Genomic DNA, 56,953 nt, shown 5'->3' on the forward strand with positions numbered 1-56,953 from the left:
CCCGGAGTACTGGGCGGTTTTGCACGAGTCGCTGATCGCGGACCCCATCCTCCCGCCGCTGGACATGACCGAACAGCTCGACCGGATCGTGGAGTTGGCCGAGCGGCGCCGGATCACTCCGCAGATCGTTCCGCGGACGTGTGGGGCGTATCCCTTGATGGCCGCCTCCATCATGGTGATGACCTTCCCTGACGCACCGCCCCTCATCTACACCGAGGCGTCGTACAGCGGTGACACCATCGACGATCCGGCCCTCGTGAACCAGTACCGCAAGGCATACGATCGGCTCAGGGCCGTCGCGCTGTCACCAGACACGTCCCTGGCCATGATCAAGGCAGCGGCAGAGGATTACCGAAATGGCAAGCAACCGGATCGACTTGAGTGACGCGTTCTGGTTCAAGAGCAGCTACAGCAACGGTGACGGCGGGGAGTGCGTCGAAGTGGCCGCCGACTTCCCCGGCGCCGCCCTCTGGCGCAAGTCGAGCTACAGCAACGGCGACGGCGGCAACTGCCTCGAAGTCGCCGACAACATCCCCGGCCTCGTCCCCGTCCGCGACTCCAAGATTCCCCAAGGCCCCGCCCTCATCCTCACCGCCGCCGCTTGGGCGCCCTTCGTCGCCTCGCTCAAGGCGGAACCCGCCACGCTCTGAGGCTTCAAGGCCGGGCGCCGCCCGGCTAGTCGAACCGTTCCAGATCCCGCAGCCAGGCCGCCGCCGAGCCATCAGACGGCGCGCGCCAGTCGCCCCGCGGTGACAGCGAACCGCCCGCCGAGACCTTCGGCCCGTTCGGCATCGCCGAGCGCTTGAACTGGGCGAAGGCGAAGAAGCGCCGGCAGAAGACCTCCAGCCAGCGCCGGATCTCCGGCAGGTCGTAGGCCACCCGCTTGGCCTCGGGGAAGTTCGGCGGCCAGGCACCCGTCTTCGGGTCGTGCCAGGCGTGCCAGGCCAGGAAGGCGATCTTCGACGGCCGGAATCCGTAGCGCAGCACGTGGAACAGCGTGAAGTCGTGCAGCGCGTACGGCCCGATCTTCGACTCGGTGGACTGCATCTCCTCACCCGGCACCAGCTCCGGGCTGATCTCGGTGTCGAGGATCGCGGCGAGTGTCCGGCCCGTCTCCTCGTCGTGCTGGCCGCTGGTGATGACCCATCGGATCAGATGCTGGATCAGCGTCTTCGGCACGCCCGAGTTGACGTTGTAGTGGCTCATCTGGTCGCCCACGCCGTACGTGGACCAGCCCAGCGCCAGCTCCGAGAGGTCACCCGTGCCGAGCACGATGCCGCCCCGCTGGTTGGCCAGCCGGAACAGGTAGTCGGTGCGCAGTCCCGCCTGTACGTTCTCGAAGGTGACGTCGTACACCGGCTCACCCGAGGCGAAGGGATGCCCCATCTCCTGCAGCATCAGCCGCGCGGTCGGCGTGATGTCCAGCTCGGCCGCGGTGACACCGAGCGCCGCCATCAGCTTGTGGGCGTTGTCCTTGGTGTGGTCGCTGGTGGCGAAACCGGGCAGCGTCCAGGCCAGGATGTCGCTGCGCGGACGCCCGGCCCGGTCCATCGCCCGGGCGGCGACGATCAGCGCGTGCGTGGAGTCCAGACCGCCGGACACCCCGATGACCACCTTCGGGCCGCCGATCGCCGCGAGCCGCTGCTGCAGGCCCTCGACCTGGATGTTGTAGGCCTCGTAGCAGTCCTGGGCGAGCCGCTCGGCGTCGGCCGGCACGAACGGGAACCGCTCGACACGGCGCCTGAGCCCCAGATCGGTCCGCGGCGGGTCGAGTTCGAAGGCCACCGTCCGGAAGTCACCGGTCCGCGCGCTGTGCGTACGGCGGTTGTCGTCGAACGTGCCCATCCGCATGCGCTCCTGCCGCAGCAGGTCCAGGTCCACATCGGCCACCGCGTACTCGTCGCCGAGCGGGAAACGCTCGGTCTCGGCCAGCAGCACACCGTTCTCGTAGACCAGGGCCTGCCCGTCCCAGGACAGGTCGGTCGTCGACTCGCCGAGGCCCGCCGCCGCGTAGACGTACGCGGCCAGACAGCGCGAGGACGCCGAGCGGCACAGCAGCTTGCGGTCCTCGGCCCGCCCGACCGTGATCGGGCTGCCCGAGAGGTTGACCAGAACGGTCGCGCCGGCCAGGGCCGCCTCCGCACTGGGCGGCACCGGGACCCACATGTCCTCGCAGATCTCCGCGAACAGCACCAGGCCCGGCACGTCCTCGGCGGTGAACAGCAGGTCCACGCCGAACGGCACGCTCTCACCGCCCAGACGGATCGATCCGCCTCGCTCGTCCGCGCCGTCGCCGATCTGGCGGCGCTCGTAGAACTCCCGGTAGTTCGGCGGGTACGACTTCGGCACGACACCGAGAACCCGGCCGCGGTGCACCACCACCGCGCAGTTGTAGACCCGGTTGCGGTGGCGCAGCGGGGCGCCGACGACCAGCACCGGCAGCAACTCGGCCGATCCGGCGACCACTTCCGCGACCGCGTCCTCGACCTCGTCGAGCAGCGCGTCCTGCAGCAGCAGATCCTCGATCGAGTAGCCGCACAGCCCCATCTCCGGGAAGACGGCGACGGCCACCCCCTCCTCGGCACATCTGCGCGCCTGGCGCAGCACCGCTTCGGCGTTGGCGGGCGGATCCGCGATGACGGTGTGACCCGTACACGCGGCCACACGTGCGAACCCGTGCTGATAAATGGACCAGAAGTTCGACTGAGGCACGGAATCCAGTGTAATCGTCAGAGCGACGCGATCGGTGACGCGGGGTGCGGGGCACACCCGCGCCGTCCGCTCGTGCCGTCAGCTCTCGTAACCCAGCACCGTCATCATCCCCGCCTCCGCGTGGTAGACGTTGTGGCAGTGGACCATCCACAGCCCGGGGTTGTCGGCGTCGAAGTCGACCCTGAGGGTGTTCCTGGGCAGCACGATCGCCGTGTCCTTGCGCGGGCCTCCCGTCACATCGGCCAGGGCGAAGGTGTGCCCGTGCAGATGGAGCGGATGCCACATGGCGGTGCGGTTGACGAACTCCAGTCGGACTCGCTCCCCGGCCCGCACCGGGTGGCGCTGCGAGGGCGTGTACGGGGTGTTGTCGAACGCCCAGTCGTACTGCGTCATCCTGCCGGTGAGCCGGATCCTGATCGTCCGGTCGGGGCTCTTGGGCTCCAGCGCCACGGACTCGTCCGCCGTCAGCCGGTCCGCCGTCAGCAGTCTGCCGTCGAGTTCCTGCGGGCGCGCGGTGGCGGAGGGCGCACTGCCGCCGCCCGTGCGCAACAGTGCCATCGTCGACGCGCTCTTGCCCTCGGCCAGCGCCGTCAGCGGAAAGACACCGTCGCCGGCCGTGACCAGCACGTCATAGCGCTCGCCCATGCCGATCAGCAGTGCGTCCGTGGGCGCATGCCGGACCGGGAAGCCGTCCGTGTGCGTCACCGTCATCTCGTGCCCACCGAGGGCGACCCGGAAGGCCGTGTCCCCGCCCGCGTTGACGAACCGGACGCGGATCCGGTCCCCGGGACGGGCTTCGAACACCGAAGGGGCCTTCGCCGTACGCCCGTTGACCAGGTAGTACGGGTACGCCACATCGCCGGCGTCACCGCCCAGCAGGTCACTCTCGCTGTCCGACATCATCCGGGACGGGCCGGAGGGTGAGGGCGAGCTCTGCGTGGGCGTCGGCATGCCGGACATGTCGTGGCCCGAGTCCCCCGTGCCGCCGCTCATGTCCATGCTCATGCCCCTGCCCCCGGTCAACTCCTCGAACACGGCGTCCGGTGTCGACCCGTCCACCCCGTCCAGCCAGTCGTCCAGGACGACCACCCATTCCTTGTCGTAGGACAGGGGCTCCTTGGGGTCGTCCACGATCAGCGGCGCGTACAGCCCGCGGTCGAGCTGGACGCCGGCGTGGGGATGGAGCCAGTACGTGCCCGGGTGCGGGACGGTGAAGCGGTAAGGGAAGTCCGCGCCCGGTTCGATCGCGCGCTCGGTGAGGCCGGGCACGCCGTCCATGTCGTTGCGCAGGGCGATGCCGTGCCAGTGCAGGGACGTGGCCTCGGGGAGGTGGTTGGCCAGGGTCACGGCGAGGGTGTCGCCCGCGGTGACGCGGATCTCCTTGCCGGGCAGGGCGTCGCCGTACGCCCAGGAGGTGACCTCGCGCTCGCCGAGGTCCAGCGACGTCCGGGCGGCGGTGAGGCGGACCGTGCGCACCGCGCCCCCACCGCTCGCCGCACGCCGCTTCTCCGCGGCGGCGACCTCCTTGCCGGCCGGGTCGACATAGCCCTGGGGACCGGTCGCCACGGAGCCGCCGCGCCCGGCGGACCCCGGATCCGAGCAGGCTGCCAGGATTCCCGTCCCGGCGACGGTGAGGGATGCGCCGAGAACGGAGCGGCGCGTGGGAGTACGCATGATGTGCTGACACCTCGTCGTAGGTGGTGCGAAGGGTTGGCCTGGACGCAGCTGCTGCTTCTGGTACACCGCCGACGGCGCGGAGGTTCCCACCCCGAACGGGTGAGATCACGCGGGCAGGGCGAAGCAGCCGGTCTGTGGGCCTATATGCGCAGCACAGAAAGCCGGGGGGGGGGAGAGGTCCCGGCGGGCGAGGGTTGGGCCACAGCTCCCACGGAAGGCGGGCGGGCCGGGGCGGCAGGGGGAGGGCGGAGGCGGCGACGCCGAAACCGGCGGCCGACGGCACGAGGAGGGTGAAGGAACTCAGCACCGCGAGGCACACGGACGCGGGGTCCATGCCCGCCATGGTGGACGGACCGGTCTTCCAGGACGCACCGGTGCTCAAGGACGGACCGGTGCTCAAGGACGGGCCGGTGCTGATGGACGGGCTGGCGCCCAGGGACCGGCCGGTGCTCATGACCGGCTCGGTGGTCGTCCGTTCGTGGCCGGACGGGGCCGTGAGCCGCACGCTCGCGTGCCCCCCGACCGGCGACGGCGACGCGGAGCCGTGCTCCGAGGGATGCCCCAGCGTGTGCATCGTGACGATGCCGATGAGGAGCAGCGCGAACAGCAGCAGCCGTCCGTACGTCTGTCTCCTCGGCGGGATCATTCCCGCAGCCTACCCCTCCCGGGTATACGTGTGCGCCCGCTCCCCGAGGGGAACGGGCGCACGATCACCGGAAAGGCTCAGTGCTTCCGGTACGACTCGACGTAGCCGTTCGCGGGCGAGCCCACGCCGGTGACGTCGTCGTAACCCTTGACCGCGGACAGCGAGCTGTCCTTGCCGAGGCTGCGGACCGAGGTGATCAGACCGTCCGAGGCGTCGACGCTGTTGACGAAGTCGACACGGGCGACCGCGAGGTCCTTGCCGGTCGGCTTGTCGGTGACGTCGTGGTACACGCCCTTGTTGTACCGGGCGTAGATCTCCGGGTTGGCGAAACCGATCGCCTCACCGCCACGCGCCTCCTGGGCCAGCGCCTGGACGGCCGCGATCACCGGAGCGGCGAGCGAGGTGCCGCCGATGCGGTACTCGCTGTACTGCACCGACCCGTCCGGGAAGGTCTGCGTCTGGCCGACCTTGAAGCCGGTGTTGGGGTCGGCGATGGCCGAGATGTCCGGGACGACGCGGTTGCCGGCGGCGTTGTTGGCCTTGGCGAGCGCGTCCGGGACGACACCCTTCTGGTAGTACGGCTCGGCGACCGTCTTGCTGGTGCCGCCGCCCGCGCCCGAGGTGAACGCGCCGGGGAAGTTCGTCCAGCTCTTGCCGTCCGCGGACAGCACGGCCTTCTCGGTGCCCCAGCCGGTCTCCCACTGGTACGTGTCGTTCTTGCCGACCGCGAGGGAGGTACCGCCGACCGCCGTCACCCAGGCCGAGTTGGCCGGGGTGTCGACCTGCTTCGTGCCGGTGTTGGCGACCTCGTCGCCGTTGTCACCGGAGGAGAAGTAGAAGCCGATGCCCTCGACCGCGCCGAACTGGAACACCTGGTCGTAGGCGGCCGCGAGGTCCGGCGTCTGGTTGGCCTCGATGTCGCCCCACGAGTTGGAGACGATGTCGGCGAGGTGGTTGTCGACCACCTTGCTCAGCGAGTCCAGCAGGTCGTCGTCCAGGCAGGACGCGGCGCCCACGTACGTGACGTGCGCGTCCGGCGCGACCGCGTGCACGGCCTCGACGTCGAGGGTCTCCTCGCCGTACCAGCCGGAGGCGTCGCACTCGTCGGCGCCGGTGTTCGTGTAGTTCTTGGGCAGCACCTGGTTCAGCTGGCCGGTCTTCCAGGCCGCGTCACCGTGCTTCTTCGCGTACGTGCCCGCGTCGAAGGCGATGGTCGGCGAGGCGTACGCGTCCGTGATGGCGACGCGCACCCCCTTGCCCGTGTACTTGCCGGCGCCGTAGGCGGCACGCAGCTGCTTGCCGGTGTAGCCCTCGACGGCGTACGGGATCTTCGTGCCGTACGCGTCCGGCAGCGTGGTCGCGATGTTCGAGCCGTAGTACGAGGAGAACGGCCCGGCGTTCTTGAACGCGGCGCCCGGACCGGGCAGCTGGTCGTCGTGGTTCGCCTTGTGCGGGGCGTTGTCCAGGCCGGTGACGGTCAGGACGGCGCCCTTGAGGCTGTCGGGCACCGAGGCCGTCTTCGACGGCGCGCGGTAGGTCTTCGAGCCCTTGGTGAAGTTGTGCAGCTGGGTGCCGAACGCCTTCTCGGCGGCGGCCACGTCACCGGTGACGGAGACGTAGTGCTGCGTGACACCGGTGACCGTCAGGCCGTTGGCCGTCAGCCACGACCTGACCGCGGCCACCTGGGCCTTGGTCGCGCCGAACGAGGCCTGCGCCTTCTTGGCGCTCAGGTACTTGCCGTACTGCGGCGAGCTCGGGTCGGACACGGCCTTCGCGTACGCGGCGAGACCCGTCGCGTTCCGGCCGGCCAGGTACACCCGGAGCTTCACCTGGGCGGCGTTCGAGGCGTCGCCCTTGTCCGCCTTGGCCGTGGCCCAGGCGGGCTTGGTGCCCGCCAGTGCGTCACGGGCCGGGTTGTCCGCGGCGTGCGCCGCGGGTATGCCGAGCGCCAGCGCGCCGGTGATCATGGGCAGCGTCGCCGCCATGCTCACTGCGCGAAGTTTGGCGCGGTTGGATCTCATGGAACCCCCTGCGATGCGGTTCTTCGCATGTGTGGTCGGTCGCCGGTGATCCGCGTAGACCGAGCCGCGGCGGAGGCACGGAAATGGATCACACGGTAGGGGCCACTCTTTCGATGAACGGTTCATGCCAGGGGAATGAGAACACCAAGAAGAGCCCAAGGAAGCGCTGTCCAAGGCGATTTGGGGCTTACGTCCTTCGGTGTTTTCGGCCTTCGACGGTAATTCCTACGACCTGGGCTTCGCGCCGCGCTCCTTGAGCATGTCCGCCATGAGCTTGATCTCGGACTGCTGCGCGTCGACCATGCCCTGCGCGAGCTGCTTCTCCACGCCCACCTGACACTTGGCGACACAGCCCTCTGCCATGTGGATGCCGCCCTTGTGATGGTCCGTCATGAGCTGGAGGTAGAAGATCTCGGCCTGCCTGCCGTTGAGGGTGCCGAGCTTCTTCATCTCGGTGTCCGTCGCCATGCCGGGCATCAGCGAGCCGTCCCCGCGTTCGGGCATGTCGCCCATGCCCATCCAGGACATCGGCGGCTTCGCCGACACCTTCGGCAGCCCCCACAGATCCAGCCAGCCCAGCAGCATCCCGCGCTGGTTGGCCTGCGTCTGCGCGATGTCGTAGGCGAGTCGCCGCACTTCGACGTTCTTCGTGCGGTCGCGGACGATGTACGACATCTCGACGGCCTGCTGGTGATGGACCGCCATGTCCCGGGCGAAGCCCGCGTCGGCGGACTCCGCGGCGGGCGTGCCCGTGCTCGACCCGCCGTCCTCGGCGACCGCGTAGGTGATCGCGCCGGCGGCGACCAGCGCCGCCGCGGCGGTTCCCGCGATCCAGCCGATGTGCTTCCTCATGTCACATCGTCCCGCCCGTGCACGAGGCACCCGGCTCGGGCGTCTGCCGGCCCTGGACGTACGTCTCGAAGAACTTGGCGACCTTCGGGTCGTCCGCGCTCGTCACGCCCAGCTGGTGGCCCCACGCCGTCAGCTCGATCGGCGAGGTCTGGTTGGTGTACGGGCTCATCAGCGAGTACGGCGTCTGCTTGACCTTCGCCGAGAGGGTGTCCACGTCGGACTTCTTCGCCTTGTCGGTGTACGTCACCCACACCGCGCCGTGCTCCAGCGCGTGCACGGCGTTCTCGTCCTTGACGGCCTTGGTGTAGACGTTGCCGTTGCAGTTGAGCCACACCGGGTTGTGGTTGCCGCCGACCGGCGGGTGCATCGGGTAACTCACCGTCCCCGCGACGTGGTTGCGGGACAGCTTGCCCGTCCAGGTCCGCACGCCGTCCTTGCCGGTGGTGAAGTGCCCGGAGTCCCCGGAGCTGCCGCCCTTGGCGTCGCTCGCGGTGGCGTCCTTCTTGTCCGACTGGTTGTTGACGAGGACCACACCGCCCACGACGAGACCGGCGACGACGACCACGCTCGCGGCGATGACGAGGACGCGGTTGCGCCGCTCACGGGCCTTCTCGGCGCGGCGCATCTCCTCTATGCGCGCCTTGCGGGCGGCACTGGTGGTCTTCGAGCCCATGGCGGTGTCCTTGTTGGGGGAGGGACAGTCGGGTGGGCTGATCGTAATGGGGAAGCAGGGGCCTTTCGCAGGCAGGGCACAGGAAAGGCCGGATCGATACGTATCCGACAGGTGGTGACAGATAATTTGAACCGCAGATGCGCATTATCTACGCTGACTGTATGCGGCTGCTGCGCTCCACCGACCTCGCCCTGCGCGTCCTGATGCGGCTCGCCGTCGCCGGCGAGTCCACTCCGACGACCCGCGAGGTCGCGGCCGACATGGACGTGCCGTACACGCACGCGGCGAAGGTCGTCGCCGAACTCCAGCACCAGGGGCTGGTCGACGCCCGCCGGGGCCGGGGCGGCGGGCTGTCGCTGAGCGCGAAGGGCCGTACCGCCTCCGTCGGCGCTGTGGTGCGCGCCTTCGAGGGCGACGGCGACGTCGTCGACTGCGAGGGCGGCGCCTCCCCCTGCCCCCTGAACTCCGCCTGCCGGCTCCGGGGCGCCCTGCGCCGGGCCCAGGAGGCCTTCTACGCCTCACTGGACCCGCTGACGGTGGCCGACATGGTCGCCGCCCCGACCGGACCGCTCCTGCTGGAGATCGGCCGCGCTTCCTAGGCCCTTCGGCTTCGGGTCGGCTTCGGGTCGGCTTCGGGTCAGCTTCGGGCGAGCCAGAGGTCGGGGCCGAACACCTCGTAGTGGATGTCGGCCGGGGCCACGCCCTTCTCGATCAGCTGCGCGCGGACCGCGCGCATGAAGGGGAGCGGACCGCACAGGTACGCGCGCGTGCCGTCGGGCACGTCGATGTCGGTGAGGTCCACCAGGCCGGTACGGGAGCCCGGGGTGGCGTCCTGTTCGTACCAGAAGTGCGCGGTGGCGTCCGGGAGCTTCGCCGTCCAGGCCTCGTGGTCGGCGAGCAGGGCGTGGTCGGCGGGGGAGCGGTCGCCGTGGACGACGGTGACAGGGGCGCCGTGACCGTCCGCCGCGAGCCGGGCCAGCATCGCGATCATGGGGGTCACGCCGATGCCGGCGGAGGCGAGCAGCAGCGGGGTGCCGTCGGTCGCGTCCAGGACGAGGTCGCCGTACGGGGCGGACAGCTCCAGGACGTCGCCCTCACGCACGCGCGCGTGGAGGTGGTGGGAGACCTCGCCGTCGGGCGAGATGCCGTCGTGGACCCGCTTCACGCTGATCTGCCGCAGGGTCGCGCCCGGGGCGCCGGAGAGGCTGTACTGGCGTATCTGGCGGGCGCCGTCCGGGAGTTCGGCGCGTACGGAGACGTACTGGCCCGCGCGGAAGTCGGCGACCGGGCCGCCGTCGACCGGCCGCAGCCGGAAGGAGACCACGTCGGCGGTCTCGGTGACCCGCTGCACGACCTCCCACTCCCGCCAGCCGGACTCGTCCGCGCTCTCCTCGTACAGCCGCTTCTCGATCGCGACGAGCGCGTTCGCCATCAGCCAGTAGACCTCGTCCCAGGCGGCCGCGACCTCCGGGGTGACGGCCTCGCCCAGGACCTCGGCGATGGCGGCGAAGAGGTGCTCGTGGACCAGTGCGTACTGCTCGGGAGCGACGCCGAGGGAGGCGTGCTTGTGGGCGATGCGGGTGAGCATCGCGTCCGGCCGCTGGTCCGGGTGGTCCAGGAGGTGGGCCGCGAAGGCGGCGATCGATCCGGCCAGGGCCTGGCGCTGGGTGCCGGCGGCCTGGTTGCCGCGGTTGAACAGGTCGCGCAGCAGCTCGGGGCGGGCGGCGAACAGGCCGGCGTAGAAGCGCTCGGTGATCTCGCCGAGATGTGCTCCGACGGCGGGGAGGGTGGCGCGGACGGTTGCGGCGGCTGGCTCGGACAGCATCGGGGCTCCTCGTGAACTCGGCTGATCGGAACCGTATTTAAACTGGAATCTGAGATGCAAATTAAATGGACGTGGCGATGGTCACGTGTGAGGTGGGGCGGGGCATTACGGATGTCAGTCCGAGCAGGCAATATGGGCGTCAGAGCCGTACACCTGCCGCACGTGAGGCGTTCAGACCGAGGTCGCTTCGATGATCAAGGTCCGCAACGCGCATGAAATGCTGTTGTGGTGTGATGCTCAGGTGCCCGACCGCCTCCTGTGGGACAGGGAGACAGGCGGCCTGATCAGCAAGGATGGGGAAGCGGAAGATGGACAAGCAGCAGGAGTTCGTGCTCCGGACGTTGGAGGAGCGCGACATCCGGTTCGTACGGCTGTGGTTCACGGACGTGCTGGGCTTCCTCAAGTCCGTCGCCGTGGCCCCCGCCGAGCTCGAACAGGCCTTCGATGAGGGCATCGGTTTCGACGGTTCGGCCATCGAGGGCTTCGCCCGGGTGTACGAGTCCGACATGATCGCCAAGCCGGATCCGTCCACCTTCCAGATCCTGCCCTGGCGGGCCGAGGCGCCCGGCACGGCCCGGATGTTCTGCGACATCCTCATGCCGGACGGCTCCCCGTCCTTCGCCGACCCGCGCTACGTCCTCAAGCGCGCCCTCACGCGCGGCTCCGACCTGGGCTTCACCTTCTACACCCACCCGGAGATCGAGTTCTTCCTGCTGAAGGACCGCCCGCTCGACGGCACGCGCCCCACCCCCGCCGACAACTCCGGCTACTTCGACCACACCCCGCAGAACATCGGCATGGACTTCCGCCGCCAGGCGATCACCATGCTGGAGTCGATGGGCATCTCGGTCGAGTTCTCCCACCACGAGGGCGCCCCCGGCCAGCAGGAGATCGACCTGCGCTACGCCGACGCCCTGTCCACGGCCGACAACATCATGACCTTCCGCCTGGTCATGAAGCAGGTGGCGCTGGAGCAGGGGGTGCAGGCGACCTTCATGCCGAAGCCCTTCTCCGAGCACCCCGGCTCCGGCATGCACACGCACCTGTCCCTGTTCGAGGGCGACCGCAACGCGTTCTACGAGTCCGGCTCGGAGTACCAGCTCTCCAAGGTCGGCCGCTCCTTCATCGCGGGCCTGCTGCGCCACGCGGCGGAGACCTCCGCGGTCACCAACCAGTGGGTCAACTCCTACAAGCGCATCTGGGGCGGCTCCGAGCGCACGGCCGGCGCCGGTGGCGAGGCTCCCTCCTACATCTGCTGGGGCCACAACAACCGCTCGGCCCTGGTCCGTGTCCCGATGTACAAGCCCGGCAAGACCGGCTCCGCGCGCGTGGAGGTCCGCTCCCTGGACTCCGGCGCCAACCCGTACCTGTCCTACGCCGTCCTGCTGGCCGCCGGCCTCAAGGGCATCGAGGAGGGCTACGAACTCCCTGCGGGCGCCGAGGACGACGTCTGGGCCCTCTCCGACGCGGAGCGCCGCGCGATGGGCATCGAACCCCTCCCCCAGAACCTCGGCGAGGCCCTGACCCTGATGGAACGCAGCGACCTGGTCGCCGAGACCCTGGGCGAGCACGTCTTCGACTTCTTCCTGCGCAACAAGAAGCAGGAGTGGGAGGAGTACCGCTCGGAGGTCACCGCGTTCGAGCTGCGGAAGAACCTGCCGGTGCTGTAGCGGCAGCCCACGCGAGGCCGACGGTCGTCTGCCGTCGGCCTCGGTTCGGGAAGGGACGCTTGGTTTTCAGGCGTCGGCGTGCTTGGCACGGCTGCCCGCTGCGTACACCTCAGGACGCCCAGATGCCGGTGATGTCCTTGGCGGAGGCCGCCTTGCCCGCGTGCGCGGACAGGCCCTGGGTGTCCTCCAGGGTGCGCAGCAGGTCGTAGTGGTTGTAGGTGGTGGAGGAGGACGAACCCGCCGTGACCGGCTGGCCGTACAGGACCGTCGGGATGCGGTTGCCCGAGAGGCCGTTGTCCTCGTCGAAGGTGATGACGAGGAGGCTGTTGTGGGTCTTGGCCCAGGAGGCGTAGCCGCCCAGGTTGTTCTTCAGCCAGGTGTCGCCGGTGGACACCGAGCAGTCGTGCATGTCGCTGCACAGGTTCGGCGTGACGAAGGAGATCTGCGGCAGCGTCGAGTAGTCCGCGGGGAACTGCGCGAACGTCTTCGCGCTGGACGTCGGCACGTTCTTGAAGCCGAACCACGGGTCGTGCTTCTGGGCGTAGTCGCCGCTGCTGCACGTGGTCGAGCCCTGGCTGGGCAGTGACTCGTTGTAACTGGCCCAGGTGCGGCCCGCGGCGATCGCCTCGGAGGCCAGGTTGGCGGCGGAGGAGAAGCCCGGCGTGACGCAGCTGTCGTCGGTGATGCCCTGGGTGGAGCCGGAGAACAGGGCGTAGTAGTTCGGCTGGCTCGGGTGGGTGATCGCGTACGACTGGGTCAGGTTGGCGCCGCCGGTCTTCAGGGAGTTGATGTACGGGGCGCTGGAGGAGCCGATGACCTGGCTGTAGGCGTGGTTCTCCATGACCACGACGACCACGTGGTCCGGGGTCGGCACGGCCGGGGCCGCGGACGAGGAACCGCCGAGGCCGGTCCACAGGCCGACGGCCGCGGCCGTGAAGGCGACCGCGGACGCGAGCGCGGCCCGGCCGCGGCGGACCCGGGCACGGGCGGAATGTGCGGTACTGCCGGACACATCAACCTCCGGAGGGGGGAAGGACGGGGCTGGCGGTGCGGACTGAGCATGCACACGCCAACATTCCCGGGGTCCACGTCGCCCAACCTGCTGGGTGAAGAGCGGGTGAACTACTCCCGCTCGGCCGCCAGCTGGGCCAGCACCTGGTGGAGCGGCTCGGTGGCCCGGCGCCGGTACTCCTGGATCGCCCAGCCATTGCCGTCGGGGTCCGTGAAGTACATGAAAGTGGCCCCGTCCTGCGGCGCGAACTGCTGCGGCTCGGTCACCTCGAGGCCGCGGGCGGTCAGCTCGTCGTACGCCGCCTTGGCGTCCGTCACGCACAGCTGCATGCCGTGGTACGTGCCCGGCCGCGGCGTCCCGGTCGGCACCTGCAGGCCGTCGACCAGCGCGATCGAACAGCCCGAGCCGGGCGGCGTGAGCTGCACGATCCGCACGCCCTCCATCACCTCGCCGTCGAGATCCACATGGAAGCCGACCTTGTCCCGGTAGAACTCCTTCGCCCGGTCCACGTCCGTGACCGGCAGCAGGATCACTTCGAGGCTCATGTCCATGGAACGACTCCTTCGTCGTCTGTCGTGCCTCATCGAACGGCTCTCTCCTACCGAAGCCCATATCGCCCGGGGGCGCCACAGGATCGCGCGGCGGGCCCCCGCGAGAACTCGGCGCCGCACGCCCGGGGGCCCGTGTCAGTGGCTCCGGTTAGGCTCTGGCCAGTACGAACCTGATCCGAGGGAGGTCTGGGATGACGGCGCCGGGGCGCAGGAGCAGTACCTTCACACGGCTGCTGCGGCACGGCTTCACGGATCCCTCCGCCGCCGAGCGGCTCCTGGACAGCGCCGAGCTCACGCCCGTGCGCAACGACCCGGTGCTGCTGGACGCCCTGGGCGCCACCGCCGACCCCGACCTGGCGCTGCAGGGGCTCGTACGGCTGCTCGAAGCGCAGCCCGCTCCCACGGCGCGTCGCGAGCTGCTCGACACCCTGATAGCGGCCAAGCCGCTCCGGGACCGGCTGCTCGGCGTCCTCGGCGCCTCCGCCGCGCTCGCCGACCACCTCACCCGGCACCCGCGCGACTGGCACGCGCTGGTCACCTACGAACCGCGGGACCTGCACCCGGGGGTCGAGGAGTTCGAGCGCGGCCTGGCGGAGGCGACCGACCCGGTGTCGCTGCGCGTCGCCTACCGCCGCTGTCTGCTGGCCATCGCCGCCCGGGACGTCTGCGGCACCACCGACGTCGCCGAGACCGCCGCCGAGCTCGCCGACCTCGCCACCGCCACCCTGCGCGCCGCGCTCGCCATAGCCCGCGCCGCCGCCCCCGACGACGCCGCGCTGTGCCGCCTCGCGGTCATCGCGATGGGCAAGTGCGGCGGCCACGAGCTCAACTACGTCTCCGACGTCGACGTCATCTTCGTCGGGGAGGCCGTCGAGGGCGCCGACGAGGGCAAGGCGCTCAGGTCCGCCACCAGGCTGGCCTCGCACATGATGCGGGTCTGCTCCGAGACCACCGTCGAGGGCTCCATCTGGCCCGTCGACGCCAACCTGCGCCCCGAGGGCCGCAACGGCCCCCTGGTGCGCACCCTCTCCAGCCACCTCGCCTACTACCAGCGCTGGGCCAAGACCTGGGAGTTCCAGGCCCTGCTCAAGGCCCGCCCGGTGGCCGGCGACACCGAGCTCGGCGAGGCGTACGTCGCCGCCCTCGAACCCCTCGTCTGGCAGGCCGCCGAGCGGGAGAACTTCGTCACCGACGTGCAGAAGATGCGCCGCCGGGTGGTGGAGAACATCCCGGCCGCCGAGATCGACCGCGAGCTGAAGCTCGGCCCCGGCGGCCTCAGGGACGTCGAGTTCGCCGTACAGCTGCTGCAGTTGGTGCACGGCCGGGCGGACACCTCGCTGAGGAGCGGCACGACCCTCGACGCGCTCCAGGCGCTCGCGGCGGGCGGCTATGTCGGCCGGGAGGACGCCGTCCAGCTCGACGACGCCTACCGCTTCCTGCGCTCCATGGAGCACCGCATCCAGCTCTACCGGCTGCGCCGCACCCACCTCGTCCCCGAGGACGAGGCCGACCAGCGCCGCCTCGGCCGCTCCCTGGGCCTGCGCACCGACCCGGTCCCCGCCCTGAACCGCGAATGGCGCCGGCACGCGGCGGTCGTACGGCGGCTGCACGAGAAGCTCTTCTACCGGCCGCTGCTCGACGCCGTCGCCCAACTCGCCCCCGGTGAGGCCCGGTTGAGCCCGGAGGCGGCCCGCGAGCGGCTGGTCGCGCTCGGGTACGCCGACCCGGCCGCCGCGCTGCGCCACCTGGAGGCGCTGGCCTCCGGGGTCACCCGCAAGGCCGCCATCCAGCGCACCCTGCTGCCGGTCCTGCTCGGCTGGTTCGCGGACTCCGCCGACCCGGACGCCGGCCTGCTCAACTTCCGCAAGGTGTCGGACGCGTTGGGCAAGACCCCCTGGTACCTGCGGCTGCTGCGGGACGAGGGCGCCGCCGCCGAGAACCTCGCGCGCGTGCTGTCTGCCGGACGGCTCGCCCCCGACCTGCTGATGCGGGCGCCGGAGGCGGTCGCGCTGCTCGGGGACGGGGACGGCGGCGGGGGACTGGAGCCGCGCGGGCGGGACCATCTGGAGCAGGAGATACTCGCCGCGGTCGGCCGCGCGGACGGCGCGGCCCAGGGCGTCACGGCGGCCCGCGGCGTCCGCCGCCGCGAGCTGTTCCGTACGGCGGCCGCCGACATCGTCGGCTCCTACGGCACCGAGACGCAGCCCGCCGAGGCCGACCAGGGCGCGCTGGTGGACCGGGTCGGCGGCGCGGTCTCCGACCTGACGGCGGCCACCCTCGCGGGCACCCTGCGCGCGGTGGTGCGGGACAGCTGGGGCGACACCCTGCCCACCCGGTTCACGATCATCGGCATGGGCCGCTTCGGCGGCCACGAACTGGGCTACGGCTCCGACGCGGACGTCCTGTTCGTGCACGAGCCGCGCGAGGGGGTGGACGAGCAGGAGGCCTCCGCCGCGGCCAACAAGGTCGTCGCCGAGATGCGGCGACTGCTGCAGATCCCGAGCGCGGATCCGCCGCTGCTCATCGACGCCGACCTGCGGCCCGAGGGCAAGTCGGGGCCGCTGGTGCGGACGCTCAAGTCCTACGAGGCGTACTACCGCCGGTGGTCGCTGGTCTGGGAGTCTCAGGCGCTGCTGCGGGCCGAACCGGTCGCCGGGGACGAGGAGTTGGGGCGCCGGTTCGTCGAGCTGATCGATCCGCTGCGGTATCCGGCGGGCGGGCTCGGCGACGACGCCGTCCGGGAGATCCGGCGGCTGAAGGCCCGTATGGAGTCCGAGCGGCTGCCGCGCGGCGCCGACCCGAAGCTGCACACCAAGCTGGGGCCGGGCGGGCTGTCCGACGTGGAGTGGACCGTGCAGCTGCTGCAACTCCAGCACGGACGGGCCGGGTCGGGACTGCGGACGACCCGGACGCGGGAGGCGCTCGCCGCCGCGCGGGAGGCCGGGCTCATCTCGCCGGAGGACGCGTCCATCCTCGACGAGGCGTGGGTACTGGCCACGCGGGTGCGCAACGCGGTGATGCTGGTGCGGGGGAGGGCGGGCGACACGTTTCCCTCCGGGGGGCGTGAACTGGCCGCCGTGGGGCGGTACCTGGGGTACGGGGACGGGCATGTGGGGGACATGCTGGACGCCTACCGGCGGACGGCGCGGAGGGCTCGGGCCGTGGTGGAGACGTTGTTCTACGGAGCGTAGGCCCGGTGCAGTGCCCGTGCGTGTCGGAGGAAGCCGGCCAACCCCACCTCGAACGCACGGTCCGCCCGGCCCTCGCCCACCGCTGACAGGGCCTCCGCCAGCCGGGGGGTGGGGACCTCCTCCGTCAGCTCCCACATCGTCTCCGGTGCCGCCAGGTCCAGGGCCGAGCCCAGGATCAGGTTCTCCACGCGGGTGATCCGGAGCTGGTTGGGGCAGTGGCCCGGGAGACCGTGCTGCCGGTCAGGCTGCGGTTCGCCCGTGGTGCATGCCGGGGGGGTGTCCGAGGCCGGGCTGGAGGAGCTGGTCGCCTTGCAGGGGCGGGGCGGGCGGCACTGGCAGGTCGCCGGGGTCAAGTTCTTCATGGACGGCACGGTCGAGGGCGGTACCGCCTGGCTGGAGCACGCGGACTGCCATGGGCAGGGTACGGAGGCGTTCTGGCCGGATCCCGAGGCCTACGAGGCTGCCGTACGGCATCTGCACCGGGCGCGTGTCGGTACGGCCACGCACGCCATCGGGGACGCGGCGGTGGGGCATGTGCCCACGGCGTACGGCCGCCATCGGATCGAGCACATCGAGACGGCGCCGGACGCGTTGCTGCCGCGGTTCGCGGAGCTGGGGGTCGCCGCGTCGATGCAGCCGCCGCACACCGGGTACACGCGTGCCGACGGGACGGACGAGTGGTCGCGGCGGCTTGGGGGTGGGCGGGCCGGGCGTGCTTGGCGGCTGCGGGATCTGCGGGAGGCGGGCGCGGTCGTCGCGCTGGGGTCGGACTGGCCGATCGCGTCGTACGACGTGCGGGGTGTGCTGGCTACCGCGCGGGTGCCGCGGGGGGCGGCGTCGGGGCGGGCGGGGCTGAGCGGGCTGGAGGCGCTGGAGGGGTGTACCAGTCATGCGGCTCGGGCTGCGGGGGAGGAGGGGGTGGCGGGGCGTGTCGCGGTGGGCTACCGGGCCGACCTGACGGCTCTCGGGGTTGATCCTGTGGAGGCGCCGGTGGGGGAGGTGGCCGAAGCGCCGGTGCGGCTTGTGGTGACCGGGGGGGCATGTGGTGCATCGGGGGTGAGTGACGATGCCTGCGGCGCATGGGCTGGTTCGGTGGGGGCGTGCGTCGCGCCTAGGGTTGGGTGGTGGGTCGGGGGCGGGGGGGGGGGGGGGGGGGGGGGGGGGGGGGGGGGGGGGGGGGGGGGGGGGGGGGGGGGGGGGGGGGGGGGGGGGGGGGGGTGTGGGGGGGGGGGTGTGGGGGGGTGTGGGGGGGGGGGGGGGTGGCGCTGGGGGTGGGGGGGGGGGGGGGGGCGGGGGGGGGGGGTGTCCGTCCTCGGTCGGGCGGTGCTGGTGGTCATGCGGTGCTGTCTTTTGACGCCCGACGCTGGGGGCGGACACCCCCCGCCCCGTCCCCTTCCCGCCGTGGGCGACTGGGCACACCCCCGACCCCGTCACCTTCCCGCCGTGGGCGAGTGATGACACCCGTGTCGGCTGCGGTGGCACTGTGCGTGTGGCCCGGCACCACGGGCGTGAGCGCGCCGCCGCGTCGGCGGTCCGGGCGTCTACACCCTCGTCGGTTGCGGTCGGCTCTTCGTGTCGGGGGGGACCAGCCTTGGGAGGTTGTACGGCAGGGCGCCGTACCAGAGGCGGGACACCGTGAAGCCGAAGGTGAGGCAGAGGATGCCGCCTACCGCGTCCAGCCAGAAGTGGTTGGCCGTGGAGACGATGACCATCAGGGTGGCCGCCGGGTAGAGGAGGCCCAGGATGCGGACCCAGGGCAGTCTGGCCAGGGCGAAGATCGTCAGGCCGCACCACAGGGACCAGCCGATGTGCATGGACGGCATCGCGGCGTACTGGTTGGACATGTGCTTGAGGTCGCCGGAGGCCATCGAACCCCAGGTCTGGTGGGCCGTGACCGTGTCGATGAAGGTGCTGCCGTTCATCAGGCGGGGCGGGGCCAGGGGGTAGAGGTAGTAGCCGACCAGGGCGACACCGGTGGTGGCGAAGAGGACGAGGCGGGCTGCCGCGTAGCGGCCCGGGTGGCTGCGGTAGAGCCATACCAGGACGGTGAGCGTGATGATGAAGTGCAGCGTGGCGTAGTAGTAGTTCATCGCCACGATCAGCCAAGTCACGGAGTTGATCGCGTGGTTGACCGACTCCTCCACGGCGATGCCCAGGTGGTGCTCGGTCTTCCAGATCCAGTCGGCGTTGCGCAGCGCCTTGCCCCGCTGCTCCGGTACCGCGTTGCGGATGAGTGAGTACGTGTAGTAACTCACGGCGATCAGAACGATCTCGAACCACAGGCGCGGTGTGCGTGGGGTGCGCAGTCGGCGCAGGAACCGCGGGCGGTGTGGGGCCGTGAGGGGGTCCGGAACGGCCGTCTGATCACGGTCTTCCAGACTGGTCACGGTCGAATCACCCATAGGCACAAAGTCTGCCAGAAATGCGTTCTGTCACCGATCATCCCCCGGTCTGGTCCGGGGCGCATGTTCTACAACAGACGGACGTGCGTGCCTACTCCCAGCGCACGGTGGGAAGTGGTGATTTCTCCGCCCTAAGGACGATTCCGGTCTCCGGGCGCCGAGGCCGTCGAGCCGCGGACCACCAGTTCCGGCATGAAGACGAACTCGCTGTGCGGCGCGGGCGTACCGCCGATCTCCTCCAGCAACGTGCGCACCGCCGCCTGGCCCATCGCCGGCACCGGCTTGCGGATCGTGGTCAGGGGCGGGTCGGTGAAGGCGATCAGCGGTGAGTCGTCGAAGCCCACCACCGAGATGTCCCGCGGGACTTCGAGGCCGTGCTGGCGGGCCGCGCGGATGGCGCCGAGCGCCATCATGTCGCTCGCGCACACGATGGCCGTGCAGTCGCGGGCGATCAGCGCGGTGGTGGCGGCCTGGCCGCCCTCCAGGGTGTAGAGGGAGTGCTGGACGAGGTCGGTCTCGACCTTCTCCGCGCTCAGCCCGAGCTGGTCCTGCATCGCGCGGACGAAGCCCTCTATCTTGCGCTGCACCGGCACGAAGCGCTTCGGGCCCAGGGCGAGGCCGATGCGGGTGTGGCCGAGGGAGACGAGGTGGGTCACCGCGAGCGTCATCGCCGCACGGTCGTCGGGGGAGATGAACGGGGCCTGCACCTTCGGCGAGAAGCCGTCCACGAGGACGTAGGGCACGCCCTGGGCGCGCAGCCGCTCGTAGCGCTCCATGTCGGCGGTGATGTCGGCGTGCAGCCCGGAGACGTAGATGATGCCGGCCACCCCGCGGTCGACGAGCATCTCCGTCAGCTCGTCCTCGGTGGAGCCGCCGGGGGTCTGGGTGGCGAGGACCGGGGTGTAGCCCTGCCGCGTCAGCGCCTGGCCGATCACCTGGGCCAGGGCCGGGAAGATGGGGTTCTCCAGCTCCGGGGTGATCAGGCCGACCAGGCCCTCGCTGCGCTGCCGCAGCCGTACCGGACGCTCGTAGCCGAGCACGTCCAGTGCGGCGAGCACGGACTGGCGGGTGGTGGCGGCGACGCCCGGCTTGCCGTTGAGGACGCGGCTGACGGTCGCTTCGCTCACCCCCGCCTGAGCGGCGATGTCGGCAAGCCGTGTGGTCACGGCACCGGACTGTACCGGCCGTATCGTCATCGCGGTCCCTCTGTTCTGGTCGGTGCCCCTTGCCCCACAGGGGGATGATTCCCGTGCCGGAGCCGGATGGCAAGAGCTTGCAGAGTCTTGCACAACCGGGTCCTGTCCCGCTCAGAGCCGCGGAACAGCGGTTTGGTGGGGTTGGCGAGGGGTCACGGCGAGGTAACTTCCGTCGTCTCTTGCACTTTTTTGCTGCAAGGTCTTTCGCAACGCTTGCATCGCTGTTAATTTCCCTGACGCCCGGCCGCCGCGACGGCGCAGTCGGCAGTAACACGGGCTCACCCTCAAGGAGAACTCATGCGGCGTGGCATAGCGGCCACCGCGCTGGTGGCGTCCCTCGCCCTCGCGGCGACGGCCTGCGGCGGAAGCGACAGCGGCAGCGGCAAGTCGGACGGTCCGGTCACCATCACCTGGTGGGACACCTCCAACGCCACCAATGAGGCACCCACCTACAAGGCCCTGGTCAAGGAGTTCGAGGCCGCCAACAAGGGCATCAAGGTCAACTACGTCAACGTCCCCTTCGACCAGGCGCAGAACAAGTTCGACACCGCCGCCGGCTCCAAGGGCGCCCCCGACGTCCTGCGTTCCGAGGTCGGCTGGACCCCCGCCTTCGCCAAGAAGGGCTACTTCCTGCCGCTGGACGGCACCGAGGCCCTCGCCGACCAGGCCAAGTTCCAGCCCAACCTGATCAAGCAGGCCCAGTACGACGGCAAGACCTACGGCGTCCCCCTGGTCACGGACACCCTCGCCCTCGTCTACAACAAGGCCCTGTTCAAGCAGGCCGGCATCACCGACGCCCCCAAGACCTGGGACGAGCTGAAGGCGGACGCCGCGAAGGTCAAGGACAAGGCGAAGGCCGACGGCTACTGGGGCTCCACCCAGGCCTACTACGCGCAGACCTTCCTCTACGGCGAGGGCACCGACACCGTCGACGCCTCCGCCAAGAAGATCACCGTGGACTCGGACGCCGCGAAGAAGGCCTACGGCACCTGGCTGAGCCTCTTCTCCGGCAAGGGCCTGCACAAGGCCGACACCACCGCCGACGCCTACGCCCACATCCAGGACGCCTTCGTCAACGGCAAGGTCGCCGCGATCATCCAGGGCCCGTGGGAGATCACGAACTTCTACAAGGGCAGCGCCTTCAAGGACAAGTCCAACCTCGGCATCGCCACCGTCCCGGCCGGCTCCAGCGGCAAGGCCGGCGCCCCGACCGGCGGCCACAACCTGTCGGTGTACGCCGGTTCCGACTCCGCGCACCAGAAGGCGGCCCTGAAGTTCGTCAACTTCATGACCTCCGCGAAGTCCCAGACCGAGATCGCGCTGAAGAACTCCACGCTGCCGACGCGTGACGACGCCTACACCGCCGAGGTCAAGGCCGACCCGGGCATCGCCGGCTTCCAGACCGTCCTGCCCGCCGCCCAGCCGCGCCCCGCGCTGCCGGAGTACAGCTCCCTGTGGGGCCCGCTGGACACCGAGCTGCCGAAGATCGCCGGCGGCAAGGAGTCCCTGGACAAGGGCCTGAGCAACGCTGAGCTGGCCATCGCCAAGCTGGTGCCGGACTTCAGCAAGTAAGCCCCGCGTGGCCGCCGGATCCCCTGCACACGGGGGAGGGACCCGGCGGCCACCGGCCTGCGCGCCGTACTCCTTGAACCCCTCGAAGGTGCCGAGAACCATGACAGTCGTCGTCCAACGCCTCAAGCGCGGCTACCAGAAGCACTGGTACGCCTACGCGATGATCACCCCCGTGGCCGTCGTGCTCGGCGTCCTCGTGCTGTACCCCCTGGTGTACGGCCTGTACCTGACGCTCACCGACGCCAACAGCCTCAACACCGCGCGCACGATCGGCGTCAACCACATCGACGCCACGTACAAGTTCATCGGGCTCGACAACTACAAGGACATCCTGTTCGGCCCGACCTCCTACGACCGCTTCTGGTCGCACTTCATCTGGACGATCGTCTGGACGGCCCTGTGCGTCGCCCTGCACTACACGATCGGTCTCGGTCTCGCCCTGCTGCTCAACCAGAAGCTGCGCGGCCGCACCTTCTACCGGCTGGTCCTGATCCTGCCCTGGGCCGTGCCGACCTTCGTCACCGTCTTCGGCTGGCGGTTCATGCTCGCGGACGGCGGCATCATCAACTCCTTCCTGCACACGCTCCACCTGCCGACGCCGGACTGGCTGGAGGACACCTTCTGGCAGCGGTTCGCCGCCATCATGGTCAACACCTGGTGCGGTGTGCCGTTCATGATGGTCTCCCTGCTCGGCGGCCTGCAGTCCATCGACACCTCCCTGTACGAGGCCGCCGAGATGGACGGCGCGAGCGCCTGGCAGCGGTTCCGCTTCGTCACCCTTCCGGGTCTGCGGTCGGTCAGCTCCACCGTCGTACTGCTCGGCATCATCTGGACCTTCAACCAGTTCGCCGTGATCTTCCTGCTGTTCGGCAACACGGCCCCCGACGCGCAGATCCTCGTCACCTGGGCCTACTACCTCGGCTTCGGACAGCAGCCGCGCGACTTCGCACAGTCCGCCGCCTACGGCATGCTGCTGCTGGCCATCCTGATCGTCTTCACCTCGTTCTACCGCCGCTGGCTGAACCGCAACGAGCAGCAGCTCGCGATCTGAGGCAGGAGCTCCCCATGAGTACGACCACCGTTGAGACCTCCGCCGAGGTGCGCGAGGCCCGACCCGCGCCGACCGGCCGGCGCTTCCGGCGCCGCGGCGAGCAGAGCATGGCCGGGAAGCTCGTCTCGCACAGCATCCTGATCGTCGCGAGTCTGATCGCGCTCTTCCCGATCGTCTGGCTGATCTTCCTCTCGCTCGGCCCGGACAAGGACGACTACCTCCATCCGGGCGGTATCTGGAAGAAGATGACCTTCACCAACTACTCGTTCGTGCTGCGGCACACCGAGTTCTTCGACTGGCTGAAGAGCTCGCTGATCGTCTCGCTGGGTACGACGGTCATCGGCGTGCTGATCGCGGCCACCACCGGGTACGCGGTCTCCCGGATGCGCTTTCCGGGCTACCGGAAGTTCATGTGGGTGCTTCTGCTCACCCAGATGTTCCCTGTGGCGGTTCTCATGGTGCCGATGTACCAGATCCTCTCGGACCTGGAGCTCATCGACAGCTACCTTGGACTGATCCTGGTCTACTGCTCGACCGCGGTGCCGTACTGCGCCTGGCTGCTCAAGGGCTACTTCGACACCATCCCGTTCGAGATCGACGAGGCCGGACGCGTCGACGGGCTGACCCCCTTCGGCACGTTCGCGCGACTGATCCTGCCGCTCGCCAAGCCGGGCCTGGCGGTCGCGGCGTTCTACAGCTTCCTCACCGCCTTCGGTGAGGTCGCGTTCGCGTCGACGTTCATGCTGTCCGACACGAAGTACACGTTCGCGGTCGGTCTGCAGACGTTCGTCAGCGAGCACGACGCCCAGCGCAACCTGATGGCCGCGACGGCGGTGCTGATCGCGATACCGGTGTCCGCGTTCTTCTACCTCGTCCAGAAGAACCTGGTGACCGGCCTCACGGCCGGCGGCACGAAGGGCTGACCGCCGGTTGAGCCGTGAGCGCGTCGGTTGTCTGCGGCGCCGTCGTGGCTGGTCGCGCCCGCGCGGCGGAAGCCGCATATCGATAAAGGCCCGCGCCTCTATGACCATATCCCCCCATACCCGAGACGGCCGCGGAGGCCATCCGACCCCGCTGTCACCGCGGCCGTCTCGTCATCACCGTTGTACGCACACCTGACCCCATGACCCCTCCCCCACTCTCGAATTCGCTCGAGCGGGGGGACCCCCACCGCACCAAGGACGCCATGAGCCAGCAGCACACCGCCCTCGCCCCGGCACCGACCCCCGCCAAAGCCCAGCGCAGCGACTGGTGGCGGGACGCGGTGATCTACCAGGTCTATCCGCGCAGCTTCGCCGACAGCAACGGTGACGGCATGGGGGATCTGGAAGGCGTACGTTCCCGACTGCCGTACCTGCGCGATCTGGGCGTCGACGCCGTGTGGCTCAGCCCCTTCTACGCCTCCCCGCAGGCCGACGCCGGCTACGACGTCGCCGACTACCGGGCCGTCGACCCGATGTTCGGCAACCTGCTCGACGCGGACGCGCTGATCCGTGACGCGCGGGAGCTGGGTCTGCGGATCATCGTCGACCTGGTGCCCAACCACTCCTCCGACCAGCACGAGTGGTTCAAGCGGGCGCTCAGGGAAGGCCCGGGCTCGCCCCTGCGCGACCGCTACCACTTCCGCCCCGGCAAGGGCGCGAACGGCGAACTCCCGCCCAACGACTGGGAGTCGATCTTCGGCGGCCCGGCCTGGACGCGGGTGACCGAGCCGGACGGCACCCCCGGCGAGTGGTACCTGCACCTCTTCGCCCCCGAGCAGCCCGACTTCAACTGGGAACACCCCGCCGTCGGCGACGAGTTCCGCTCCATCCTGCGCTTCTGGCTGGACATGGGCGTCGACGGCTTCCGCGTCGACGTGGCGCACGGTCTGGTGAAGGCCGACGGCCTGCCTGACCTTGGTTCCCACGACCAGCTCAAGCTGCTGGGCAACGATGTCATGCCGTTCTTCGACCAGGACGGTGTGCACGAGATCTACCGGCAGTGGCGGCTGATCCTCGACGAGTACAGCGGAAACAAGAAGGGACCCGAAGGGCCTTCCGCAGAAGGGCGGTGGCGGGAGACGGGCGGGCGGATCTTCGTCGCCGAGGCCTGGACCCCGACCGTCGAGCGCACCGCCAACTACGTCCGCTCCGACGAACTGCACCAGGCCTTCAACTTCCAGTACCTCGCGACGGCCTGGGACGCGAGGGAACTGCGCGAGGTCATCGACCGCACGCTCGAGGCGATGCGTCCTGTCGGCGCCCCCGCCACGTGGGTCCTGTCCAACCACGACGTCACCCGGCACGCCACCCGCTTCGCCAACCCGCCCGGCCTCGGCACCCAGATCCGGCTGGCCGGCGACCGCGAACTCGGGCTGCGCAGGGCCCGGGCGGCCACGCTGCTCATGCTCGCGCTGCCCGGCTCGGCCTACGTCTACCAGGGCGAGGAACTCGGCCTGCCGGACGTCGTCGACCTCCCCGACGAGGTGCGCCAGGACCCGGCGTACTTCCGGGGCGCCGGCCAGGACGGCTTCCGTGACGGCTGCCGGGTGCCGATCCCGTGGACGCGCACGGGATCGTCGTACGGCTTCGGCGGCGGCGGGAGCTGGCTGCCCCAGCCGGCCGGCTGGGGCGAGCTGAGCGTGGAGGCGCAGACGGGGACGCCGGGTTCGACGCTGGAGCTGTACCGCGCCGCCTTCGCCGCCCGCCGGGACCACCCCGACCTCGGCGCCGGTGACGCGGTGGAGTGGCTGCGCGCCCCCGAGGGCGTACTCGCCTTCCGGCGCGGGGAGTTCGTGTGCGTCGCCAACACCGGCGGTGAGTCGGTGACCACTCCGGCGTACGGCCGTGTCCTGCTCGCCAGTGGTGAGGTGACCGAGGCGGACGGTGAGACGAAGGTGCCGGCGGACACCACGGCGTGGTTCACGGCGGAATGACCTGAGCCGGTCAGAGCGGGGTCGCGGCTCTGACCAGGCCGGCGAGCCCCGCTCGACTCCGGCGCGACCCAGCAGGTGCGGCCGAGCGCGATGAGCTGGCGCTCTGGTGAGGTCACGGGGGTGCTGCCACGGATGGCGTGGCCGCACCCCCGTGCCGGCTACTTCCAGATGTCGCTCGTGGAGTACCCCGACGAACTGCCCGTCGTGAACGAGCGGTTGGTGCCGGACTCCCAGGTCACGTTCCCGGAGCCGTCCTTCTTGATGTACTTGTAGGTGAAGGCCGTGCTCTTGGGGACGATGACCAGCTTGCTCCACGTCGGGTACGACTCCGACGACAGCGGGATCGCGTCGCTCGTGTTCCAGGAGCCGAGGGAGGCGAGGGACCCGACGACGTAGACGTTGGTGCCCCAGTCGGTCGTCGCCGTCTCGTGGAAGGTGACGTCGGTGGCGTCCGTGTCCGCCACGTTCCAGGAGTTGTTCAGGGAGACCGCCGAAGCGGCGGTCGTGGCCGACCTGTTGGCGTTCGACTCCCAGGTGACGTTCCCCGAGCTGTCCTTCTTCAGGTACTTGAAGGTGAAGGACGTGTTGATCGGCACGCTCACCTCGCCCGACCAGACCGGGTAGCCGGCGGAGGACAGCGGGATCGCCTTGGAGGTGTCCCAGCCGCCGAGCGCCGGGATGGAGCCGACGACGTAGACGCTCGTGCCGGACGTCGTGGGCGCGTACTCGTTGAAGGTGGCCTCGACCGTGGAGCCGGAGGAGCCGCCGGTGTCGTCGCAGCCGACCGTGCAGGTGTAGGAGGAGTTGTAGAAGGCGACCGCGCTCTTGGCGGGGATGGTGATCGAGGCGCTGCCGCCGGACACCGTCACCTTGGTCGCGCCGCCGTCGACCACGTTGGCGTACGTGCCGTCGGCCATGCCGGTGGTGAAGGTGTAAGTGGCGGACGATGAGCCGTTGTTGAGGGCGAAGAAGCCCGCGCCCGAGCGGCCGAAGCCGATCACGCTGGAGGACTTGGTCTGCCAGTCGGATACGGCCGCCTTGTCGACCGCGTTGTGCCAGGCCACCATCCCGACGACCGCGGTGTCCCGGTCCAGGCAGTACCAGGAGCCGCTCGCGCAGTCCGTGTTCGTCACGAAGCCCGCGGAGTTCGGCGGGGCCTGGTCGCTCTGGGTCCACTCCCAACTGGCGTACACGGTCGGCGTCGACCACTTGTAGGCCAGCTGGAAGAGGTTGGCGAGCTTGTAGGTGTCGCCGTCCTTGTACGACAGGTGCAGGCCGTTGCGCTCGGTGTCGTGGTTGGTCACGAAGGACACCGAGTCGGCGGCCGGCAGGATGCCGCTGCTCTCGATCGACGCGAGGTCGCTGACGTTGCCCTGGAAGGCCGACTTCAGCTTGCTCGCGTAGGTGAAGTCGAGGACGTCACCGGAGGCGTAGTAGTCCGACGGCTGCGGGGTCGAGCCCGGGTAGACCTCCTGGAAGACGTACGGCGCCGTTCCCGACGTCGTGTTCGTCAGCTTCGACTCGATCGCCGCCAGGTCGGCCTCGGGGATGTGCTTGGCCGCGTCCACGCGGAAGCCGTCGACCCCCAGGGCCAGCTGGGAGTTGAGGTAGTCGGCGATGCCGGTGCGGACGTGGTCGGAGCCGGTCCGCAGGTCGGGCAGGCCGAGCAGTTCGCAGTTCTGGACCTGGGTGAGGTTCGAGTAGTCCTGGATGGTCAGGTCGGAGGTGGGGCAGTCCGAGGAGTCGTGGTAGTCGGCGCGGTCCCACTCCGGGGTGTCGTACTTGCTGGTGATCGTCGTGCCGTTGTAGCCGGTGCCGGTCTGGGCGGCGGTGTGGTTGATCACCGCGTCCGTGTAGACCTTGACGCCGGCCTGGTGGCAGGTGCTCACCATCGACGCGAACTTCGCCGCCGTCCCGAAGCGGCTGTTGAGGTCGTAGGAGTAGGGCTGGTAGACGTCCCACCAGTAGTAGCTGGACTGCTTGAGCGACTCCGCGGGGGGTGCGACCTGCACCGCGCCGTAGCCCGCGGGGCCCAGCACACTGGTGCACTCGGAGGCGACGGAGTCCCAGTTCCATTCCCAGAGGTTGGCGATGACGTCGCCCTTGGCGGTGGTGTCCGCGTGCGCGTCGGCGGCGGGCAGTGCGACGGCGCCCGCGAGGGCCAGCGTGCCGGCGGCCACGGCAGTCGCCGTGCGCCGGAAGACACCTGGGGGGTGGTGTCTGTTCATGTGCGGCTCCGATGAGGGGTGTTTGGGTTTCAACCAGTCGTGAGAGTGGGGCAGTTGAGAAGGGCACGTCAAGATTGCCGTTGAAAATTCTTGCTATGAATTTCAAGACTCTTGCTGTAAACCTTTCGGCAGCGATACGGTCGCGCGGGGTCGGACCCACCAGAGCCGTCATCGCGAGGAGTTCCCGCCTGTGATACCGAGAGCGAGACGGGTCGCGGCCGTCACCGTCGTGGCCGTTGCCGCCACCCTGATCCAGCCACTGGCCGCCCGGGCGGCCACCCCGCCCCCGCCGCCCTCCGACAAGAAGCTCGCCGCCGAGCCCGCCCGGCACGACGACACCCGCGAGCAGTTCTACTTCGTCATGCCGGACCGTTTCGCCAACGGCGACACCGGCAACGACAAGGGCGGTCTGACCGGTTCACGCCTGTCCACCGGCTACGACCCCACGGACAAGGGGTTCTACCAGGGCGGCGACCTCAAGGGTCTGACCCAGCGGCTCGACTACATCAAGGGCCTCGGCACCACCGCCATCTGGATGGCCCCCATCTTCAAGAACAGGCCGGTGCAGGGCACGGGCAGCAACGCCTCGGCCGGCTACCACGGCTACTGGATCACCGACTTCACCCAGGTCGACCCGCACTTCGGCACCAACAAGGACCTCGAGACCCTGATCTCCAAGGCGCACGCCAAGGGCATGAAGGTCTTCTTCGACGTCATCACCAACCACACCGCCGACGTCGTCGACTACCGGGAGAAGTCCTACGACTACCTCTCCAAGGGCGCCTTCCCCTATCTGACCAAGGACGGGCGGCCCTTCGACGACGCCGACTACGCGGACGGGAAGAAGAGGTTCCCGGCCGTCTCCAGCGCCTCCTTCCCGCGCACCCCCACGGTCACCGACCGGTCGAAGGTCCCCTCCTGGCTCAACGACCCGACGATGTACCACAACCGCGGCGACTCGACCTTCGCCGGGGAGTCCGCGACCTACGGCGACTTCTCGGGTCTGGACGACCTGTGGACCGAACGGCCCGAGGTCGTCAGCGGCATGGAGAAGATCTACGAGCGCTGGGTGCGCGACTTCGCCATCGACGGGTTCCGGATCGACACCGTCAAGAACGTGAACATGGAGTTCTGGACCCGGTGGGCGACCGCGCTGGACAAGTACGCGGCCGAGCACGGCCGTAAGAACTTCTTCATGTTCGGCGAGACCTACTCCGCCGACACCTCCGTCACCTCCCCGTACGTCACCCAGGGCCGGCTCGACGCCACCCTGGACTTCCCCTTCCAGGACGCGGCCCGCGCCTACGCCTCCCAGGGCGGCAGCGCGCAGAAACTCGCGGGCGTCTTCGCGGACGACTACAATTACACGACCGACAAGGCCAACGCCTACGAGCAGGTCACCTTCCTCGGCAACCACGACATGGGCCGGATCGGGTACTTCCTGAAGCAGGACAACCCCAGGGCGACGGACGCCGAGATCCTCAAGAAGGACGAACTCGCCAACGAGGTCATGTTCCTCAGCCGGGGCAACCCGGTCGTCTACTACGGCGACGAGCAGGGTTTCACCGGCTCCGGCGGCGACAAGGACGCCCGCCAGACCATGTTCGCCTCCAAGGTCGCCGACTACCTCGACGACGACGAGATCGGCACCGACCGCACCGCCGCGAGCGACTCCTACGACACGAGTGCGCCGCTCTACAAACAGATCAGTGCTCTCGGCAAGCTCCGCAAGGACAACCCGGCCCTCGCCGACGGAGTGCAGACCCAGCGGTACGCGGCCGACGGCCCCGGCGTCTACGCCTTCTCGCGCACCGACGCCCGGACCGGCCAGGAGTACGTGGTCGCCCTCAACAACGCGGACGAGGCGAGGTCGGCGACCTTCGCGACCGGCTCCGCGGGCATGAAGTTCCGTGGCGTCTACGGCACTTCGGACGACGTCACCTCCGGCGCCGACCGGCAGGTCACCGTCACCGTCCCGGCCGGGTCGGCGATCGTCCTCAAGGCGGCCGGCAAGCTCGCCGAGCCGACCGTGCGGCCCACCCTCACCCTCAAGGCCCCCGACGCCGGAGCCACCGGCACGGTGGAGCTGTCCGCCGACGTCACCGGCGGCGCGCTCAACCGGGTCGTCTTCGCCGCCCAGGTCGGCGACGGCAGCTGGCGGACGCTCGGCTCCGCCGACCACGCCCCGTACAAGGTCACCCAGACCGTCGCCAAGGACGTCCCGGCCGGAACGCCCTTGCGGTACAAGGCGGTTGTCGTCGACTCGGCCGGACACATGGCGTCCGCCACGGCCGCGTCCACCACTGGCACCCAGCCCGCCCCACAGGTCCCCACCGCCTCCTCCCGCGACTACGCGATCGTCCACTACAAGCGCACCGACGGCGACTACGACAACTGGGGCCTGTACGCCTGGGGCGACCTCGCCGACGGCGAGTCCACGACCTGGCCCGCCAGTCACCCCTTCGTCGGCCGGGACGCCTACGGGGCCTTCGCCTACGTCAAGCTGAAGCCGGGCGCGTCGAGCGTCGGGTTCCTCGTCATCGACAAGAACGGCGACAAGGACGTCTCCGCCGACCGCTCCATCGACGTCACCAAGACGGGGGAGGTGTGGATCGAGCAGGGCGACGAGACCGTGCGGACCACCCGGCCCGACTACCCGGCGCAGGACAAGAGCAAGGCGGTCATCCACTACCACCGTGCCGACGGCACCTACGACGGCTGGGGTCTGCACGTCTGGACCGGCGCCGCGAACCCCACCGACTGGTCGAGCCCGCTGAAGCCGGTCAGGACCGACGCCTACGGCGCGGTCTTCGAGGTGCCGCTCGCCGACGGTGCCACCAGCCTGAGTTACATCATCCACAAGGGCGACGAGAAGGACCTGCCCGCCGACCAATCGCTGGACCTCAGGGCGAACGGCCACGAGGTGTGGCTGCTGGGCGGGCAGGAGAAGTACCTGCTGCCCCAGCCCGCCGGCTCGGCCGCCGCGCTCGACCTGACCACCTCCAAGGCCGTCTGGATCGACCGGGACACCGTCGCCTTCAACGGCTCCGACGGGGCCGTCTCCACCCAGCTGCTGTACTCCCACGACGGCTCGATCGCCGTGCGGGACGGCACGCTCACGAGTGACGACGAGCGCTGGCTGCGGCTGGAGAAGACGACCCTGACCGACGCGCAGAAGGCCACGTTCCCGTACCTGAAGGACTACACGGCCTGGTCCGTCGACCCGCGCGACCGCGGCCGGGTGCGCCAGGCACTCGACGGGCAGCTCGTCGCCTCCCAACGGGCCGCGAACGGCGCCGTGTTGACGGCCACGGGCGTCCAGATCGCCGGCGTGCTCGACGACCTGTACCCGGGCGCGACCAAGGCGGAACTGGGCCCGGCCTTCCACCAGGGCCGCCCCACCCTGTCCGTCTGGGCGCCCACCGCGCAGAGCGTGTCGCTGGAGCTGGGCGGCTCCCTCAAGGCGATGCGCCGCGACGACTCCACCGGAGTCTGGTCCGTCACCGGCCCCGCGTCCTGGAAGGGCAAGGAGTACCGGTACGTCGTGAAGGTGTGGGCGCCCAGCGTCCGCAAGGTCGTCACCAACAAGGTCACCGACCCCTACTCGGTCGCCCTCACCGCGGACTCCGAGCGCAGTCTCGTCGTGAACCTGGACGACAGGTCCCTCGCCCCGAGCGGCTGGTCGCACCTCGCCAAGCCCAGGGCCGTACCGCTGCGGGACGCCCAGATCCAGGAGCTGCACATCCGGGACTTCTCCGTCGCGGACACGACCGTACCGGCCAAGGACCAGGGCACCTACCTCGCCTTCACCGACAAGAACAGCGACGGCTCCAGGCATCTGCGGGAGCTGGCCAGGGCCGGCACCTCGTACGTCCATCTGCTGCCCGCCTTCGACTTCGCCACCGTGCCGGAGAAGAAGGCCGACCAGGCGAGGCCCGACTGCGACCTCGCCTCCTACCCGGCCGACTCCGACCAGCAGCAGGCCTGCGTGGCGAGGACGGCCGCCAAGGACGCCTACAACTGGGGCTACGACCCGTACCACTACACCGTCCCGGAGGGCTCGTACGCCACCGACCCCAACGGCACCGGACGCACGGTGGAGTTCCGCGAGATGGTCAAGGCGCTCAACCAGGACGGGCTGCGGGTCGTCATGGACGTCGTCTACAACCACACCTCCGCCAGCGGTGAGGCCGGCACCAGCGTGCTCGACCAGATCGTGCCGGGCTACTACCAGCGGCTGCTCGCGGACGGCTCGGTCGCCAACAGCACCTGCTGCGCGAACACCGCGCCCGAGAACGCCATGATGGGCAAGCTGGTCGTCGACTCGATCGTCACCTGGGCCAAGGAGTACAAGGTCGACGGCTTCCGCTTCGACCTCATGGGCCACCACCCCAAGGCCAACATCCTGGCCGTCAGGAAGGCCCTCGACGCGCTCACCCTCAAGAAGGACGGCGTCGACGGCAAGAAGATCATCCTGTACGGCGAGGGCTGGAACTTCGGCGAGGTCGCCGACGACGCCCGCTTCGTGCAGGCCACGCAGAAGAACATGGCCGGCACCGGCATCGCCACCTTCTCCGACCGCGCCCGGGACGCCGTCCGCGGTGGCGGCCCCTTCGACTCCGACCCCGGCGTCCAGGGCTTCGCCTCCGGCCTGTACACCGACCCGAACTCCTCCACCGCCAACGGCACTCCGGCCGAGCAGAAGGCGCGTCTGCTGCACTACCAGGACCTGATCAAGGTCGGTCTGTCCGGCAACCTCGCGCAGTACCGCTTCACCGACACCGACGGCAAGGAGGTCAACGGCGCCGAGGTCGACTACAACGGCTCGCCCGCCGGATACGCCGACGCGCCCGGCGACGCCCTCGCCTACACCGACGCCCACGACAACGAGTCCCTGTTCGACGCGCTGACGTACAAGCTGCCCGCGGGCACCTCCGCCGCCGACCGGGCCCGGATGCAGGTCCTGGCGATGGCGACGGCCACCCTCTCGCAGGGGCCGTCCCTGTCCCAGGCGGGCTCCGACCTGCTGCGCTCGAAGTCCCTGGACCGCAACTCCTTCGACAGCGGCGACTGGTTCAACGCGATCCACTGGAACTGCGCCGACGGCAACGGCTTTGGGCGGGGACTGCCCCCGGCGGCCGACAACCAGTCCAAGTGGCCTTACGCCAAGCCCCTGTTGGACACGGTTAAGGTGGGGTGCGCGCAGATCCAGGGCGCCTCGGCCGCCTACCGCGACCTGCTGAGGATCCGTACGACGGACAGCGTGTTCTCGCTCGGCACGGCCGGGCAGGTGCAGTCGAAGCTGTCCTTCCCGCTGTCCGGGAAGGACGAGACTCCCGGGGTGATCACCATGGAACTCGGTGATCTCGTCGTCGTGTTCAACGCGACGCCGACCCGGCAGGAGCAGCGCGTCCAGGCCATGACAGGAATCTCTTACCGGCTGCACCCTGTGCAGGCGGCGGGCGCGGACTCTATCGTCAAGGCGTCGTCGTACGAGCGGAAATCGGGCACGTTCGTCGTTCCGGGGCGCACTGTGGCGGTGTTCTCCCGGACTGCCTGATATCGGCATTACCTTTGGTGGGACAGGCCCGTCACCGGGCCTGTCCCACCGGTGCTGTCCAAGGGCTGGAAGATGGACGTCAACGGCAAACTGACAGGCACGACCGTGCTGGTCGTGGACGACGTGGCCGCGAGCCGGTATGCCATGGGCACCGTGCTGCGGCGCGCCGGCCACGAGGTCGTCACGGTCGCCAGCGGCGCCGAGGCGCTGGCCGAGATCGACGTACGGCTGCGCAAGGGCACCCTGCCCGACGTGGCCCTCGTCGACGTGCACCTGCCCGACATGAGCGGCTTCGAACTGTGCGGCCTGCTCAAGGACCGGCCGCACATGGCCGGGCTGCCGGTCGTGCACTTCTCGGCCCTGTCCGTGGCCCCGACCAACCGCTGCGAGGGCCTGGACGCGGGCGCCGAGGCGTATCTGACGGTGCCCGCGGAGCCCGAGGAGATCGAGGCGGTGGTGCGCTCCGCGGTCCGCGCGGCCCGGCTGCGCGCCGACGACCAGGCGCTGGTACGGCGGCTGCAGCTGCTGTCGGAGACGATCGTGACCATCCAGGCGGCCCGCTCCCTGCGGGAACTCGCCGAGGTGGCCGCCGACGGCGCGGCGCGGCTGATCGGCTGCCCGGCCGCGGTGTTCGTGCTCGACCAGGACGACGAGCTCTACCGGGGCCTGTCCCGGGACCGCACCGCGCTCGCCCTGCCCGACGAGGGCGCCCACCGGGCCGTCGCGAGCCTGCTGCGGCGGCTGACCCGGGGACAGGCCGGGGTGCAGATCACCACCGTGCCCGCGCCGCTGTGGCCCACCGGGTTCTTCCGGCCCGGGGTGCAGCACGACGCCCGCCTCGCGCTGGTGCTCACCCAGGACGGCAAGGCGCCGGTGTGCCTGGCCACGCCCACCCGCGGGCTGCGCCGGGTCAGCCCCGAGGGCGAGGCGCTGCTGGCCCAGCTCGCCCAGGCCACCGCGCTGGCCGCCGAACCGCTGCTGATGTACCAGGTGGAGCGGCATGTCGCGCTCACCCTCCAGCACAGCTTCCTGCCGCAACGGCTGCCCGAGCTGCCGGGCGTGGACCTCGCGGTCCGCTATGTGCCGGCGTCCAGCGACACCGAGATCGGCGGCGACTTCTACGCCGCGCTGCGGGTCGACGAGGGCGTCCTCACCGCAGTCGGGGACGTCGTGGGGCACTCGCTGGACGCGGCCACCGTCATGGTCGAGCTGCGGCACGCGCTGCGCGCCTACTGCGTCGACGACAGCGACCCCGCCGTGCTCGCCGGGCGGCTGGACCGGCTGCTCCAGCGCTACCACGCCGAGGTCACCGCCACCGTGTGCCTGGCGCTGATCGACCCGGCCAGCGGGCGGGCCCGGATCGCCAACGCCGGGCATGTGCCGCCGCTGATCCTCGGGGCGGGCGGCAGCGCCGAGTACGTCAAGGCGTCCGGCCCGCTGCTCGGCGTGGGCCTGCCCCATCCACCGCCGACCGAGCTGCTGCTGGAGCCCACCGACCGGCTCCTGATGATCACCGACGGTCTGATCGAGACCCGCGGCACCGACCTCACCGACTCCATGGAACACCTGCGCGCGGCCGCCGTGGGCGCCCTCCCCGGCCTGGACGCCCTGTGCGACACCCTCCTCGCCTCCTTCGGCCACGACCGCGAGGACGACATCGCCATGCTGGCGCTCCAGCTGAGGAACTAGGGTTACCAGTAGCCGTCGCAGAACAGGAGTGCTCATGCCGCAGATCACCGTCGACCACTCGGGATCGATCTCCTTCGACCGGGAGGGCTTCGCGCTGGACCTGCACCACGCGCTCGTGGAGATCGCCGCCGCCAAGCCCGAGGCCTGCAAGACGCAGTTCCGGGCGTCCCAGGTCACCGCGTTCGGCTACGAGGACCCCCTGGACCTCGGGCACGCCGTCGTGCACGTCACCATCGGACTGCTCGCCGGCCGCACCGACGAGACCAAGGCGCGGCTGACGGAGGCCGTGCTGGAGCTGCTGAAGAAGCACGTCGAGGACGACGGACACGCCACCCTGCACGCCTCCGCCGAGGTCCGCGACCTCGACCCGTCCTACCGCAAGTTCGAGCGCTGAGGGCCCGGTCCGGGACCCGGGCCCTCCTCAGGACGCCAGGGCGAGCAGCCGGGCGACCAGGTCCGCGAAGGGCCCGTCGGCCGGCTCGTCCTTGACCATCTTGCGCAGCAGCGCGCCCATCTCGTCGTCGTAGGCGGCGCTCACCGCGGCCAGCGCGGCGAAGTCGTGCACCAGCTGCGTCTCCAGCTCGGCGCGCGGGACGCGCCGGCCGTCCAGCCAGATCAGCGCGGTCGACTCGGCGAGCGAGATCCAGGAGCGGACGACGAGTTCCAGCCGCGCGGGCGGGTCCGACACGCCCAGATGCGAAAGGATCTGGTCATACGCGGCCTGTCGTACGGAGTCGATGAGCGCGTTCGTGTGGGACGAGCCGACCGCCGGGCCGCCGCGCATCAACGCCGAGAAACCGGGCCCGTGTTCGTCCACGAAGTCGAAGAACCGGTGCATCGCGCGGAGCAGCCGCGCCCCCAGCGGGCCCTGGTGCGGCTCCCTGAACCGGCCCGCCAGATCGTCCGCCGCACGCCTCAACGCGGCCTCGTACAGGCTGAGTTTGCCGGGGAAGTAGTGGTAGACCAGCGGCCGGGAGATGCCCGCGGCGGCTGCTATCTCGTCGATGGAGACGTCGTCGGGAGATCTTTGGCTGAACAGTTCGAGGGCGACGCCGATCAACTGCTGCCGCCGCTCCTCGACTCCCATTCTGCGGCGTACTCCGGTGGTCATACGAACACCTTACCGATCGGATCCGGCCCCGAACGGACCGGACCGAACCAAGGGTGTTCACACGTGCGCGGTGACGTGGTCCGGTGGCGACGGTGCCTTCGCGCCCGAACTCCCTTGCCATTGGCGGGTGTTGGCCGGTCAGCCGAGCCCGCTCAGCACCCGTCCGTCCGTCAGGGTCGCCTTCAGCTCGGCCTGCGCGCCCGGGCGGGCCCGCACGACCAGCGACTTCCCCTGCGCCGAGCCCGTGATCCCACCGGACGCGCCGATCGACGCCGTGCCCTCGCTGCCCGCCGCCAGCAGATACCAGTGCCCCGCCTCGGACTTCCACAGCACCCCCGCGAGGACGTGCGGATCCTTGGTGCCGCACGCCGGCGAGTTCTCGGCCTTCGCCGCGACCGCCCCGTACGTCCCGCCCGGAGTACGGAACTGGGCCAGCACACGCGGGCCGGCGCCGCTCCACGTCTCGGCCCGGGTGCACACCCAGTCCGCCGAACCGCTCGCCTCGGGCAGCGCCTGGGCGGCATACGTCCAGGCGTTGACGGCGCGCACCCCCGCCGACCGCATCGCCGACAGCGAGCAGGCGTACGGCGCCCAGGCCCGCAGCCCCTCCGCGCCCGAGGCGTCACGGGTCGCGCCGGGCCGCCCGGTGGTCAGCCGGGCCGGGACCAGTTCCCCGAGGTCGGTCAGCAGATGCGTGCCCGTGTCGTCGGTCAGCCGCAGCACGTTCCACGAGGTGCAGGTACCGGTCCGCTGGGCGGCGCCGGCAAGCGGCGAGGCGACGCCCCCGGCGATCCCGAGGTCGATGGCGCCGGCGCCCGGCTTGAGCAGGTCCCGCTCGGCGGCCCGGGTCACCCAGGGCGCCGTCAGATAGCGGACGTTGCCGTCGGCCCGGTCCAGCACCAGCGCGCTCGCCTCGGTCCGGTCCGCCCCGTCGACCCGCGCGAAGTCGAGCGCGGCGCCCTTGGTGCCGTCCTTCGGCTCGGCGTAACGGGCGATGCGCAGCCCGTCGTACAGGATCACCACCCGCGCGCTGTCGACGTTGCCCGCGTACAGCAGCTGCGGCGGGCCGGCGGGGCCGCCGGAGGGGGTGTCGGGTGTCGCGGAGACCTGGACGTGCTCGCTGGGGCGGGCCCAGACGGCGAGGGCGCGGCGCAGCAGCGGCCGGTCGCCGGTGAGGTCGCCGCGGGCCGGCCAGACGGAGAAGTCCGTGCGGGTCGAGGACTGCCAGGCGGTGGGCGGCACACGCAGCAGCTTGGCCGGGTCGAGGGCGGCCTCGGCGGCCGGGTTTTGCGCGTAGGCGGGAGCGGCCGCGCCGTCGGGACCCCAGCCGCCGCCGGGCAGGGCGAGCAGCGCCCCGCACACCGCGAGGGCCGCGGCGGCGGCGAGCGCGGCCCGGGTGTGCTGCCGGCGCCGCATCAGTACGGTGGGCCGGGCGTGCAGCGAACAGGGGTCGAACTCGGGGGATTCCAGGTGGGGATGGTGTGCCGCCGGGATCTCGTCGGCCTCGTTCAGCGCCTCGTCCACGTCCACGCAGCCGGCCGCCGTGAGGATCGCGCGGACGTCGCCGTCGGGGAGTTTCTCCAGGCCGCGCAGGACACAGGCGGCGCGGCCCGGGCCGGACAGCGTCGACAGCCGCTGGTCCAGGGCGAGTTCGTCGGCGCCGCCCGAGCGGGGGAACAGGCGCAGGCCCCACACCTGGGGGAGCAGCGGCGGCAGCTGGGAGCGCTTCGGCCACGCGGTGAACCTGAGCGGGAGGCCCGCCTCCAGCGCGGTGCGCAGCACCTGGAGGCGGACGAAGGCGTAGCCCGGGTCGCCGTCCCGGCCCTGGGACTGGGCCGGGATCACGGGCGCCGCGGCCCGGCCCCTGGGCAGGGCGCGCTGGACCAGCGCGTGGGCGGTCACCACGCGCCGGTTGCGGCCCAGGCTCGGAGGCAGCACCAGGTAGGCGAGCCGGACCAGCCGGGGGTAGTGCTCGACGAGCGCGGCCTCGGCCTGTTCGACGTCGACGACCGGGTCGGCGGAGGACGGTGCGGAGTGCGGGGCGACATCCTGTGACTGCACGTTCAGCAGAACGAGCGAATCGTCGGATGGTCACCGCCACCCGGGGGACTCACTCCCCGGGTTCGACCAGCAGCCGCGCGTAGTTCGCCATCGAGCGCTGGTAGCGCGGCAGATGGGGGGCGAGGGCGCCCAGCACGAGGGAGAGGCCCTCGCGGTCCCGGCCGAGGCCGGACAGGCACAGCGCCAGACAGGCTCGTACCGCGTCGTCCAACTCGTCGGAGGGGGCGTCGAGTTCGGGCGTCAGCAGTTTGACGCCCTCCTCGGCCCGCCCGAGGTTGCGCAGCGAACTGGCCAGCTGGATCTTGGCCCGCCTGCCCTTGTACCCGCTGACCTCGCTCAGCCCCCCGTCCAGCGCCTCCCGGTACAGCGGGACCGCCTTGTCCGAGTGGCCCGTCGAGTCCCAGGCGCAGGCCCGCTCGAAGAGCCCCAGCGGACTGCCCTCCGGCAACTCGCCGGCGAGCGCGTCGATCACGGCCCGGAACTCCCCGGCGTCCTCCTCGGCGTAGTCGTCGAAGGCGGCCCAGGCGGCGGCCACGCGATCTTCCCAGTCCTGATCCACGAACCGTACTTTCGCACACCCGTACCCTGACTCCCACCGGATTTGAGCACCCCAGCCCTCACAGCCGTATGGAAGGGAACGGGCTCTTGGGCCCAGATGGCAGAGCGACCCGGAGGAACAGATGAGGTTGACCCGACCGATGCTCGCCGTGGCCGGTGCCGCGGCCGTCCTGGCGTTGACGGGCTGCGGATCCGGAGACAGTGACGCGGCCGCCAAGGTGCCCGTCACCGCCACCGGCAGCCTGGAGAGCCTGGCCGCCAAGGCCAAGTGCAAGCCGGACATGCAGATCGACTCCGACGAGGTCCGTCAGGCCATCTGCAAGACCGCCGACGGCAAGTACGTCTTCGCCACCTTCGCCACCGACCGCGGCCAGCGGGAGTGGATCAACGACGCGAAGGACTACGGCGGTTTCTACCTGGTGGGCCGCAAGTGGGTCGCCGTCGGCGAGGACAAGGTCGTCAAGGCGCTGCAGACCACGCTCGGCGGCGAGGAGGAGATCGGCACCGACCACAGCCAGCACGGTGGCGGCCACAGCGGCTGAATCCCTGCTGCACACACCGGAAGGCCGGTGGCGGGAGATCCCGCCACCGGCCTTCTTCGGTCGGTCACACGCTCAGTGGGTCACTGGCACTGCCGGCCCTGGTTGATGCAGTTGGCGATGGTGGTCGCCAGGTTGTTCTTGAAGACCGCGATGAAGTCGTCGTGGTCCGTGGCCGCCTTGTGCAGCTGGTCCGGGAAGCCGTCCACCGCGTAGGCGTTCTTCACCTGGCCGTTCTGCAGGACCGGCGGGTTGATCTTGTACACCAGGCGCATCGTCAGCTGCGGGATCGCCTTGAAGCCGTTCTGGCAGTTGCCGTTGGCGTCGGCGAACGCGACGTGCGTCCGGTGGTTGGCGCTGTCGATGTTCTTGCCGTCCCAGCAGGACTGGAAGGCGAACGTGCGGACCACGTTGCTGCCCTGCGGGCAGATCGGGTACTGCGTCGTCAGCTGGACCTTGTTCTCGAAACCGGTGCAGGACCAGTGCGCGTTGGCGTTCGCCAGACCGTTGGTGGTGGTCTTGGCGTCACCGGTGATGATGCGCAGGAACTGCGGCATCGCGGTGACCTTGCTGGTGGGCGAGCCGACGTACTTGATCTCCGCCTGGACCGGCGTCAGGATCTTGCCGACGTTGCCCTCCTTGCCGCCGCCGTCCGCGTTCTGGTCGAAGTCCTGCGTACCGTCCTGGATACGCACCACCGGCCAGTAGTAGGCCGACAGGTCGCCCTGGTTCTGGCAGCTGGTCTGGTCCTGGATCAGCGAGTCGTTCGTCGCGAACGCGTTGACCTTCTGGTTGCCGACGTAGTCGTGCAGGTGGTGCGCGCCGTTGGTCACGCCGGGCGCCACGATGACGTTGTCGGTGTTGTGGTTCTTGTTCGCGTTGACACCGCACTTGGTGGTGAAGGTGCCCTTCGAACCGTTGCCGTTGGCACGCGGCTTGGCGGCGACGTTCGGCTGGACCTTCGTGATGTCCACGAAGTCGGCCGCGACCGGACCGTTGCCGGCCTGACCGCCGATGTTCTGGGCACCGCCGGCCTGACCGTTGCCGGCCTGACCGTTGCCGGCCTGGCCGTTGCCGGCCTGGCCGTTGCCGGCCTGGCCGTTGCCGGCTTGACCGTTGCCGGCCTGGCCGTTGCCCTGCTGCTGGCCGCCGTTGTTCTGGCCGCCGTTCTGCTGCTGACCACCGTTGTTCTGCTGGCCGCCGTTGTTGCCCTGGCCGGCGGTGGTCTGGTTGGCGGTCATCGTCGTGCAGGCGGCGAGGGCCTGCAGCCCGGCCGCGTCGACCTGGCCGCCGACACGCTGGATGTCGATGCGGATCCGGTCGAGGGTCGCCGCCCGCTTCTCCTTGAGCGGGCCGACGATCGCGTTCTGCACGAAGCTGGCGTCCTGCGTCTGCGCCTGACGCGTGGAGGCGAGCCGGGCGTAGGCCTCGGTGACCTGCTTGTCGAGGTTCGCCAGCTCGGTCGCCACGCCCTGCTGTGCCTTGGCCGGCACGCTCGTCAGCTTCTGGCCGACGTCGGGGCAGGCGATGGTCGCCACCGTCGCGGCGGCGGCCTTGGTCTGGTTCTGCCCCGCGTTGTTGGACTCGTGCGCCGAGGCGTAGAAGTTCGCCCAGATCAGCCCGCCCCCACCGAGCGCTAGGGCCGCCGATGCGGCTATGGCCTTGGTGGCCAGCGGCGTGCGGCGTTTTCGATTGTTGCGTCCCATGGAACTCCTCTGACTTCCTTGCGGGCTTGGCGGGGCATCGAGGCGCCCGACAGGAGTGAAGCGGCGTCCATTGATACGGGCGCCGCCTCAGGGGTGTTCAGCCACCCCACAAACAAATCAGAGGTTTACCAGTCCTTGGTGTCCCAACAGCCGCCTGAGCAGCAGAAGTTACGGAAAATCGCCGGTTCCTCACCGGCCCTGGTCCAGATAGGCGAGGACGGCCAGAACGCGACGATTGTCGTCGTCCGACACCTCCAGGTCCAGTTTGGCGAAGATGTTGGAGGTGTGCTTGGCGATCGCCCGTTCTGTCACCACCAGCTGCCCGGCGATCGCCGCGTTGGACCGTCCCTGCGCCATCAGCTCCAGCACCTCCAGCTCACGCGGGGTCAGCCGGGCCAGCGGCCGGTCGTCGGCGGCCCGCCGGGACAGCAGCTGCTGGATCACCTGCGGATCCATCGCGGTACCGCCCCCCGCCACCCTGCGTACGGCGTCCACGAACTGCTCCGCGTCGAACACCCGGTCCTTGAGGAGGTACCCCACCCCGCCGCTGCCGTCCGCCAGCAGTTCACGCGCGTACAGCTGCTCCACGTGCTGCGAGAGCACCAGCACCGGCAGCCCGGGTCTGTTCCGGCGTGCCTGGAGCGCGCACTGCAGCCCCTCGTCGGTGTGGGTCGGCGGCAGCCGTACGTCGACCACGGCGACGTCCGGCTCCAGCTCGGCCAGCGCGCGGGTGAGCTCGGGGCCGGACTCGACGGCGGCGGCGATCTCGAAGTCGTGGGCCTCCAGCAGACGGACCAGTCCGTCCCGCAGCAGGAAGAGGTCTTCGGCTAGGACAACGCGCAAGGGATCTCCATGGTGACCATGGTGGGACCGCCGGCGGGAGAGCTGACGGCGAGGACGCCGTCGAATGTACCCAGCCGCCGCTCCACCCCGGCCAGCCCCGAACCGGCCCCGATCACCGCACCGCCCTTGCCGTTGTCCGTGACGGTCACCCGCAGCCGCTCGTCCTCGTGGTGCAGGTCGACCCAGATCCGGTCCGCGCCGGAGTGCTTGACCGCGTTGGTGAGGACCTCGCTGACCGCGAAGTAGGCGGCCGCCTCCACCGGCGCCTCGGCCCGCCCGCCCAACTCGACGTTCACCTCGGTGGGGACGGGCAGCCGCAGCGCCAACGCCCGTACGGCGTCGCCCAGTCCGCGTTCGGCGAGCACCGGCGGATGGATGCCGCGCACCAGCTCCCTGAGCTCGGCCAGCGCGTCCACCGAGGACTGCCGGGCCTGCGCGAGCAACTGCTTGGCCTTCGCCGGGTCCTTGTCCAGGAGCGTCTCGATCGTGCCCAGGTCCATCCCCATCGCCACCAGCCGCGCCTGCGCCCCGTCGTGCAGGTCCCGTTCGATGCGCCGCAGTTCGGCCGCCGAGGAGTCCACGGCGTCCCTGCGCGTCTCGGTCAGCACCCGCACCCGCTCGGCCAGTTCACGCTGACTGGCGCCCAGTACGGAACGGGTGAGCCTGAAGTGGGCGGTCACCAGCCGCGGCGCGAGGGGAGTGAGGGCGAGCAGCGCCAGGGCCAGCGCGCCGGCGCCGAACGCGGAGGACTGGTCGGTGACATGGACGAACCCGTACCAGTACCCGCCCCAGTGGGACAGGGGCCGCCACAGCCCGGCCGCGACCGCGATCCCCTCCAGCGGGTAGAAGAGCAGCACCGCCGGCAGCAGCGCGGTGACGTACCCCGCCGTCATGTCCACCTGGAGCCACCGCAGGTCCCGCCACACGGCCGGGTCGCGCAGCATGGCGTACGTCCGCGTCCAGGGCCTGCCCTCGGGCACCGGCCGGTACGCCGACGGGATCAGCACCCCGCACCACTCGGCCGCCACCACCCGCCGCCAGTCCGCGAACGCCCGCACCCGGTCCAGCACCCACGGGGTCGTGACCAGCCCGATCCCGACCGGGATGAGCGAGATGGACACGAGCGCGAGGGTGAATCCCAGCACCGCCCCCGGAAGACTCACCAGAGCCAGCACGAACCCCCGCCCCGCCGCGACGACGACGTCCCGGGCCCTCGTGGAAAGAGAGCCGCTTTTCGTGTTGGTGTTCATGACAGCAGTCTCGCTGGCTTGTGAGCCGGGGTCACGGGGCCGGACCCCCCGCTCCCGGGGTGGTGCCAGATACACCGCCGGGAACGGGGTCCGGTCACTGACCGGCCAGCACCTTCGCCTCCACTACCGGATCCAGCCCGACCGACGGCCGGTCCGCCCGCTGCGGGGCCCTTCCCCCGATCTCCTGAAGCCAGGCCCAGGTGTCGGCGACGGTCTCCGCCACGGGTCGGCACCTCAACCCCGCCCCCACCGCCCGGGACACGTCCGCGGAGTGCAGGAAGTCATGCAGGTCACTCCCCGCCGGCACCCACACCGGCAACTGCGTCCACGGTTCGATCCCGGCGTCGAGGACCACCTCCGGCTCCACCCACCGCAGTTGTGCCGTCCCCCCGGTCACCTCCGCGCAGGCCTCCAGCAACGACCCCATCGTGGCGTGCCCCTGAGGACTCATCAGGTTGTACGGCCCCTGCGGCTCCCGCTCGGCAGCCCCCAGCACCCACTCGGCCAGGTCCCGCACATCCACGTACTGCAGCGGCAGCTCCCGTGGCCCCGGCGCCAGCACCGGCCCGCCCCGCGCGATCCGCCCCAGCCACCACGGCAGCCGCCCGATGTTCTCGTACGGGCCGAGGATCAGCCCGGCCCGCACCAGCACGGAACGGTCCGCGCCGAACGCGTCCACGACCGCGAGCTCGGCACCGCGCTTGTCGCGCGCGTAGTCCGTGCCGTCGGCGTCGGGCTCGGCGCCCTCGACCAGCGGCACGCCCTCGTCGTACCCGGCCGGCGCGGGCCAGGCGTACACCGAGCAGGTGGACACGTACACATAGCGTCCGGCGCGGCCCCGCAGCAGCCGCGCCGACTCGTGCACCGCCCGGGGCGCCGCCGACCAGGTGTCGACGACGACGTCCCAGGTGCCCTCCGCGAGGGCGGCGAGCCCGTCGGCCTGGGTGCGGTCGCCCCGCAGGGCCCGCACACCGGCCGGGGGCCGCTGCCGCCCCCGGTTGAGGACGGTCACCTCCCAGCCGCGCCCGAGGGCCGCCTCGACGACGGCCCGTCCCGCGAACTCCGTACCACCCAGCACCAGAAGTCTCATACCGGTGACTGTGCCCGGCCCGTCCGCGGGAGGGAACCGCGCTCTGCCGTCAGCAGATCAACGGCCCGTCGGCGGGGTGTACTTGTAGCCGACCCGGCGGACCGTCTGGATCGCCTGCCGGTACTCGGCGCCCAGCTTGCGGCGCAGCCGGGCGATGTGGACGTCGACCGTACGGCCGTCGCCCACGTGGCCGTAGCCCCACACGGTGGTGACCAGCTGGTCGCGGGTGTGCACCCGGCCGGGGTGCGCGACCAGGTGGGCGAGCAGCTCGAACTCCAGGTAGGTCAGGTCGAGTTCGCGCCCGTCCACGGAGGCGGTGCGCTGCACGGGGTCGACCCGGACGAGCGCCTCGGTCTCGGGACCGGCCTCCGCCGTGTCGGCGGGGTCCGCCGCGGCGAGGCCGGCCGGGGCGAGGTGCGGCCGGTCGGCGGGGATGAGGACGAGGTAGCCCACCATCGGCGGCTGTCCGGGCAGCGTGGGCAGGGTGTGCTGGGGCGCGGGCAGCCAGGTGGCGCCCGGCGGCAGGAACTCCGCCACGTCGATCACCTCGTCCCGGTCCACGGCCCGCAGACGGTGCCGGGAGCCGGTGGGGGAGGGGGTGTCGAGCGTCGCGGTGGGTACGGAACGCATGATCGCCATGAGAGGTCAGCTCTTTCGCGCGAGAGGTTCGTCGGAGGGGACGTACTCGTTCGCGTCGGCCGAAGACCGTGTACGGCTGAGGACCTGTACGGCTTTAGAGGGCCGGCGCGTTCGTCGCGCGGCAACACACCCGGTCGAAGTCGTGGTGCTGACGGGAAGGCCAGAACGGCTCGAGGTCGGGGCGACCCGTCGCGGTGTGGTTCTGGAAGCCGGCCATGGGCCCATTGAAGCAGACACCGGCCCTCACGAGGAGACTCCTCTCACTGCTTGGACGTTTCCTTGACATGAAGTCGCCGGTGCCCGCCCGCCGAGGACGCCGAACGCCAGGGGGCGCCCACCGTGACGGTGGGCGCCCCCTGGGCGGAACTTGAGCGGATCAGACCTGGCCGGCCTTCTCCAGGGCGGAGCAGCAGGTGTCGACGAGCAGCCGGGTCACGACGTACGGGTCGACGTTGGCGTTCGGGCGGCGGTCCTCGATGTAGCCCTTGCCGTCCTTCTCGACCTGCCAGGGGATACGGACCGAGGCGCCGCGGTTGGAGACGCCGTAGGAGTACTCGTTCCACGGGGCGGTCTCGTGCAGGCCGGTCAGCCGGTCGTCGATGCCGGCGCCGTAGTTCTTGACGTGGTCGAGCGGCTTGGAGCCCTCGCCCAGCGACTCGGCGGCGGTGATGATCGCGTCGTAGCCCTCGCGCATCGCCTTGGTGGAGAAGTTGGTGTGCGCGCCGGCGCCGTTCCAGTCGCCCTTCACCGGCTTCGGGTCCAGCGTCGCGGCGACGCCGAAGTCCTCGGCGGTGCGGTAGAGCAGCCAGCGGGCGATCCACAGCTGGTCCGAGACCTCGAGCGGGGCCAGCGGGCCGACCTGGAACTCCCACTGGCCGGGCATGACCTCGGCGTTGATGCCGGAGATGCCCAGGCCCGCCTTCAGGCAGTTGTCCAGGTGCGCCTCGACGACGTCACGGCCGAAGATCTCGTCCGCGCCGACACCGCAGTAGTAGCCGCCCTGCGGGGCCGGGAAGCCGCCCTTGGGGAAGCCGAGCGGGTAGCCGTCCTGGAAGAAGGTGTACTCCTGCTCGATACCGAAGATCGGCTCCTGCGCGGCGAACTTCTCCGCGACCTCGGCCAGCGCGGCACGGGTGTTGGACTCGTGCGGCGTCATGTCGATGTCGAGGACCTCGCACATGACGAGGACGTCGTTCCCGCCGCGGATCGGGTCGGGGCAGGTGAAGACCGGCTTGAGGACACGGTCCGAGGCGTGGCCCTCGGCCTGGTTGGTGGAGGACCCGTCGAAGCCCCAGATCGGCAGCGCGTCCAGACCGGCGGGCTCACCCGCGATGATCTTCGTCTTGGAACGGAGCTTGGCGGTCGGCTGGGTGCCGTCGATCCAGATGTACTCAGCCTTGAAGGTCACGGGCCACTTCCTTCGGGGGTGTGTCTGACGCACTTGCGGGTGCTGCGGCGCTGCGGCACTGGGGCGCCGCGGTGATGCCCGCGAGCCTGTCAACAGGCGATTTCCCGTCGATTGCTCGAATGTGAACCCCGTGTTACCGGGCAGTGGTGTGGCGCGATTCACGGTGTGAGACGGCCATCCCGCTCAGTCCTCCCCGCCTGCCGCCTCCCGCACCCCCTCCAGGAACCCCCGGATCGCGGCCAGCTCCCGCTCGTCGTACACACGCAGGAGTTCCACCACGCGGCCGATGAGCGGCCCGAAATGCTCCCACCCGAGCGCGACGGCCCGCTCGTCCACCTCGACGAGCACCTTGCGCCGGTCTCCGGCCGCCCGCACCCGCCGCACATGCCCCGCCCGCTCCAGCCGGTCGACCAGCGCCGTGGTCCCCGCCGAGTTCAGCCCGAGCCCGGCCCCGAGCCGCCCGGCCGTCATCTCCTCACCGGCCCGGGAGGCGTCCATCAGCGCGATCAGGGCGCGCACGTCGGTGGGGTGCATGCCGGTGCGGGCCGCGAACCGCGCGCTGTGCAGGCCCAGTTCGACGACCGTCGCGCGCAGCAGATGGACGAGCTCCAGCTCCGGGTCCTGGGGCCGCATGTGCTTCTCCGGTATCGTCTCGCTCAACAAGAATCTCGCTGAGCGAGATAATAGCCGAGCGGGATGACAGGGGAGGCGTGACCATGAGGGGCACGTTCGACATCGACGGTTTCCTGGCGGCGTACGACAAGGTCATGGCGAAGTGGCCCGCCGAGCGGGAGGCGGTGACCGTGCCCACGCCCTTCGGCGTGGCGTACGTCAATGCCTGCGGCCCCCGCAACGCCCCCGCGGTCGTCCTGCTCCCGGGCGGCGGGGGAGCCACCTCCGCCAGCTGGTACGCCCAGGCCGCCGACCTCGCCCGCACCCACCGGGTCCTCGCCGTCGACCTCCCCGGCTGTGCCGGGCGGGGTACCGAGGCCGGCGACCGTCACCCCCGTACGGTCGCCGACCTGGTGGTCTGGCTGGACGCGGTCCTCGACGGGCTCGGCATCGACGAGACGGACCTGGGCGGGCACTCGTACGGCGGCCGGCTCGCGCTGCACCACGCCCTGCACGCACCCGCGCGCGTGCGCCGCCTCGTCCTGCTGGACCCCACGACCTGCTTCACCGGCTTCCGCCCGGCGTACCTGCTGCGCGCCCTGCCGCTGGTGCTGCGGCCCACGCCCCGCAGGGCCAGGGCGTTCCTGGAGTGGGAGACCGGGGGAGCACCCCTCGACCCCGACTGGCTCCGCCTCCAGGAGGCGGCCGCCGGCTTCCCCTCCGTGTCGAAGCCGGTGACCGGTCCGCGCCCGGCCCCGGACGCGCTGCGCGCGCTGGACATGCCGGTCCTGCTGTTCCTGGCCGAGAACAGCAGGACACTCCCCCACTCTCGACTTCGCTCGAGCGGGGGCACCCCCAACACGTACGAGGTGGCGGAGTCGGCGAACGCGCTGCTGCCGCACGTGGAGACGGTCGTCCTACCCGACGTCTCCCATCACATGCTGCCGCAGTCCGCACCCGTCGAACTCGGCCGCCGCCTCACGGAGTTCTTGAACCCTTGAGCCTCACCCCACCTTCTCGATCAGCGCGCGCCGGATCAGGAACTTGCCGGGCTCCCGCACCTGTTCGAAGGCCGCGTTGTTGAGCAGCGCGCAACTCCCGGACACCGAGGTGACCTTCACCGTCGTGGACTTGTTGTTGTCCAGGTTGGTGACCCTCAGCGTCGTCCCCGCCGGGAACTGGTTGCTGGACGCGGCAGGTGCGCCGGCCTCGCCCGAGAGGGTCACGGTGGAGCCCTTGCAGACCTGCTGCGCGGAGCCGGAGGCGGCAGCGCCACCGGTGTTCGCGCCCGCCCCGGAGTTCGCGTTTCCCGCGGGAGCCGTCTGCGCCGGCTGAGCGGTCTGCTGCTGCGCGGGCTGCGCCGACTGTGCGGGCTGCGTGGCCTGGGAGTCCTGAGCCGACTCCCCAACCGCACAACCCGACGCCTGCTGCTGGACCTTGATCTGCGCGATGACCGCGTCACGGTTGGCGATCCGGGCCGCGGACTGCGCGTCCGGATTCGCCTTCTGCCCGGCGATGAACCTCTCGTTGTTGCCGAGGGCGGTGGCGAGCCCCTGACAGACCGTCGAGTTCGCGGCCGACAGGGTCTTCGCGGCGGGCGGGGTCTGCGCGGCGTTCGAGGTCGACGCCATCGCGAAGGCCCCACCGCCCGCCACCGCCGCCGCGCTCACCAGGATCGCGAGCTTCTTCCTCGTACTGACAGTTCTCCTACGCGACATGCGCGCCTCCTGAAGAGGTAGGGGAGCGTACCCCGCTATGTACGAGATACCGAACGAGGTTACTCAGTGGTTACACGAGTCTCTGAAGTAACCTGCGTCACACCTGCGTTGGTCGCTCGGCCGTCGCTCACTCCCGCGACAGCGCCTCGCGTACGGCCTCCTCCGTGCGGCCCACCACTGCCGTGCCGTCGTCCGCCGTGATGATCGGACGCTGGATCAGCCGGGGACGCTCGGCGAGCGCCCTGATCCACCGGTCCCGCGAACCGGCGTCCCGCGCCCACTCCTTGAGACCGAGCTCCTTCGCGTCCGCCTCCTGGGTGCGGGTGATGTCCCACGGTTCGAGCCCGAGACGGTCGAGTACGTCCCTGATCTCGCCCTCGCTCGGTACGTCCTCCAGGTAGCGGCGGACGGTGTAGTCCGCGCCCTCGGCGTCGAGCAGGCTGATGGCGCTGCGGCACTTGGAACAGGCCGGGTTGATCCAGATCTCCATGGGGTCAACGGTACGCGAGGGGAGTGCCGAAAGCCCTTGTGGCCAGGGGCTTTTGTCAGTGGCGGGCGGTACACTAGAAGAAGTGTTCGAGGGTGTTGCCGGGGGCGTCGAAGGCCCTGGTGAACACCCTGTCCGCGACAGGAGGATGCCTGTGCCCGCTGCCGCACTGAAGCCGAAGCCGACCCAGTCCACTGTGAAGCGCCCCGTCCTGCTCGACCTGCCGTACGAACCCGTGGAGAAGCGCCGGTTGCCGCCGGGCCGGCCCCGCGAGTGGTACGTCACGCACAACCGGCGCCTGAAGGCGATGCGTCTCGCCATCGCCCTGCTCGACTCGGGCGTCTACATGCCGAACCAGGCCCGCGACGAGACGATCCGGCACACGGCGGAACTGATCGGAGTCCACCCGCCGTCGGACACGACGTGCCACATGGTGCGGGCGCTGATGCGCTACAGCCGATGAGGCCGGTGCCGGGCGCCGCCGCACACGCGGCGCCCGGCACGTCCGCCCGCTACCCCCTTGCCAACTCCTTGTCCACCGGCGTCGGAAAGCGGGGCGTGACCCGACTCGTCCCCATCCACGCCCGCAACCGCTCCGCCTCCGCCGCGATCGCCGCCTTCGCCTCGCGCCCCACGCCCTTCTCGTCGAGGAGGCGCCACGCGATCTCCCCGTCGGCGCGCTGGGCCCAGCCCCCGACGACCCGCCCGTCCCACCACACCGTCGGCCCCACGTTCCCGCTGCGGTCGAACAGCGAGGGCCGCAGGTCCGGCGCGAGATACCAGTCCCGTGCCTGCCAGCCCATCGCCGTCGGATCCAGCGCCGGCAGCAGTGCCGCCCAGGGCTCCACGGGACCCTCCGGAGCGACGTCGTCCGCGGTGACGTACGCCGCGCCCTCGTCGACCGACACCTCCCGCGCCCCGATCGCCGTCAGCGCGCGCCGGACGTCGGTGACCTTCCACCCCGTCCACCACTTCAGGTCGGCCTCGGTCGCCGGTCCGCACGAGGCCAGCCAACGCCTCGTCAACTCCGCCTGCGCCTCGGCCACGTCGAGCTCCGGATGCGCCGGCGCCACCGCCCAGCGGAACTGGGTCGACGTCCACGAGCCGAGCGGGCGCCCCCGGACCACCTTGCCCTCGACGCCCAGCACCCGCAGCAGCCGGCCCGAGACCGTGTGGACGCCCTCGTAGCTCTTGCCGGCCGCGTACACGAACTGCTCCCGCAACCGGGGCTCGTCCTGGGCGAGTTCGGTCGCCGTCGCCTGGCCGCGCCGGGCCAGGGCGGCCAGCAGCGACTCCTCGACCTCCTTCAGCCAGGCAGCGTCCGGCGCCCCCGCGTTCGCCATGTCCTGGACCAGTTTGGCGCGGGCCTTGGCGGCCACGGCGAGGCCGGTCGACGCGTGGACGACGGCGGTGAGGCCGGTGGGGAGGACGAACACCGTGTGACGCATGCCGTGCATCCGCACCAGGGAACGGTCGTCGTACAGCGCCCGCTCCGTCTCGGGCACCGTCCGCGCCGCGTCCCTCAGCCGCGCGCCCACCGCGAGATACACCGTCGCCGGGTCCGTCCCGTGCAGCGCGACAAGCGAACCCGCGACGTCCTCCGGAGAGTCTCCCCGCGCCCCCACCGCCAGCCGATGCCGCACCGCCAGCCGCGCCCGCCGCTCGGCCACCCCGATGTACCGCACCCCGTCACCCATCACACCCTCCACCTGTCCCGGCACCCGTGCCCCCATCTTCCCGACCCCCACTGACAACGCCCACCCCCGACCTCGCCGACCGCGGGGACAGACACCCACGCGGCCACCGCGGTCGCTGTCCAGGACCCCGCGCACGCGGGTTCTGCGGTTCCCGCGCTCGGGCGCCCGGAAGCTCGGCGCGCGGCTGCGCACGAACACGGACGCCGCGGGGGCGGTTCCTGCGTCCCGGCGTCCGGACGCTGGGCACGTGGACCCGCAGTCACGCAGAACCGAGGCGCCGGTCGCGACGCGGTTCGCTGACGAGCCGTGCGAAGGAGGCGCGGCTCGCTTCCACGTCTCCGGACGCCGCGATCGCCGTCCAGACCCCGCGGACGCGGTTCCTGCGCTCCGGCGTCCGGACGCTCGGCGCGACGCGGTTCGACGGTACGTCGGCGAGCCGTGCGAAGGAGGCGCGGCTTGCCTCCGACGTCCCCGGATGTCCCGGTCGCCGTCCCCGCCCCGCGGACGCGGTTCCTGTGCTCCGGCGTCCGGACGCTCGGCGCGTGGATCCGCACTCACGCGGTCGCCGCGGTCGCCTTTCCCGACCCCCGGGGACGCGGTTCCTGCGGTGTCTGCGCCCGGTCGCTTCGGGGCGTGGAGGGCTCAGCAGCCGAAGACCGACCAGCAGATGTCGTTGCGCAGGCGTTGGTCGTCGAGTACGAGGTCCCTGACCGCCTCCGGGAGTCGGTCGCGCTGCCAGCGGCACTCCAGGCGTCCCGCGGCGGTACTCTCGTGGGCCGGTACCGCGGCTCGCGCGGCCTTGATCGCATAAGCCGCCGCGCCGAGTTCGTGCGCGGCGACGTGCGCCACGACCGCGGCCTGGCCGGCCGCGTACGCGGCGTGCCGTGCCGCGCCCCGCAGGTCTCGGGCGGCCCCCATCGCATGACCGCCCGCCGCACGAGCCTCCATCATCCTGACCTCGCCCCGCACCCAGGCGCGGGCGTGCTCGATCGCCCGGCGCGGTCGGGGGTCCTCGGGCCGAGCCGACTCGAAGAGGCCGAGGACGTGCTCCGCGCAGTCCGCCGCCCAGAGCGCGAGGAGACGGTGATCCGCGTCAGTGAGGGTCCCGCCACGGCGCACGGTCACGAAGCGAGGGTCCCTGACCTTCGGGAGGATCATGGATCGGCCTTCCTTCCCGCCGGCGCCCGTCCGGCATCCGGGCACACGTATCAAGCACACACGCATCCGGGCACACACATCCGTCCGCGACCGTACCCCCTCCTGTCACCCGATCGCCGTACCCGGCATGCGCTCACCCCCGTCCCCGCCTTCACTGCGATCAAGAGGCGGCACGGCGAACGAGCCGAGGCGGTGGGAGGCGTGATGGGGTGGAACGTGGTTGTGCGGTGGGTCGCGTGAGTTCCCCTGTCGACCGTGCCGAGCAGGGCAAGGCCGCCCGTAAGCGGGTCCAGCGGTCCGGGCACGCCGGGTGGGTCGCGCCCGTCGACCGGGACGACCCCGTCGCCGTACTGGAACGGCAGGGGCGGGACCGGCTGCCGGAACTGCTGCCGGTCCGGTACGGGCGGATGGCCGCGTCGCCGTTCGCCTTCCTGCGCGGGTCGGCCGCCGTGATGGCCGCCGATCTGGCCTCCCGGCCGCACACCGGGCTCACCGTGCAGCTGTGCGGGGACGCCCATCTGCTCAACTTCGGGCTGTACGCGTCCCCGGAACGCACCCTGTTCTTCGATCTCAACGACTTCGACGAGACGTTCCCCGGCCCCTTCGAGTGGGACGTGGAACGGCTCGCCGTCAGCGTCGTCGTCGCCGGCCGGGAGAACGGCCACGACGCGGACAAGGTGCGCCGCGCGGCGACGGAGGCGGTCACGTCGTACCGGACCGCCATGCGACGCCTGGCCGCGCGCGGCGAGCTGGAGGTCTGGTACGAGCGCATCGACGCCGACCGCCTGCTGCCGCTCGCGCGTTCCGCGCGTCGGCGACGCCAGGCCGCCGCCAGCCTGACCCGCGCCCGCCGCCGCACGAGCCTGCAGACCGTCGCCAAGCTGACCGAGGTCGTCGACGGCAGGCGGCGGATCCTCCACGACCCGCCGCTGCTGGAACCCGCCGGCGCCTCCGACACGGCCTCCCTGCGCAAGATCTTCAGCGACTACCGCTCCACCCTCTCCGAGGAGCGCCGGCTGCTCCTGGACCGCTACCGCTTCGTGGACGCCGCCCGCAAGGTCGTCGGCGTCGGCAGCGTCGGGCTGCGCTGCTTCGTCGTGCTGCTCGCCGGCCGCGACCCCGACGACCTGCTGTTCCTGCAGATCAAGGAGGCCCGCACCTCCGTCCTCGAGGAGCATCTGCCGACCGGGCCCTATGTCCATCCCGGGCACCGTGTGGTCGCCGGGCAGCGCCTGCTGCAGGCCGCGAGTGACGTCTTCCTGGGGTGGATGAGCGGGCCGCAGGGACGCGCCTTCTACTGGCGGCAGCTGCGGGACAGGAAGGGGTCCGCCGACGTCGCCGGGATGAGCCCCGCCGACCTGCTCCTCCACGCCCGGCTGTGCGGCACCGCCCTGGCGCGCGCCCACGCCCGCTCCGGCGACCGCGTCGCCATCGCCGCCTACCTCGGCGGCGCCGACACCTTCGACCACGCCGTCGCCGACTTCGCGCTCGCCTACGCCGACCAGAACACCGCGGACCACGCCGCCCTGGGCGCCGCGATCGCCGCCGGAGTGATCCGGGCGGCCCCCGAGGTGTGACCGGGGATCGGCCCTTGTCCCACCGCAGCCGAATTCCTCGGCCGCCATCCGTTCACGCACCCCGGTGTGAACGGCCCGCCCGTGCCAGTACCCCGGCAGGCAACACGTGCCCGCCAAGGAGCGGCGTCCGACGCGTGCTCTCGGCGTGCCGGGGCACCGGCATCGCCGGCCTCCACCGGTCGACGGCGCACCGCCAACTGACCGCGGCCCGGCTCCAGGACGACTACCCGGCACGGATCGCCGACTGGAACGGGCGGCACCAGTCCGCGAGGCCGTCCTCATGACCGGGGTCGCGGAAGCCTGCCGCACTGGCAGCGCCGCCGTCTCCCTGGTCGGGGCCGATTCCCCGGACGACCTCACCGTGGCCGCCTCGGACGAGTCCGCCCGCGCCGCCCAGGAACTGGAGTTCCTGGGCGGCGCGGGACCGGCCCGGGACACGGCCGCCGAGGTCCGGCCGGTCACGGCGGCGGCCCGGGGCTGACCGTCCGCCGGCCCGGTCACGGTCCCGCGGTGAGCGAACTCGGCATCGACGAGGTGGCCGCCGTCCGCTCAGCCTCTCCTGTGTCCGTGTCGGCGCCCTCGCCGAGCTCGACCCGCTCCGTGGCCGAGCGGGTGCTGCGCGGGGAGCCGCGGCTCGGCTGAGGTGTCGGACGGGGGAGGCGGGAACCCGTAAAGGAAGCGGAAAAAGCGCGTGTGACCGGCACGGCCGAGGTGAGCGTCCCGGGAGGCGGAGAGAGGTCATGACCAACCCCGTGTCACAGCAACGGCTGGCGAAGGCGTTCGTCGACCTCGCGGCCGGAGGGGAGACCACGGAGCCCCGCGACCCCACAGGCCTCCTCGAGGCCCTCGCGACCCACGGCACCGCCCTGCTCGGCGACTGCGCCGCGACCGTCCTGTACGTCCCCGACGACCACGCCCCGGCCCAGGTGGCCGGCACCGGCGCCGAGTTCATGCGGCTGGCCCGGGACGCCGCCGCCTGGGGCGAGGGTCCCGGGCAGCAGACCCACCGCACCGGCCGCCCGGTGCCGGACACCGAACTCGACGGGGAGCGGGCGCGCCTCGACTGGCCGCGCTACACGCCCCGCGCCCTGGAACTGGGCTACGGCCGGGTCGCCGCCCTGCCCCTGCACGTCGGCGCCGACACCCTGGGCGCCCTGGTGCTGCTGGGCCCTGGCACCGCCGCGCTGCGCCCCGAACTCCTGGAACTCGGCCAGTCCCTGACCGACGTCGCCGGCTGGACCCTGGAGCGGGAACGGCGCCTGTCCGCGAGCCGCGCCCTCGCCGACCAGCTCGGCCAGGCGCTGACCAGCCGTATCGTCATCGAGCAGGCCAAGGGCACGCTGGCCGCCCACCTCTCGGTCACCGTCGACGAGGCCTTCCGGCTGCTGCGCGCCCACGCCCGCTTCCACCGCCGCCGACTCACCGAGGTGGCCCGCGAGGTGGTGGAGCACCGTCTGGACCTCCGGTCGAGGTGAGCCCGCGAAAAAGGGGATGCACGCGGAGTGACCGTCTCCCTACGCTGGACGAGCGTTGCGGAGCCGCTCACCACCGCTTGTCTCCGGGCAGGCATCACCCCCCGCTGTCAGGGCTACTCTCTACGCACCGACGGACGGGCGCCCTCCCCCAGCGCCCTGTCGGACGTCCAGATCGTTCAACGACCCTCGCTCACGGAGGCCCGTGATGGGCACCATGTTGATCGCCGGGACCGTCGTCCTGGTCCTCTTGGGATTCGGAAACCACGTGTGGTGGCTGGCCGCGGCCGGCGTCCTCTTCCTCTACCTGCAGTACGGCCGGGACTCCTCGCCGTCGTCCTCCGGGGGAGGCGGCGCGTCGGGATCGGCCCCCGCCACCTACCAGGCGTACCGCAAGCGCCGTGACCAGCAGGCCAAGTGGGAGCGCCGCTACCGGCGCGAGCGCCCCCTGGAGGCCCGCCGCCAGGAGCGCGGCAAGTAGGACCACGGGCCGGGGACTTCAGGCCAGGACTTCAGGCCACGACTACAGGCCGGGAGCGCCCCACACCGGGAACCACCGGCTCAGGTCCTGTTCCATCCGCAGGTCACCGGCGAGCGCGGCCTTGATCTGCAGCTCCAGCGCGTTGTCGCGCCGCTGTCCGGCACCGGGCAGCGGCGCGAACGGATAGAACGTGCCGCGCTTGTACAGGTACACCAGCGCCAGCCGCTTGCCGCCCTCGCCCGCGAACGCGGCCAGGGAGCACAGCAGTTGCGGCCCGAAGCCGTTGACCTCCATCGAACTGTTCACGGCGTGCAGGTCGTTGACGAGCTCCGACAGCTGCTCGGGGGAGCGGCGCGAGACCAGCCAGGAGTAGCCGAACTCGTCCTGGCTCAGCTCCACCGGCGGCCCGTCCCGGTCGGCGTCCGCGTCCAGCAGGGCCTGGACCTCCCGGTGCGTCTGCTCGAAGGCCGCGCCCTCGACCGTGGCGAAGCACACCGCGCCGGTGCCGGTCGGAGTGAAACCGGCCGCGGCCTCGAGGGTCACGGCCGCCGACGGCAGCGCGAAGAGCTGGTCGAGGTCGGGCAGGGCCGGCTTGGTGCGGCCGAGCAGGATGTCCAGGAGCCCCATGCATCACGCCTTTCCGGGGGTGGGTGCCTCACCCAGCTCGGCCGAGATCCGGCCCAGCTGGTCGAGCCGTTGTTCCAGGCTCGGGTGGGTGGAGAAGAACCGCTCGATGCCGGGCTCCTTGCCGGTGGCGGGGGTGAAGTAGAAGGCGTTGAAGGCCTGCGCGGTCCGCAGGTCCTTGGTGGGGATCCGGGCGATGTCGCCGGAGACCTTGGTCAGCGCGGAGGCCAGCGCCGAGGGCCGCCCGGTCAGCAGCGCCGCCGCCCGGTCCGCGGCCAGTTCCCGGTACCGGGACAGCGCCCTGATCAGCAGGAAGCTGATCGCGTACACGGCCGCCGACACACCCATCACGGCGGCGAAGACCGCCGCGGTGTTCTGGTCCCGGCGTCCGCCGCCGAAGAGCTGGGAGTAGAAGGCGAACCGCACGATCAGTCCCGCGATCACCCCGAGGAACGACGCGATGGTGATGACGGCGAC

Annotated in this window: 49 protein-coding genes and 1 pseudogene (1 of these 50 cut by a window edge); 22 read left to right on the forward strand and 28 right to left on the reverse strand. The window is 70.9% G+C overall.

The features are described 5' to 3' along the window. On the forward strand, window positions 1-385 hold a 385-nt coding region (locus MKW14_RS36055; RefSeq protein WP_240870315.1), incomplete at its 5' end, for a DUF5753 domain-containing protein. Continuing rightward, complete coding sequence (locus MKW14_RS36060) at window positions 357-650, forward strand: DUF397 domain-containing protein (protein WP_240870316.1); 294 nt, start codon at window positions 357-359, stop codon at window positions 648-650. The genes MKW14_RS36055 and MKW14_RS36060, both read left to right, overlap by 29 nt. 25 nt (window positions 651-675) lie before the next feature. Here MKW14_RS36060 and MKW14_RS36065 read toward each other — a convergent pair whose 3' ends face one another. The 5 genes from MKW14_RS36065 to MKW14_RS36085 all read right to left on the reverse strand — a co-directional run bounded on the left by MKW14_RS36065 (window position 676) and on the right by MKW14_RS36085 (window position 8,581). After that, the gene (locus MKW14_RS36065) at window positions 676-2,712 is read right to left on the reverse strand and encodes an NAD(+) synthase (RefSeq protein WP_240870320.1); all 2,037 of its coding nucleotides are present in this window, start codon (window positions 2,710-2,712) and stop codon (window positions 676-678) included. Between the two features lie 78 nt (window positions 2,713-2,790). Further along, on the reverse strand, window positions 2,791-4,386 hold the full coding sequence (locus MKW14_RS36070) for a multicopper oxidase family protein (RefSeq protein WP_240870322.1): 1,596 nt from the start codon (window positions 4,384-4,386) through the stop codon (window positions 2,791-2,793). 726 nt (window positions 4,387-5,112) lie between these two features. Continuing rightward, a complete protein-coding gene (locus tag MKW14_RS36075; protein WP_240870324.1) occupies window positions 5,113-7,056 on the reverse strand; it encodes a S53 family peptidase in 1,944 nt (647 codons plus the stop codon). 225 nt (window positions 7,057-7,281) lie between these two features. Then, window positions 7,282-7,908 carry a DUF305 domain-containing protein gene (locus tag MKW14_RS36080; protein ID WP_240870325.1) on the reverse strand — a complete coding sequence of 209 codons (627 nt, stop codon included), beginning with the start codon at window positions 7,906-7,908 and terminating at the stop codon, window positions 7,282-7,284. 1 nt (window position 7,909) lies between these two features. After that, window positions 7,910-8,581 (reverse strand): thioredoxin-like domain-containing protein, encoded by a 672-nt coding sequence (locus MKW14_RS36085; RefSeq protein WP_240870326.1) that lies wholly within the window; start codon window positions 8,579-8,581, stop codon window positions 7,910-7,912. 161 nt (window positions 8,582-8,742) lie between these two features. Between MKW14_RS36085 and MKW14_RS36090 the strand changes: the two genes are divergently transcribed. After that, window positions 8,743-9,180, forward strand: coding sequence for an RrF2 family transcriptional regulator (locus tag MKW14_RS36090; RefSeq protein WP_240870329.1), 438 nt, complete (start codon window positions 8,743-8,745; stop codon window positions 9,178-9,180). Between the two features lie 38 nt (window positions 9,181-9,218). Here MKW14_RS36090 and MKW14_RS36095 read toward each other — a convergent pair whose 3' ends face one another. Beyond that, the gene (locus MKW14_RS36095; RefSeq protein WP_240870331.1) at window positions 9,219-10,406 is read right to left on the reverse strand and encodes a globin domain-containing protein; all 1,188 of its coding nucleotides are present in this window, start codon (window positions 10,404-10,406) and stop codon (window positions 9,219-9,221) included. 308 nt (window positions 10,407-10,714) lie between these two features. Between MKW14_RS36095 and glnA2 the strand changes: the two genes are divergently transcribed. After that, entirely contained in the window at window positions 10,715-12,076 is a 1,362-nt protein-coding gene (gene glnA2, locus MKW14_RS36100; protein WP_240870332.1) for a gamma-glutamylpolyamine synthetase GlnA2, read from the forward strand. Between the two features lie 109 nt (window positions 12,077-12,185). Here glnA2 and MKW14_RS36105 read toward each other — a convergent pair whose 3' ends face one another. Continuing rightward, window positions 12,186-13,088, reverse strand: a complete 903-nt coding sequence (locus MKW14_RS36105) for an alkaline phosphatase family protein (protein ID WP_240870333.1) — start codon at window positions 13,086-13,088, stop codon at window positions 12,186-12,188. A 110-nt stretch (window positions 13,089-13,198) separates the two neighbouring features. Then, window positions 13,199-13,639: a VOC family protein gene (locus MKW14_RS36110; protein WP_240870334.1), complete on the reverse strand. Its 441-nt coding sequence runs from the start codon at window positions 13,637-13,639 to the stop codon at window positions 13,199-13,201. Window positions 13,640-13,830: 191 nt separating this feature from the next. Here MKW14_RS36110 and MKW14_RS36115 point away from each other — a divergent pair, with 191 nt between their 5' ends. After that, window positions 13,831-16,830: a bifunctional [glutamine synthetase] adenylyltransferase/[glutamine synthetase]-adenylyl-L-tyrosine phosphorylase gene (locus tag MKW14_RS36115; protein ID WP_240870335.1), complete on the forward strand. Its 3,000-nt coding sequence runs from the start codon at window positions 13,831-13,833 to the stop codon at window positions 16,828-16,830. Here MKW14_RS36115 and MKW14_RS36120 read toward each other — a convergent pair. Next, a pseudogene (locus MKW14_RS36120) lies at window positions 16,818-17,027 on the reverse strand (TetR/AcrR family transcriptional regulator); the annotation flags it as partial. The gene MKW14_RS36115 and the pseudogene MKW14_RS36120 sit on opposite strands and share 13 nt — an antisense overlap. A gap of 79 nt (window positions 17,028-17,106) precedes the next feature. Here MKW14_RS36120 and MKW14_RS41700 point away from each other — a divergent pair. After that, entirely contained in the window at window positions 17,107-18,285 is a 1,179-nt protein-coding gene (locus MKW14_RS41700; protein WP_374116646.1) for an amidohydrolase family protein, read from the forward strand. 86 nt (window positions 18,286-18,371) lie between these two features. Here MKW14_RS41700 and MKW14_RS36130 read toward each other — a convergent pair whose 3' ends face one another. Then, a complete protein-coding gene (locus tag MKW14_RS36130; RefSeq protein ID WP_240870336.1) occupies window positions 18,372-19,232 on the reverse strand; it encodes a phosphatase PAP2 family protein in 861 nt (286 codons plus the stop codon). A 131-nt stretch (window positions 19,233-19,363) separates the two neighbouring features. After that, a complete protein-coding gene (locus MKW14_RS36135) occupies window positions 19,364-20,398 on the reverse strand; it encodes a LacI family DNA-binding transcriptional regulator (RefSeq protein WP_308314670.1) in 1,035 nt (344 codons plus the stop codon). A 327-nt stretch (window positions 20,399-20,725) separates the two neighbouring features. Here MKW14_RS36135 and MKW14_RS36140 point away from each other — a divergent pair, with 327 nt between their 5' ends. The 4 genes from MKW14_RS36140 (at window position 20,726) to MKW14_RS36155 (ending at window position 25,968) form a co-directional block, all read left to right on the forward strand. Continuing rightward, window positions 20,726-22,000 carry an extracellular solute-binding protein gene (locus MKW14_RS36140; RefSeq protein WP_240870338.1) on the forward strand — a complete coding sequence of 425 codons (1,275 nt, stop codon included), beginning with the start codon at window positions 20,726-20,728 and terminating at the stop codon, window positions 21,998-22,000. Window positions 22,001-22,100: 100 nt separating this feature from the next. Continuing rightward, window positions 22,101-23,051, forward strand: coding sequence for a carbohydrate ABC transporter permease (locus MKW14_RS36145; RefSeq protein WP_240870339.1), 951 nt, complete (start codon window positions 22,101-22,103; stop codon window positions 23,049-23,051). Between the two features lie 14 nt (window positions 23,052-23,065). Next, window positions 23,066-23,974, forward strand: coding sequence for a sugar ABC transporter permease (locus MKW14_RS36150; protein WP_240870340.1), 909 nt, complete (start codon window positions 23,066-23,068; stop codon window positions 23,972-23,974). Between the two features lie 263 nt (window positions 23,975-24,237). Continuing rightward, window positions 24,238-25,968 carry a glycoside hydrolase family 13 protein gene (locus tag MKW14_RS36155; RefSeq protein WP_240870341.1) on the forward strand — a complete coding sequence of 577 codons (1,731 nt, stop codon included), beginning with the start codon at window positions 24,238-24,240 and terminating at the stop codon, window positions 25,966-25,968. Between the two features lie 158 nt (window positions 25,969-26,126). Here the strand turns inward: MKW14_RS36155 and MKW14_RS36160 are convergent, their stop codons facing one another. Next, complete coding sequence (locus MKW14_RS36160; RefSeq protein ID WP_240870342.1) at window positions 26,127-28,196, reverse strand: carbohydrate-binding module family 20 domain-containing protein; 2,070 nt, start codon at window positions 28,194-28,196, stop codon at window positions 26,127-26,129. 190 nt (window positions 28,197-28,386) lie between these two features. Between MKW14_RS36160 and pulA the strand changes: the two genes are divergently transcribed. The 3 genes from pulA (at window position 28,387) to MKW14_RS36175 (ending at window position 35,839) form a co-directional block, all read left to right on the forward strand. After that, window positions 28,387-33,756, forward strand: a complete 5,370-nt coding sequence (gene pulA, locus MKW14_RS36165) for a pullulanase-type alpha-1,6-glucosidase (protein ID WP_240870343.1) — start codon at window positions 28,387-28,389, stop codon at window positions 33,754-33,756. A gap of 72 nt (window positions 33,757-33,828) precedes the next feature. Continuing rightward, entirely contained in the window at window positions 33,829-35,445 is a 1,617-nt protein-coding gene (locus MKW14_RS36170) for a SpoIIE family protein phosphatase (protein WP_240870402.1), read from the forward strand. A 34-nt stretch (window positions 35,446-35,479) separates the two neighbouring features. Continuing rightward, window positions 35,480-35,839: a 5-carboxymethyl-2-hydroxymuconate Delta-isomerase gene (locus MKW14_RS36175; RefSeq protein WP_240870345.1), complete on the forward strand. Its 360-nt coding sequence runs from the start codon at window positions 35,480-35,482 to the stop codon at window positions 35,837-35,839. Window positions 35,840-35,866: 27 nt separating this feature from the next. Here MKW14_RS36175 and MKW14_RS36180 read toward each other — a convergent pair whose 3' ends face one another. From MKW14_RS36180 to MKW14_RS36190, 3 genes are all read right to left on the reverse strand, one after another. Further along, window positions 35,867-36,556: a TetR/AcrR family transcriptional regulator gene (locus MKW14_RS36180; RefSeq protein ID WP_240870347.1), complete on the reverse strand. Its 690-nt coding sequence runs from the start codon at window positions 36,554-36,556 to the stop codon at window positions 35,867-35,869. Window positions 36,557-36,694: 138 nt separating this feature from the next. Continuing rightward, the gene (locus MKW14_RS36185; RefSeq protein WP_240870349.1) at window positions 36,695-38,617 is read right to left on the reverse strand and encodes a hypothetical protein; all 1,923 of its coding nucleotides are present in this window, start codon (window positions 38,615-38,617) and stop codon (window positions 36,695-36,697) included. 49 nt (window positions 38,618-38,666) lie between these two features. After that, a complete protein-coding gene (locus MKW14_RS36190; protein ID WP_240870350.1) occupies window positions 38,667-39,176 on the reverse strand; it encodes a tetratricopeptide repeat protein in 510 nt (169 codons plus the stop codon). A 121-nt stretch (window positions 39,177-39,297) separates the two neighbouring features. On the opposite strand from MKW14_RS36190, the gene MKW14_RS36195 reads away from it, so the two are divergent. After that, window positions 39,298-39,717: a hypothetical protein gene (locus MKW14_RS36195; RefSeq protein ID WP_240870351.1), complete on the forward strand. Its 420-nt coding sequence runs from the start codon at window positions 39,298-39,300 to the stop codon at window positions 39,715-39,717. An 80-nt stretch (window positions 39,718-39,797) separates the two neighbouring features. Here the strand turns inward: MKW14_RS36195 and MKW14_RS36200 are convergent, their stop codons facing one another. The 7 genes from MKW14_RS36200 to MKW14_RS36230 all read right to left on the reverse strand — a co-directional run bounded on the left by MKW14_RS36200 (window position 39,798) and on the right by MKW14_RS36230 (window position 47,283). Further along, a complete protein-coding gene (locus tag MKW14_RS36200) occupies window positions 39,798-41,420 on the reverse strand; it encodes a DUF1996 domain-containing protein (RefSeq protein WP_240870352.1) in 1,623 nt (540 codons plus the stop codon). A 189-nt stretch (window positions 41,421-41,609) separates the two neighbouring features. Beyond that, window positions 41,610-42,263, reverse strand: a complete 654-nt coding sequence (locus tag MKW14_RS36205) for a LuxR C-terminal-related transcriptional regulator (protein WP_240870353.1) — start codon at window positions 42,261-42,263, stop codon at window positions 41,610-41,612. Next, complete coding sequence (locus MKW14_RS36210; RefSeq protein ID WP_240870354.1) at window positions 42,248-43,513, reverse strand: sensor histidine kinase; 1,266 nt, start codon at window positions 43,511-43,513, stop codon at window positions 42,248-42,250. The genes MKW14_RS36205 and MKW14_RS36210 overlap by 16 nt, the downstream gene beginning before the upstream one ends. A gap of 94 nt (window positions 43,514-43,607) precedes the next feature. Continuing rightward, the gene (locus tag MKW14_RS36215) at window positions 43,608-44,603 is read right to left on the reverse strand and encodes an SDR family oxidoreductase (RefSeq protein WP_240870356.1); all 996 of its coding nucleotides are present in this window, start codon (window positions 44,601-44,603) and stop codon (window positions 43,608-43,610) included. Window positions 44,604-44,660: 57 nt separating this feature from the next. Next, window positions 44,661-45,242 (reverse strand): winged helix-turn-helix domain-containing protein, encoded by a 582-nt coding sequence (locus MKW14_RS36220; RefSeq protein WP_240870358.1) that lies wholly within the window; start codon window positions 45,240-45,242, stop codon window positions 44,661-44,663. 376 nt (window positions 45,243-45,618) lie between these two features. After that, the gene (gene glnII, locus MKW14_RS36225) at window positions 45,619-46,650 is read right to left on the reverse strand and encodes a glutamine synthetase (protein WP_240870360.1); all 1,032 of its coding nucleotides are present in this window, start codon (window positions 46,648-46,650) and stop codon (window positions 45,619-45,621) included. 183 nt (window positions 46,651-46,833) lie between these two features. Further along, window positions 46,834-47,283: a MarR family winged helix-turn-helix transcriptional regulator gene (locus tag MKW14_RS36230; protein WP_240870404.1), complete on the reverse strand. Its 450-nt coding sequence runs from the start codon at window positions 47,281-47,283 to the stop codon at window positions 46,834-46,836. Window positions 47,284-47,366: 83 nt separating this feature from the next. Between MKW14_RS36230 and MKW14_RS36235 the strand changes: the two genes are divergently transcribed. Beyond that, window positions 47,367-48,263: an alpha/beta fold hydrolase gene (locus MKW14_RS36235; RefSeq protein WP_240870361.1), complete on the forward strand. Its 897-nt coding sequence runs from the start codon at window positions 47,367-47,369 to the stop codon at window positions 48,261-48,263. 3 nt (window positions 48,264-48,266) lie between these two features. Here the strand turns inward: MKW14_RS36235 and MKW14_RS36240 are convergent, their stop codons facing one another. Next, on the reverse strand, window positions 48,267-48,980 hold the full coding sequence (locus MKW14_RS36240; protein WP_240870362.1) for an SCO2207 family protein: 714 nt from the start codon (window positions 48,978-48,980) through the stop codon (window positions 48,267-48,269). 127 nt (window positions 48,981-49,107) lie between these two features. Further along, window positions 49,108-49,470: an arsenate reductase family protein gene (locus MKW14_RS36245; protein ID WP_240870363.1), complete on the reverse strand. Its 363-nt coding sequence runs from the start codon at window positions 49,468-49,470 to the stop codon at window positions 49,108-49,110. Between the two features lie 151 nt (window positions 49,471-49,621). Here MKW14_RS36245 and MKW14_RS36250 point away from each other — a divergent pair, with 151 nt between their 5' ends. Continuing rightward, window positions 49,622-49,930 carry a hypothetical protein gene (locus tag MKW14_RS36250; protein ID WP_240870364.1) on the forward strand — a complete coding sequence of 103 codons (309 nt, stop codon included), beginning with the start codon at window positions 49,622-49,624 and terminating at the stop codon, window positions 49,928-49,930. A gap of 49 nt (window positions 49,931-49,979) precedes the next feature. On the opposite strand, the gene MKW14_RS36255 is transcribed toward MKW14_RS36250, so the two are convergent. Then, complete coding sequence (locus MKW14_RS36255) at window positions 49,980-51,164, reverse strand: winged helix DNA-binding domain-containing protein (RefSeq protein ID WP_240870365.1); 1,185 nt, start codon at window positions 51,162-51,164, stop codon at window positions 49,980-49,982. Between the two features lie 642 nt (window positions 51,165-51,806). After that, window positions 51,807-52,322, reverse strand: coding sequence for a putative immunity protein (locus MKW14_RS36260; RefSeq protein ID WP_240870366.1), 516 nt, complete (start codon window positions 52,320-52,322; stop codon window positions 51,807-51,809). A gap of 236 nt (window positions 52,323-52,558) precedes the next feature. Between MKW14_RS36260 and MKW14_RS36265 the strand changes: the two genes are divergently transcribed. The 6 genes from MKW14_RS36265 (at window position 52,559) to MKW14_RS36285 (ending at window position 55,852) form a co-directional block, all read left to right on the forward strand. Next, on the forward strand, window positions 52,559-53,899 hold the full coding sequence (locus MKW14_RS36265) for a DUF2252 domain-containing protein (protein WP_240870367.1): 1,341 nt from the start codon (window positions 52,559-52,561) through the stop codon (window positions 53,897-53,899). Between the two features lie 134 nt (window positions 53,900-54,033). Then, window positions 54,034-54,183: a hypothetical protein gene (locus tag MKW14_RS36270; protein ID WP_240870368.1), complete on the forward strand. Its 150-nt coding sequence runs from the start codon at window positions 54,034-54,036 to the stop codon at window positions 54,181-54,183. Continuing rightward, complete coding sequence (locus tag MKW14_RS36275) at window positions 54,180-54,380, forward strand: hypothetical protein (RefSeq protein ID WP_240870369.1); 201 nt, start codon at window positions 54,180-54,182, stop codon at window positions 54,378-54,380. The genes MKW14_RS36270 and MKW14_RS36275 overlap by 4 nt, the downstream gene beginning before the upstream one ends. A gap of 29 nt (window positions 54,381-54,409) precedes the next feature. Then, window positions 54,410-54,541 (forward strand): hypothetical protein, encoded by a 132-nt coding sequence (locus MKW14_RS41095; RefSeq protein ID WP_276622910.1) that lies wholly within the window; start codon window positions 54,410-54,412, stop codon window positions 54,539-54,541. A 98-nt stretch (window positions 54,542-54,639) separates the two neighbouring features. Continuing rightward, window positions 54,640-55,374, forward strand: coding sequence for an ANTAR domain-containing protein (locus MKW14_RS36280; protein WP_240870371.1), 735 nt, complete (start codon window positions 54,640-54,642; stop codon window positions 55,372-55,374). A gap of 205 nt (window positions 55,375-55,579) precedes the next feature. Continuing rightward, complete coding sequence (locus MKW14_RS36285) at window positions 55,580-55,852, forward strand: hypothetical protein (protein ID WP_240870373.1); 273 nt, start codon at window positions 55,580-55,582, stop codon at window positions 55,850-55,852. Between the two features lie 42 nt (window positions 55,853-55,894). On the opposite strand, the gene pspAB is transcribed toward MKW14_RS36285, so the two are convergent. Beyond that, window positions 55,895-56,479, reverse strand: coding sequence for a PspA-associated protein PspAB (gene pspAB / locus MKW14_RS36290; RefSeq protein WP_240870374.1), 585 nt, complete (start codon window positions 56,477-56,479; stop codon window positions 55,895-55,897). Between the two features lie 3 nt (window positions 56,480-56,482). After that, window positions 56,483-56,953, reverse strand: partial view of a zinc metalloprotease HtpX gene (gene htpX, locus MKW14_RS36295; protein WP_240870375.1) — the 3' portion only. It continues 447 nt past the right edge of the window; only the last 471 of its 918 coding nucleotides appear in the window; the start codon falls outside the window, past its right edge — the gene reads right to left on this strand; the stop codon is at window positions 56,483-56,485.

It is taken from the genome of Streptomyces gilvus, from assembly GCF_022513565.1.
In the GTDB taxonomy this organism is placed as follows: domain Bacteria; phylum Actinomycetota; class Actinomycetes; order Streptomycetales; family Streptomycetaceae; genus Streptomyces; species Streptomyces gilvus.

Bases quoted from the DNA above. Each gene is read 5' to 3' on its own strand.
- MKW14_RS36060 (WP_240870316.1), top strand. From the start codon at position 357: ATGGCAAGCAACCGGATCGACTTGAGTGACGCGTTCTGGTTCAAGAGC.
- MKW14_RS36070 (WP_240870322.1), bottom strand. From the start codon at position 4,386: ATGCGTACTCCCACGCGCCGCTCCGTTCTCGGCGCATCCCTCACCGTC.
- MKW14_RS36075 (WP_240870324.1), bottom strand. From the start codon at position 7,056: ATGAGATCCAACCGCGCCAAACTTCGCGCAGTGAGCATGGCGGCGACG.
- MKW14_RS36080 (WP_240870325.1), bottom strand. From the start codon at position 7,908: ATGAGGAAGCACATCGGCTGGATCGCGGGAACCGCCGCGGCGGCGCTG.
- MKW14_RS36085 (WP_240870326.1), bottom strand. From the start codon at position 8,581: ATGGGCTCGAAGACCACCAGTGCCGCCCGCAAGGCGCGCATAGAGGAG.
- MKW14_RS36090 (WP_240870329.1), top strand. From the start codon at position 8,743: ATGCGGCTGCTGCGCTCCACCGACCTCGCCCTGCGCGTCCTGATGCGG.
- MKW14_RS36095 (WP_240870331.1), bottom strand. From the start codon at position 10,406: ATGCTGTCCGAGCCAGCCGCCGCAACCGTCCGCGCCACCCTCCCCGCC.
- glnA2 (WP_240870332.1), top strand. From the start codon at position 10,715: ATGGACAAGCAGCAGGAGTTCGTGCTCCGGACGTTGGAGGAGCGCGAC.
- MKW14_RS36110 (WP_240870334.1), bottom strand. From the start codon at position 13,639: ATGGACATGAGCCTCGAAGTGATCCTGCTGCCGGTCACGGACGTGGAC.
- MKW14_RS36115 (WP_240870335.1), top strand. From the start codon at position 13,831: ATGACGGCGCCGGGGCGCAGGAGCAGTACCTTCACACGGCTGCTGCGG.
- MKW14_RS36130 (WP_240870336.1), bottom strand. From the start codon at position 19,232: ATGGGTGATTCGACCGTGACCAGTCTGGAAGACCGTGATCAGACGGCC.
- MKW14_RS36140 (WP_240870338.1), top strand. From the start codon at position 20,726: ATGCGGCGTGGCATAGCGGCCACCGCGCTGGTGGCGTCCCTCGCCCTC.
- MKW14_RS36145 (WP_240870339.1), top strand. From the start codon at position 22,101: ATGACAGTCGTCGTCCAACGCCTCAAGCGCGGCTACCAGAAGCACTGG.
- MKW14_RS36150 (WP_240870340.1), top strand. From the start codon at position 23,066: ATGAGTACGACCACCGTTGAGACCTCCGCCGAGGTGCGCGAGGCCCGA.
- MKW14_RS36155 (WP_240870341.1), top strand. From the start codon at position 24,238: ATGAGCCAGCAGCACACCGCCCTCGCCCCGGCACCGACCCCCGCCAAA.
- MKW14_RS36160 (WP_240870342.1), bottom strand. From the start codon at position 28,196: ATGAACAGACACCACCCCCCAGGTGTCTTCCGGCGCACGGCGACTGCC.
- MKW14_RS36170 (WP_240870402.1), top strand. From the start codon at position 33,829: ATGGACGTCAACGGCAAACTGACAGGCACGACCGTGCTGGTCGTGGAC.
- MKW14_RS36175 (WP_240870345.1), top strand. From the start codon at position 35,480: ATGCCGCAGATCACCGTCGACCACTCGGGATCGATCTCCTTCGACCGG.
- MKW14_RS36180 (WP_240870347.1), bottom strand. From the start codon at position 36,556: ATGACCACCGGAGTACGCCGCAGAATGGGAGTCGAGGAGCGGCGGCAG.
- MKW14_RS36195 (WP_240870351.1), top strand. From the start codon at position 39,298: ATGAGGTTGACCCGACCGATGCTCGCCGTGGCCGGTGCCGCGGCCGTC.
- MKW14_RS36200 (WP_240870352.1), bottom strand. From the start codon at position 41,420: ATGGGACGCAACAATCGAAAACGCCGCACGCCGCTGGCCACCAAGGCC.
- MKW14_RS36210 (WP_240870354.1), bottom strand. From the start codon at position 43,513: ATGAACACCAACACGAAAAGCGGCTCTCTTTCCACGAGGGCCCGGGAC.
- MKW14_RS36215 (WP_240870356.1), bottom strand. From the start codon at position 44,603: ATGAGACTTCTGGTGCTGGGTGGTACGGAGTTCGCGGGACGGGCCGTC.
- MKW14_RS36220 (WP_240870358.1), bottom strand. From the start codon at position 45,242: ATGGCGATCATGCGTTCCGTACCCACCGCGACGCTCGACACCCCCTCC.
- MKW14_RS36230 (WP_240870404.1), bottom strand. From the start codon at position 47,283: ATGCGGCCCCAGGACCCGGAGCTGGAGCTCGTCCATCTGCTGCGCGCG.
- MKW14_RS36235 (WP_240870361.1), top strand. From the start codon at position 47,367: ATGAGGGGCACGTTCGACATCGACGGTTTCCTGGCGGCGTACGACAAG.
- MKW14_RS36240 (WP_240870362.1), bottom strand. From the start codon at position 48,980: ATGTCGCGTAGGAGAACTGTCAGTACGAGGAAGAAGCTCGCGATCCTG.
- MKW14_RS36245 (WP_240870363.1), bottom strand. From the start codon at position 49,470: ATGGAGATCTGGATCAACCCGGCCTGTTCCAAGTGCCGCAGCGCCATC.
- MKW14_RS36255 (WP_240870365.1), bottom strand. From the start codon at position 51,164: ATGGGTGACGGGGTGCGGTACATCGGGGTGGCCGAGCGGCGGGCGCGG.
- MKW14_RS36260 (WP_240870366.1), bottom strand. From the start codon at position 52,322: ATGATCCTCCCGAAGGTCAGGGACCCTCGCTTCGTGACCGTGCGCCGT.
- MKW14_RS36275 (WP_240870369.1), top strand. From the start codon at position 54,180: ATGACCGGGGTCGCGGAAGCCTGCCGCACTGGCAGCGCCGCCGTCTCC.
- MKW14_RS36280 (WP_240870371.1), top strand. From the start codon at position 54,640: ATGACCAACCCCGTGTCACAGCAACGGCTGGCGAAGGCGTTCGTCGAC.
- MKW14_RS36285 (WP_240870373.1), top strand. From the start codon at position 55,580: ATGGGCACCATGTTGATCGCCGGGACCGTCGTCCTGGTCCTCTTGGGA.
- pspAB (WP_240870374.1), bottom strand. From the start codon at position 56,479: ATGGGGCTCCTGGACATCCTGCTCGGCCGCACCAAGCCGGCCCTGCCC.